The organism is Salipiger aestuarii (assembly GCF_003259905.1).
Classification (GTDB): Bacteria; Pseudomonadota; Alphaproteobacteria; order Rhodobacterales; family Rhodobacteraceae; genus Salipiger; species Salipiger aestuarii.
The window spans coordinates 1-40,684 of record NZ_QLMG01000039.1; the positions used below are offsets into that span (position 1 = coordinate 1).

A 40,684-nucleotide genomic window follows, 5' to 3' on the forward strand; every position below is an offset into this window, starting at 1 on the left:
TCCGCCGCTGGCCGTCCTTCACGCTCTTCCTGGAGGACGGCCGCGTGGCCATCGACAACAACCCGGCCGAGCGCGCGATCAAGCCGGTGGTGATTGGTCGGAAGAATTGGCTCTTCGCCGGGGCTGATGCCGGGGGAGAGACCCTCGCGGAGGCCATGACGATCATCGAGAGCGCTAAGCTCAGCGGTCTCGATCCTGAAGGCTACCTGGCCGACATCCTGGCCCGCATCGGCGATCACAAGATCAACCGCCTCGACGAGCTGTTGCCGTGGAACTGGGCGCCGATCGCTCAGGAGGCCAAGGCCGTCGCCTGATCTGCGGTCCTTACCGGCCGGTTACCACACAGGGGCGTTAACCCGTCATGCGTCAGCCCCTGGGATTCCTCGGTTTCGTTCAAACCTTGATGTCCGTTCTGAAGGGCACGTCACATGTATCTCGCGCTTGCGGAGAAGGTCCGGAAACCGCCCTGCCTCGCTCGTAACTTCGCGGGCGCAGCGTGAATCGAGCACACGCGGCGAATGGCAGGAACGTCCCGCACAGCAGACATTCGTGGGGAACGCAGCGAAGGTCGGCTGCCCGCCCTTCGGCTCCTCAGCGCGCATGTGCGGCGAACGACCGCTTTCCGCCCTCTTGGTCGGTGGCACCGTTGAATTCGCGGCCACTCAAAAGCGCTCATAACCGGCCACGTTGTCCGTTGCCGCCCAGGGCAGACGTGGTTTGCACGCCGTAGAAGGCATAACGCGACCTAACTTTCTGGCATGGTCCGGGGTACCAGCGGCCTGCCAGCTACCTCTGGCCGGTAAGAGTTCGGTTTCCACGTCGAGCCTCACCTCCTGCCTAGTTTAGAGCCGCGGTTTCATCTCCGGGCAGGGAGGCAATGCTTTCTCCTGCCCGCCCTTCAGGGGGCTTCTCAGAACGCTCACCGGCCGGATATCCGCGCCTGAGTTGTCATCTGTTCTCCAACGATGCGTTTCTTGGCCTTCGCCGTTGCCGCATTTTGCCTTGGCTCGAAAATACGAAAAATTGGTACATCTGTTCCGGCTCTTCCCTTGCTAGACGAGCGACGTCTGATGTTCTGCGAAAATGAAAAATCTTTTTGTTTTTCGCATGTTAGGTGGGTTCATGTGGGGAGATATCCCTCTTGACAATCCCGCTTTCAGGAAGGATGCCGGCGGCCGTCGTGACTGAATGCGCTGATCGCTTCCGCCCGGCACAAACGAAATCCCAGCCTGCCAGGACGAAGAAACTGCGTTTCTCCGATGGGCGGAGCTTTGCTTGCAGGGGCCGACCATGTCACGCATTCCATTCATCCACGCCCGCTTCCCTAAGCCTGACGATAACGAACAGGCGCTTGCCGGACGCCTGCGGAAGCACCTGAGCGAACTGCGTCTGCGCGCCCAGCAGCGCGAGGCCAATGTAGTGCCGAACGAGACCGCAGCAGGCTCGTCGAGCGCGGCTTCCTTGGCAGACGAGCCAGTTCTTGGCGATGATCTCGGCATGGACTGGCTGTCCCCCGCGGAGCTGTCGCACAAAGACCGCCGGCGGATCGACCGCCGCGCGGCTTGCCTCAGTAAGGCCCGGAGGGCGGCAACCGGTGTCGCGCACCTGAAGAAGGAAGATCTCGAGAAGCTCGCGGTGCTTAGGGATGGTGTCCGGCTGGGCCGTATCGAGAACGAGCACCGTGCCGACGAGCTAGCCGCGAGTCTGCATGCTGAGTTCCCTTGGCTCTCCGCTGCGACCGAACAGGTGTGGCACGCGATGCGCAGGTCGGTTCGGGAAGGCTGGCCGGGCTTTCGCCTGCCGCCGCTGCTGCTCGACGGACCTCCTGGGATCGGAAAATCTGTCTGGGCCCGGGAGCTGGGTAGGTTGATCGGTGTGCCCAGTATGGTGGTCGAGGCCACCAACGAAAGTGCGAGCTTCGGAGTGGTCGGCTCGCAGCGCGGTTGGAACAACGCCGCCCCCGGCCGCGTGCTTCAGACCATCATGCAGAGCCGGGTCGGCAATCCGATCGTCATCATCGACGAGGTGGAGAAGGCCGGATCTGTACATTCGAGCAACGGGCGCAGCTTTGATCTGACCACTTCTCTACTGCCACTGCTGGAGTCGGCGACGGCTGGCAACTGGAGCTGCCCATTTTTCGAGGTCAGGTTCGATATGGGCTGGATCGGATGGGTGATGACCTCGAACGACTACCGCCAGCTTCCAGCGCCGCTTCTCAGCCGTTGCCCCCCGCTTAAACTGAGGCCCCCATCCCTGGAGGAATTGATCGACTTCGGCTTGCAGCAGGGGGGTAAGCGCGGGATTTCGGAGCCCTCGAGCGAGGCGATGGTCGAAACACTGCGACGAGCGTCGCTTCACACGTCTCAAATAAGCCTACGGACGGTGATCCGAATGCTTGATCTCGCCGAACGGCTCGAGGCGGGGCCGGTGACCCAATGAGTCGGGCTTGTACCTGGGCCTGCCGCCCCCTTCACAATCTCATGAAAGCATGGTCCCGTGCCCTTCAGGAGGCGCAGAAGATGGTGCGGACGAGTTGGGCAGTAAGCCGGATAAACTGGGAATTGGAGCGGGCATGGTGGGGCCTGTTGCGCATTCAGCTTCCGGCAGAGGGCATCGCCGCGCGCTTCCAGGACGAGGCTGCCTGCCTCGAACGTCTGGTCGAGCAACGATGGGGGAAGCATGTGTCCTGCCCCCGTTGCGGTGCAGGGCGGCCATTCATTGTGCCGGCGGTGGCTCGGTGGCAATGTCGCGAATGCCGACATCAGTTCTCAGCGACATCAGGGACCATGCTCGGCTACAGCAAGCTACCGCTCCGAACATGGTTTTTGAGCGCGGATTACATGATCCGACATGCTCCGGCATATGTTCATCATCTCATGCCTGCGCTGGAGGAATACGCAGCCTGGACCGGTTTGCATTACAATACGGCCTCTCGTTTGCGGCGCAGAACATATGATGATCTGCGGACCAATGGGGGACAGGGGTTTCTTGGGAAGCTGGTGTTGGTCAATCCGGTGAAGCCGCCTGCAGACACGACGCCAGACTCGCCGGATTTCCTGGTCTGGCTTCGAAAGGAAGCCGAAGATCGGTCCATTCCTTTAGAAATCTGAGTTTCAGGTGAGCTGCGTCCACCGCCTTCCCGCGCCGGGCTCTGGTGCGTTTGAGGAATTCGCATAAATCTTCAATCAGCAGCACCGCTAGAAACAAAACCTGGGCGATAGCCTGTCGCCGAAATCGCATCCAAGGCCGGCCAGATGGAGCCGGATCAGGAACTCTGGATTCATCGAATCCGGGGAACGGAGAAGTTATGCTTTATCATGATGGCACATCTGGCGCCTATTCCGATGCTGAGGGCCATTGCCCGACCGGACGCGTGTCCAAGATTGGCCCGCCCTTGCTGGCGGATCCAGATCACCCCTTTCTGGTTCATCGATCGCACTTGCAGAAGATGGAGCTCGGAAAGTCACGTGGCAGTTCCCGACTGTCCTTCGTGACGCGCCTGCACCGCGAGGCCGTGCTTCAGGAGTTCTGGTGTGCCTCTTTGGAAGAGGCGGAAGTACAGAAAAACCTCGCGGCCAATCCTGGTGTGCTGAACTTCAAGGAGCAGTTTACCCGCATCGATTTCGTGGGCCTGGACGGGGACGAAAGCTACACCAAGATCGACATCCACGTCTTGCTGGCCTCCGGTGAAGAGGTCCTGGTCTCGGTCAAGTACGACGAGAAAGCCCGGCGCCCGTCTTATCTGGCGGAGATCGCGAACATTGCATCTCAGTGTTCGCCGGATGTCGCCGATCGGATCGTGGTGCTGTCGCGCTATTCATTTCACACGGCGTGGCGGGACTGCGCAGAAAAAATCCATTATGCGCGGCGCGGCTGGGACCCGGAAGCTGACCGGATCGTCTTGGAGGCGGCGAACGATCTGTCGCCCCGGTTCACGCTGGATCGGTTGATCGAGGCGTCCCGGCTCGACAACCGCGCATGGCGTGCGGTAGTCCGGCTCATCGGGGATGGTGACATTCGCAAACACCCTCTGGATCGGTTCGAGAGCGGCCTTGTCTGCGAGGTGGCGGCATGACCTACTTCGCGGGTCTCAAGGCAACGGATCGAGTCACATTCGAGGGAGCCGAAGTCACCAAGACCCGCGAGGTCAGGGATCGCGGCAGCGAGATCGTCACGCATTATCTGCTGTCGGTTTCGAACGCCGACCATGGCGTGGATATCCGCAAATTCCGCGCGGATGAGATCCCGCACCTGCTTGAGTGCGAACTGCTGATCATCGAGCGTGGCTACTACAGCCCGGCACAGCAGATGGATCGCGCCATGTTCGGCGCGGGCGAGATGTTCGGGGCCACCAAGAACCGGCGCGCGCGCATAGACCTGATCATGTTCCTCTGTATGCGGATGGCCCATTACCGTGAGCTCGGAATGATCTTGACGCGCGACGGTGTGCAGACCTGGCGTGCCAAGTTGGATCGGGACTACAAGTCCTATCAAGCACGTCGGGATTATGGGACGGAAACTGCGAATGCGACGCAGAGCCTGAAGCCGCTTCCCAGCAATGACACTCTGCTCAGTTACTATCGCACGTTCCGAAAAGGCGGTCAGCAGGCGAGGGTGTTTTGCCCTCCACGCGCTCAGTCGGAAGATTTGGACGAACAGGCGATTGAAGACCAGAACTTTGTCCTGCGGTGCCTGCAGCAGTATCTGAACCCGGAATTCTCCAAATCCGAAGTGGCGGCCAACACGATCTCGCAGGTCGAGAAGGAAAACGAGCGCCGCCGCGCCGCAGGCTTCCCGGTCCTGATCGATGTGAAGTCGGCCAGGACCTATGAGCGATGGATCGAAAAATACCTGGACCCGTTCACGGTCGCCGTGCAACGCGAGGGGCTGGCGAAGGCAAAAGCGAAATTCCGCAGCGTCGAGCAGGGACTGAAAGCCAGCTTTCCTGGGCAGGTGGTCATCTTCGACGCGTGGCAGGTTCATGTCCTGTCCTTGAACGTGTCGCGAGCGGCCTGGGACCGCATGACACCCGAGCAGCGTGCCAAGGTGAAGCGCGTTCGCCGATGGGTGGTCGTCGCGATCGATGTCGCCACGCGCATGATTTTGGGGTTTGCGTTTTGTGCGGCACCGAACCAGGAAGCTTCGCTGGCGTGCCTTCGCATGTGTTTTGTGGACAAGACGCCACTGCTCAGGGAGGTGGGGCTCTTCAAATCCTCATGGGACAGCAGGGCCCCTATCCATATGGTTTCGACGGATTCGGGAAGCGAGTTCGGAAAGAACCCTTTTGGTGGGTCAAGGTTCGTCGAGGCGGTTCGGATCTTGTCCGGTTCGCTTCTGAATGCCGTGACCGGCGTGGCCGAACTTCGCGCTCACATCGAACGCCTGTTTCGAACCTTCGAATTGAAATGGGCGCGGCATTTGCCGGGCTGGACAGCCGGTGCGCCCCATTTGAGAAATGACCGAAATCCTGGGCGCGAGGCCTGCCTCACGGATGATGATCTGCATCGTCTCTTCGTCACATTCGTGGCGGATTACAACGCATCGCCTCACCGCGGTCTCGGCGGAGCGACCCCGTCCGGCACATGGGCGAAGCTGTCGAAACATGAACAGTTTGACCCCTTCGCGCTGCCTGGGTCTCAAGCATTGCGCGAAGCTTGTGGCAGTTCCCATGCTGCTGGCGTCTCGGAAGCCGGCATCCGATTCGAGGGGCTGGTCTATTCGAATGAGTTCATCCGCAACCAGCGCAAGGCTCCGGGCGTGGATAGGATCGCCCAATCGGGGGAAAAGCTGGAAATCATCGTCGACCCGATGAACCTCGGGGCCATCTCGGTCGTCGCCAATGGTGAACTGATTTCCGTTCCCTGCCTCGACGAGACCATGCGTGGAAAGTCACTCACCCGGTGGAAGGCGGAAAAGACCCGGCTCAAGGCTGAAGCCGCACTTGATGTCGCCGATCATTCCAAAGCCCAGTCTGAAGCCCGTGAGAGTTGGCGCGGGGAGGCAAAAGCCATCGCAGACTCGGCCGGCGTCACCATGGAAGGTCGCAGCGACGCGGAGGCGGCGCGTCTTCGCAAGGAACTGGAGTTCGGCAAGGGCGCACATGAAAAGCCCTTTGTCGGCCGCGACGAGTTCATCGATCCGCTGCAAACCGGCTACGCGACCGGTTCCAGTGGCAATCACACCGCATCCGCGCCCACGTCCCCATCTGAGACCGAGGCCGCCGAACACCCCGATGGAGCAAATCCCCTCGATCGCTTCCGCTCCAATGGCGCACGACGCCGCCCAAGATCCTGATCCGGAGATATTCCATGACCACAAATGAAACCCTGGCCGTGATGGAGAAAACGCGCACCAAAGCGGCCGCGACCGCCGCGCTGGATACCTTCTTCTTTGAAACCGAGACCCACTGCTTGATCCGCGAGCGGGTGTTCAGTGTCCTCGAGGCGCGGGAAACTCGCCTGGCGCGCGGGCTGTATGAGCAGAAGGGGGCCGCCTTGATCGGCCCGGCCGGTAGCGGGAAGTCGACGATGATGGCGCGGGTTATCCGTGAGTATGAGGAGGCGGCGGTCGCCACTGGCGGTCGGGAATTCGGCCACAGGATCGTCAGTGCGATCGTGCCGGGAAAGGCGAGCGTGAAGGACACATGCTGTGCCGTCCTCAGGGAAATTGGTTACCCGACCAAGGGCAACCGGACCGAGGACTACCTGATTGACTGCCTGCGCAGGCAGCTCCAGCATCATCATATCGCGGCCATTCACCTCGATGAGATCCAGGACGCAGGGCGCTACGCGACCGAGGAGGCGATGTCCGCCTTCGCGAAGCGGTTCCGCAACCTGATGCAGGTCGGGCCCTGGCCTGTTTCGCTTATCCTGACCGGGACCTCGGAAGGACGCGAGTTCATCAACCACGATCCCACCCTGACGCGGCGACTGCGTCCTGTCGAGATTTTGGCCATGACGCCCGAAGCCGATGGCCCCACCCTCCGAAATGCCATGACCAAGCTATTGGCGGGAACTGGCCTGACCGATGAAGGCCTGTTCTGCCTCGCGGAATTCATGCCGCTCATGATGCATGCTGCAGCCTATCGGTTCGGTTTGGCCGTCGAGATCACGATCGAAGCGCTCTCGGAGGCCCTGGAGATGGGGGATGTCCGGGTCACCCTCGATCATTTCGCCGAGGCCTATTATGTCCGCACCAACTCTGATGACGAACTCAACCCCTTCCTGTCTGAGCATTGGCGCGGGATTGACACCTCCCGCGCCATGGATCGTTTTTACCAAGACACGAATGCGGCGAAGAAACCGCGCAAACGGAAGTAGCCAGCAATCTGTCCCCGTTAATCCACGTTAGGGTCGCCCGCCGGGCGGCCTTTTTCTTTGCCTGCGCGCCGCAGCCCACCCAAGACAGGTCGGAAAAACGATGTCGGAAGACGGGTTTTTGATGTCGGCAGGACGGTATTCGAAATGTCGGGTGATGTCGTAAGATATTGATATTTATTGTTAAAATGCCAGGTCAGGACGGTCTTTAGGTGTCGGACGATAGCAACGGTTTTCAAACGCGCAGCCACTGCGCGATCTTCATATTCGTGTGGCTGCTGCCCGCCGGCATACAGGCGGGCATACGAAAAAGACCGCGCCATAGGCGCGGTCTTTTCCTGTGATCGAGGCCCGCGATTACGAGTCCAGTGCGTTCTCGATCGCCTGGCGCTGATCGCTGTCGCTGTCTTTGCCGTAAAGCGCGGCGCGCAGGTGGTTGACCTGCTCGGTGGTCAGCACGCGCAGGTCGGCCTCGGGCACAAGCTGATGCACTGCGGCGACTTCGGCCTCGGTCAGGTTCGGCGCGGCCTGTTCCATGTCATCCAGCAGTTGAACGCGGATGGACTCGGGGTCGGCGCCACGGTTCACAAGCGCGACGATGCGGTCCTTGTCGGCTTCGGTCATCTCGTTGATGCGCCACTCGGGGAAGTACTCGGTCAGAATCAGACGATCGGCCGTTACAATGCTCGGATTGTCAGGCTGGGCGATCGACATGATCAAGGTTGCCTTGTCGGTGTCTTCCTTGCCCGACTGCGCGATGGTCATCATTTCGGCGACCTGTGTGTCGGTCAGCGTCGCGAAGTTGGCCTCCGGGTAGTACATCGAAATGGCGTTCATTTCGGCCTGCGATGCGGCGAAGGCACTGGTCCCCATGACGGCGGTAAGGGCGGTGATGGTCATAAAGCGTTTCATGGTGTATCCTTTCGTCAGTTCCGTTTTAGCAGCGACCCGAGGTCGTTACGCCCGCGAGGTGTCCGCACAGGCGGAAATCTTCGTATGGCGGTCCCGACCGTCTGTTTGGCCGTGCGTCGTCTTGTATCCAGCGTAGCGTCGTCGCTGCGTCGGTATGGCTGTACAACGGCGCCCCGACATGGTTGGTTCCGAGGCAGAAGGCTGCAAAGATTCTTCTTTTTCGCCATGGACTTGCGCGCTGGATCGACCACGCGTGCGCAAACGCGTGCGGGCGGGCCGGGTTCCGGCGCAAACTGGGCGTTGCGATCAGATCTGCGCGACAATCGCTCACGTCGGCGTGATGATGGGCCGCCCTGCGGGACGGATATGTCCGGGGGCCGGGTCCACCGGCGTGTTCGGGGGCCGCGCAAGGCTTGCCTCTGGCCGGACAGATGCGTATACGCCCCGAAAACCGCATGAAAACCGAAAGCGTCGTTCTGATGGCCAATCCCGTACAGTTCATCCAGCAGACCCGCGCCGAGATCGGCAAGATCGTCTGGCCGTCGCGCCGCGAAGTGCTGCTGACCACGGTCACGGTGTTCATCATGGCCGCCCTGACGGCGACCTTCTTTGCGCTGGTCGACATCCTGATCCGTGGCGGGCTGCAAGGGCTGCTGTCCTATTTCGGCTAGGACACACCGAGCTGCGGATGGGGCCGCGGGGCGAAAGCCTGACGTGCGGCCTTGATATCCGGTCCGCCAAGGCGGTAAGAGCAAAGCAATACCCTGGGCAGGCGTGCAGCGATTCGAGTTGCACGCCGGTTTTGTTTCAGGGACAAGCGTATCGCGCGCCTTTGGCGAGGCGGAAGTGAATGGCCGGCACAGGTTCGGCGCAAGGTTGGAAGAGGGGCCAGATGGCGAAGCGGTGGTACTCGGTCAGCGTTCTGTCGAACTTCGAGAAGAAGATCGCAGAGCAGATCCGGCAATCGGTCGAAGAGCAGGGTCTTGAGGACCAGATCGACGAAGTCCTCGTTCCGACCGAGGAAGTGATCGAGGTGCGTCGCGGCAAGAAGGTCACGACCGAACGCCGATTCATGCCCGGCTACGTCCTGGTTCACATGGAAATGTCCGATCAGGGCTATCACCTCGTGAACTCGATCAACCGTGTGACCGGCTTTCTGGGGCCGCAGGGCCGCCCGATGCCCATGCGCGATGCCGAGGTCGAGTCGATCCTGGGCCGCGTTCAGGAAACCGAAGAAGCGCCGCGCACGCTTATTCATTTCGAGACGGGCGAGCGGGTCAAGGTCAACGACGGCCCCTTCGAGGGTTTCGATGGCATGATCGAAAGCGTCGACGAGGACAACCAGCGTTTGCGGGTGGCCGTGTCGATCTTTGGTCGCGAAACCCCGGTCGAGCTGGAATTCACCCAGGTGTCCAAGCAGGGCTGAGGCGGGGCCGCACCGCCATCACGATCACGCACCCTTCGGGGTGCGTTTTTCGTTTCCACCCGCCGGACAAGGGGCTCGGGCCTTGATCCGGTAACAGATCTGGTCTATGCGCCGGGCTTCGGCAGACCGCCAGTGGCGACTCGGCCGATTGTGGGAGGCAAGGACACCGCGGTGTCCGATCCTGACCACGCCACATGAACGCCTCCGCGACGCGTCGCGGCAGGAGATGGAACAGGAGACACGCCAATGGCCAAGAAGCTTGCTGGCAAGATGAAACTGCAGATCCCTGCAGGCAAAGCCAACCCGTCGCCGCCCGTGGGCCCCGCCCTGGGTCAGCGCGGCATCAACATCATGGAATTCTGCAAGGCGTTCAACGCCAAGACGCAGGAAATGGAGCCCGGCGCGCCGTGCCCGACCGTGATTACCTATTATCAGGACAAATCCTTCACGATGGATATCAAGACGCCGCCCGCGTCTTATTACCTCAAGAAGGCTGCTGGTCTGAAGCCGGTTGGCAAGCGCAACCGTCCCAAGGGGGCCGTCACCCCCGGTCGTGAAGTCGTGGCCACCGTCACCATCAAGCAGGTGCGCGAAATCGCCGAGGCCAAGATGAAGGACCTCAGCGCCAACGACGTGGAAGCTGCAATGCAGATCATCCTTGGCTCGGCCAAGTCCATGGGCATCGAGGTGAAGTAATGGCAAAGCTCGGAAAACGCACCCGCGCCGCGCGCGAAGCTTTCGAAGGCAAGGACGAGCTGACGCTCGAAGAGGCGGTCAAGCTGGTCAAGTCGAATGCAACGGCCAAGTTCGACGAAACCGTCGAAGTCGCGATGAACCTTGGGGTGGATACCCGCCACGCGGACCAGATGGTTCGCGGTGTGATCGGCCTGCCCAACGGCACCGGCAAGACCATGCGCGTCGCCGTGTTCGCCCGTGGCCCCAAGGCTGACGAAGCTCAGGCCGCTGGTGCGGACATCGTCGGCGCCGAAGACCTGATGGCCACCATTCAGGGCGGCACCATCGAGTTCGATCGCTGCATCGCCACCCCGGACATGATGCCGATCGTCGGTCGTCTGGGCAAGATCCTTGGCCCGCGCAACCTGATGCCCAACCCCAAGGTCGGCACCGTGACCATGGATGTCGCTCAGGCTGTCAAGGACGCCAAGGGCGGCCAGGTCCAGTTCCGCGCCGAAAAGGGCGGTGTGGTCCACGCAGGCGTTGGCAAAGCATCGTTCGACGAAGCTCAGCTGGTCGAAAACATCCGTGCCTTCATCGGCGCGGTTGCCAAGGCCAAGCCGGCCGGCGCCAAGGGCACCTACATGAAGAAGATCTCGCTCAGCTCGACCATGGGTCCGGGTGTCACCATCGACGTGGCCGCTGCCGCGTCCGAGTGACCCGGACGCAGCGTTGATCTTGCAAAAGGCGGGCCGTTGGGTCCGCCTTTTTCGCATCCACGGGGCGCAGGGCCGGCGACCATCAGGGTCAATCAGAGATCTGCGTTTTTGTGGCTCATCCGGCGGAGTCACCCGCAAACCGGCGCCGATTTGTCCATCGGCCTTTCCGCAGGCCCCTGACCTGCCCCTGCCAGAGCCTCTGGCGGGGATGGCCGGTCTGGGGGCCGAAAGCGGCGGCGCTAGCGCCTGCGGGGCGCGGGCACGCGGGACGGGGCAGGACATCGCAACAGCCATGCGGACGCTGTCCGCTGTCCGCTGATGCCGGTGCCTTGCCGCGCAGCGACGCGGGCGCGGCCCGACGCGCGCGCCTTGCGCGACAGCGACCGGGCAAGGCGGGATGACGACCGACGTGGCAATCGCCGCGCCTGCAAGCGCGGCAACGGCGGTGAACGCCGTCGCTTTTGTCTGTGCAGTCTCAAACAAGAGGACCAGTCCGTAGTGGCCGTTTCGTCGTTGGACACCTTGCGCGCGCGGCGAGCAAGCCAGATCGGCAGGACCATCACCAACAGCGCCAGCACATACAACAGGATGCGTGTCCAGTTCGACACCAGGATGCCCCGGCCCCCTCCCGAAATCGACAGGGCGCGGCGCAGATTGTCCTCAAACAGCGATCCCAGCACGAAGCCAAAGATCACCGGCGCGAGGCTGAATTCCAGCTTGCGCAGGAACCAGCCGAACACGCCCGGCATCGTGATCATGAACAGATCATGCGGGTTGCCGACGATGGTGTAGATGCCGATGAGCGCAAGAACGGCAATCAGCGGTGTCAGGGAGTGCTGCGGAATCGTCAGCATCCGGGCGAACAGCCCCACCAGCGGCAGTTTGATGTTCAGCCGCGCCACGTTTCCGATGTACATCGACATCACCAGCCCCCAGGCGACCTCGGAGCGCTGGGTGAACATCATCGGGCCGGACCGGATGTTGAACATCAGCAACGCGCCCAGCAGGATCGCGGTGGCGCCCGATCCGGGGATGCCCAGCGTCAGCATCGGCACCATGGACCCGCCGGCGGCGGCGCTGTGTGCCGCTTCGGGGGCGGCAAGCCGGCGCACGTCGCCGGTGCCAAAGGAGCCGTTCTTGTCGCTGATGCGCTTTTCGGTGCCATAGGCCAAGGCCGAGGCGACGGATGCGCCCGCTCCCGGCAGGATCCCGATAATGAACCCGATGACCGGGCTGCGCAGGATGGTCCATTTGGCCAGCGACAGGTCGGCCCAGTTCACAAAGCTCTTGTCGACGGGCCGCGATTTCAGGGAGCCGCGCGCCTGATGTTCGACCAGCGTCAGCAGCCCGGTCATGCCGAACAGGCCCACCACGATGATCGGAAAATCAATGCCGGTCAGAATGTCGGGAATGCCGAAGGTATAGCGCGCCACGCCGGTGTTGGCGTCGATGCCGATGGTGGTCAGCATCAGGCAATGGTGGCCCCCAGCAGCGTCTTGACGGTGCTCTTGCCCACAGGCGAGGCCAGCGAGGCAAAAGCAAAGACCATCAGCACCACATAGTCCGACGGCCCGAAGGTCACGGCGAATTTCGCCAGCGCCGGGGCGAACAGCGACATCAGGATCAGCGCAAATGTGCCCCCCGCGCACGAGGCCGCCGCCGACAGCGACAGCGCGCGCCCCGCTTCGCCCTTGCGGGCCATGGGGTGGCCGTCCAGCGTGGTCATCACCGCGCCCGCGTCTCCGGGCACGTTCGGCAGGATCGAACTGATCCGCCCGCCGTATTCGGCGCCATAGTAGATACCCGCCAGCAGGACCAGCGCCGCTTCGGGTTCAAAGCCAAGGCCGTAGGCGATGGGCAGCAGGATCGCGACGCCGTTGATCGGTCCAAGGCCCGGCAGCGCGCGGTTCAGCGTGCCCACGAAACAGCCCACCAGCACCAGCATCATGTTGAACGGGTCAAGCGTGACGGCAAACTCCGACGCCAGTCCGGAAGGGACGCAATCCATCAGTCGGCCTCCGTGTCAAAGCTGTCGAGGACCGCTTCGATCAGCACCGCCGCGCACAGCCGGACCCAGACCTTGCGCGTCACGTCGACATGCGCGGTGTCCGGTTTCCAAAGGATGGTGAGCAGGCAAACCGTCGCAACGATCGACAGGATTTGCGGCCAGCTTTCGCGGGCGAGCGGGTCGTACTGAAAAGGTGTCCGGATGACGGTGAACGCAATCACCGCGTCGCCGATGGTCACCGCCAGCAGAACCGCCGCGAAGATGCGGTCAGCCATGAGGGGGCTCTGATATACGGTTTGTCGAAAGGTCGGATGCGCCGCAGGGGCCGCTGTCAAACGCGACGTAGCGGATCTGTAACGGCGTGCCGCCCGCTTCGCGCATCAGCAGCGCGCCCTTCATCCAGTCCTGCGAACCGACGGAATCGCCCGCGCCCAGGACAACTGCCGGGATCGCTGGACAGATCGTCCATCACATTCCTGAGGGAACATATTCGCTGTCGGCGCGCCCCACGACGGCGTCGAAATCGGCACCTGCGGTGGCCAGCCAGCGCACGTCGGTTTCATCGAAAGCACCGTATTTGCCCAGGATGATGTTCAGCAACTGCACCGCGCGGGGACGTCCAGCAACCTGTTCACCGCTGGCAGCCTGCGGTTCGATCGCGCGGCCAAGCTGGCCTGGAACGGCGACAGACCCATCGACATGCGCGCCCGCGCGGTGCAGCTGCTGGAAATCATGATCGACAATCTGGGCCCGATGCTTACCAAGGAAGACGTCGCCGACACGCTTTATACGTTTCACGAGGCGCCCGGCCTGAATGCCGTCGAACAGCTTGTCACCCGGTTGCGCCGCAAGCTTGACGGCACGCCGCTGGTCATCAAGACGGCGCGCGATCTGGGCTGTCTGCCCTACGTCGCCGATGACGAACAAGGAACCGCGCTTGCTCAAGCGGCGGCTGCTGTCGTCGATGGCGGCGGGGTTCGTGCTGCGGCTGTTGTTGATGTCGGTGCTGCTGTGGAATTATTCGCGCGCCGCCGCCAACCGCGCCTTCGACCTGTTTCTGGCAGGCGCCGCGCTGGCGGTGCTGGAACGGGTGTCCTACAATTCTGATGGCCCCACGGTCGACCTGCCGCAATCGGCGATGGATATTCTGGCGCTGGCGCTGGCGCCGGCGGTGGACGCCGACAGCCCCGATGCCATGCGCGCCCGGATGATAAAGGCCGAAGCGCAGGTGCCGCGCACCGTTCACCTTACCAACCAGCTGCTCGCCAACGCCGTGGCGATCCACCGATCCGATCGGGCCCAGCCCGACCCACCGGAGCCGCGCCCGCTGGTGTGCGACACGCTGGCCGAATTGCCGCGCGACCGACGGTTGCGCAAGGTCACCGTATCCTACGAGGACGGGCAGTTGCCGGACGGTGTCGGCCACATCCGGTGGGATGCCATTTCCATCCGTGAGGCGCTGCGCAACCTGATCGACAACGCTGTTCGCCACGGCAGGTCAGACAATTCCGTGCTGATCGAACTGGACGGCGACGCCCGCAGCATCCGGTTGACGGTGTCCGACGTGGGGCCGGGGATCCCTGCCGCCGCCCAAAGCCGCGCGACCGAACGGTTCATCTCGATTGCCCGCGACACCGCTGGGTCGGGGCTGGGGCTGGCCATCGTGCGATCCGTTGCCGAAGGCCATGACGCGCGGCTGGAACCGGGCGCCTCGCACCTTGGCGGGCTGCGCGCGGTTCTGGTGTTTCCCCGGTTTGGGGCGCTGTTGCTGGGGCTGTGCCTGCTGATGCCGCAGGCGTCACGCGCCTGGGATCTGACCATCTACGGGGCGACCGATCTTCCGACAAGCCACCGCGACCTGTCGCCGTTCATTCGCGACCATGAGGCCGCGCCAAAGCGCCGGGTCGGCGGCTATGACCTGCGCGGGTCGGGCATCGGATACCTGTTCGCCACGCAGGACATGATTCAAAGCGTGCAGACGCAGCGCCTGACCGAGGTTCCGGGCCGCGCCGCCATGCGCGTCTATTGCCGCACCTCTGACATGATCAAGGCGACCGGCTCCGGCGAAATCGCGCTGGCGCTGGACGTCATCGGGCCCAGCGCCATTGCGCTGGCGCAGGTTTATCCCGAGGTGGGCATCCACGTTCTGGACGACGACAACCTTGGCATGTCGCGCACCGCCTTCGTGCCGCGCACCGCGCAGGAACCCGAGATGGGGGCCCGCTTCATCGCGTTCCTGTTGTCGCCCGATGGTCAGGCCCTGATCGACCGCGACACCGCCCCTGATCGCGCCTGCCCCGGCAACCGAACCGCCCACCGCGTCGGCCGGGCTGATGCGTGCGAGCAGCGGCGCTTTCTGCCAATCCCGCTTGGCCCCGGCCTGCTGACCTTTCTCGACAGGCTCAAGCGCGACGAGGTGCTGCGGGGGGATGCCTCGTTCGCTGGTGAGGGGGGCAAGAGGCGCCGCTGACGCCGCGTGAGAAAAACGCTGCAATTGCGCCGAGGCGCGGCTATACTGCCCCGCAACAAGGCGGGACAGATCAGAACCCGCCGAACGGGCAACTGACATGACAGGCTCACAGCGGACAGGGATGCGATGAAATCCGGTATCGGACGAGGCTTTGCAGCCATTGCGGCGCATGCGCGAGGCGCGCTGGTCGCTGCATTTATGGTGTCCGGCACGCTTATGCCGCCACCCGCCGCCGCGCAGGTCACGCTGGATCTGCGCGATGCCGACCTGCGCAGTTTCGTTGAAGTCGTGTCCGAGGCAACGGGGCGGCGCTTTGTGGTCGACCCGGCGGTGCGCGGCACCGTCACCGTGCTTGCCCCCGATGAAATGAACGCGGCGGAACTGTACGAGGTGTTTCTGTCGGTGCTGGAAATCAACCGCCTTGCACTGATCGAAGGCGCCGGGGCCGACCGCATCGTGGCGATGAACGGGGCGCGCGAACTGGCGTCGGGGGCGGCGGCCTCTGGTGGAACCGGGGCCTATGAAACCCGCGTGATCGAGGTGCGCCATGTGCCGCTGACCGACATCGTCGAGGTCGTGCGCCCCTTGTTGCCCGCCGAGGCGGTGCTGACCCCGCTGCCCGGGTCCAACCTGCTGATCCTGTCCGATCGGGGGCAGAATTTTCAACGTATCTCGGCGCTGATCGCCCGGCTTGACCAGCCGCGCGAACTGCCGGTGCAGATGATTCAGTTGAGCAACGCCAACGCCGCCGAGGTGGCGCAAGTGGTCGAGAGCATGGAAATCCTGCCCGCGGGAGCGGCGATAAGCGTCGACCGGCGGTCCAACGCCATCGTCCTGTCGGCCCCGATGCGGGTGATCGAACGAGTGCAGATGCTGGTCGCGCGTCTGGACACGCAGCAAGACAACGTGGTCAGCCGGGCGGTGCCGCTGGCTTATGCGGATGCGGCGGCGCTGGCCGATGTGGTGCTGCGCGCCATCGAAAGCCAGTCCTCCGAAGGCGCGACGCAGGCGCCCGTGCGCATCGTGCCCGAGCCCCAGACCAACACGCTGCTGATTTCCGCCCCGCAGGAACGCATTGCCGACATCGTCGCGATGATCGGCTATCTCGACAAGCGGCCCCGTCAGGTGCTGGTCGAAGCGGTGATCTTTGAAATGTCGGTGTCGGCGTTTTCCGACCTGTCGGCGCAGTGGGCAGGCATTCTGGACAGCGCCATCGTCGGCGGCGCGCAGTTTTCGCTGGGGGACCGGCCCAGCCTGACCAGCCTCGTGTCCTCGGTTCTGAACGGCGAAACCGCCGATGCGGGATCGGGCGGCGTGCTGGCGGGGCTGCCGGACGGCGACACGGGCGTGGCGGGGTTTCTGGCGGCGATCGCCTCGCAAACCTCGACCCGGCTGCTGTCGACGCCGTCGATCGTGACACTGAACAATCAGGAAGCCGAGATCGTCGTGGCGCAGAACGTGCCCTTTGTCACCGGCGCTTATTCCACGGTCGGCAACAGCGCCGTCGAGAACCCGTTCCAGACCGTCGAACGCCAGGACGTGGGTCTGACGCTGACCGTCACGCCGCAGATCAACGCCGACCGCACGGTCAAGATGGCGATCCAGCAAGAGGTGTCGAACCTGACCAGCGCCCAAAGCTCGGCAGGTGGCGAGATCACCTCGAAACGCGCGCTGTCGACGACCGTGCTGGTGCGGGACGGCCATGTCATCCTGCTGGGCGGGCTGCTGGAAAACGGCTCTGGCGCCGCGGGGCAGGCGGTGCCGGGCCTGTCCGACCTGCCGCTGGTGGGCGGGCTGTTTCGATCCAAGAATACCGAACGTGCCCAGCGGGTTCTGCTGGTTCTGCTGCGCCCGCAGGTGGTGGAAACCGAAGACGAGGCTCGCCGCATGACCCGCCACATCGCCGCCAAATCGCGCGAGGCCAGCCGCGCCATCTCTCCACTGAACGCCGAGCGCGGCCCGCGCACCCCGGCGCAGGCGCTGCCATTCGACGGGGTGGACCTGAACCAACCCTTTGATGCGGGCTTTGTCGACGACGTGGCGCAGCGCCGGAACTACCCTCCGCTGCCAAGCCGGCTGCGGTTTCCGGGCGACTGAGGGTAGCGCGATGGATACACCGCGTCTGCCTTTTGCCTTTGCCCGCGACCAGCAGGTACTGATCGACGGCACCCGGCTTGTCACCGGCCCCGAGGCGGGGCTTGCCGGTCTGCGCGAGGCGCAGCGCAGGCTGGCCCGGATGGTGCCGCAGGTCGAAGAGCTGGACCGCACCGGATTCGAGGCGGCGCTGGCGCGGGTGTACGACGGCGGCGATGACGGGCTGACACGGGGCTCGGAGTCCGAACTGTTGTTCGACCTTGAAGACCCCCCCGCGGGAAGCCGCCAGCGGGACCTTCTGGACGATGCCGGGGACGCGCCGGTGATCCAGCTGGTCAACCGGCTGCTGCGCCGCGCGGTGATGAGCGGAGCGTCGGACCTGCATGTCGAGCCGCACGAAAAGGGGCTGCGGGTGCGGATGCGCATCGACGGGTTCCTGCAAGAGATCATGGACCGCCCCGACCTGCCGGTGCGCCGTGTGGTGTCGCGGCTCAAGGTCATGGCGGGGCTGGATATCGCCGAAACGCGCCTGCCGCAGGACGGGCGCATCGCACTGTCTCTGGGCGGGCGGATGATCGACACGCGGGTGTCGTCGCTGCCCGGCCATTACGGCGAACGTATCGTGCTGCGCATCCTCGATCGGTCGGCGGGGCTGATGCCGCTGGGCGCGCTGGGCCTTGCCGCTGCGCAACAGGCGTTGCTGGCGCGCATGTCGTCGCTGCCCAATGGCATCATCCTTGCCACGGGGCCAACCGGGGCGGGCAAGACGACGACGCTGTATTCCCTGCTGCAACTGGCCGAACGCGGCGAGCGCAACATCGTCACGGTCGAGGATCCGATCGAATACGACCTGCCGGGCATCAGCCAAAGCCAGATCAACGCCGACATCGGCATGACCTTTGCGGTTGGCCTGCGCGCGGTGCTGCGTCAGGACCCGGATGTCATTCTGGTGGGCGAAATCCGCGATCCCGAAACCGCCAGCGTCGCGGCGCAGGCGGCTCTGACGGGGCATCTGGTGTTTTCCTCGCTGCACGCCAACAGTGCCATTGGTGCCGTGGTGCGGCTGCGCGATCTTGGCATAGACAATTTTCTGATCGCGGCAACGCTGCGGGGCATGGTGGCGCAGCGCCTGTTGCGCAAGCTGTGTCCCGCATGCCGGCGCCCGCATGCGGTGTCGCCCGATGCCTCGGCGCTGTTCACGCGGCACCTTATGCCGGCCCCGGATACGCTGTATGAGCCGGTCGGCTGCGATGCCTGCGGGGGCAGCGGCCACGCGGGCCGGGTGGGCATCTTTGAAATGGTCGAAGTCGGCGGGCGCCTGCGCGCCGCCATCGATCAGGGCGCCACCGAAACCGCGCTGACGCAGCTTGCGCTGGGCGCGGGCGAAACCCTGATCGGGCAGGGGCTGGCGGCTGCGGCGTCCGGCCAGACAAGCCTGGCCGAGACCCTGCGCGTTGTCGGCGACGTGGCATGAGGGCGTTCGACTATATTGCTTATTCCGCACGCGGTCAGCGGCGCACCGGCAGCATCGTCGCGGAAACCGAAGCGGACGCCGCCGACCGGTTGTCGAGGCGCGAGCTGTTCGCCTCCGACATCCGGCCCGCCCGTGTGACCGCAGGCAGGGGGCACCGGGGCGGACGGCGGCTGTCGGCGGATCTTCGGGCGGTGTTCACCCGGCAGATGGCGGTGATGCTGGCCGCCGAACTGCCCGCCGAAGCGGCGCTGGAGGCCGCCGGGCGCGGCGCGCCGTCAGCGCTGGGCGGCATCGCTGCACGGGCGCGCGCGGCCGTGCTCGACGGCGCCCCCCTGAGCGACGCACTGGCGGGGGCCGGGGCGGGGTTTCCGCCCTATTACCTCGCGGCGCTGCGGGCGGGCGAGGCCGCGGGCGAACTGGCCAGCGTGTTCGCCGAGCTTGCCGACCATCTCGACCGGATCGGCACCGATCGGGCGCAGATCATCGGCGCGCTGGTCTACCCGGCCTTTGTGGCGGCGGTGTCGGTGGTGGTGTGCGCCATCCTGATGGTCAGCGTCGCGCCCGAGATCGTGTCGATCTTCGAGACATCCGACCGCCCGCTGCCGGAACTCACGCAGGGGGTGCTGGCGATCTCGGACTGGATCGGGGCGCATCTTGTGCTGCTTGCAGGCATTCTGGCCGGGCTTGGGGTGCTTGCGGCGCTGTCGTCACGGGTGGGCACGCTACGCGACCGGCGCGACCTGCTGGTGCTGCGTCTGCCGCTGGCGGGGCGGCTGAAACGGCTGTCGGCGTCGGTGCAATATCTGCGCACCCTGGCGCTGGTACTGGGCAGCCGGCACGCGGTGCTGGCCGCCGCCGACAGCGCGGTCGAGGTGCTGACCGTGGCCCGTTTTCGCACCGAAGGCGAAGCCGTTGCGCTGGCGGTGCGCCAGGGCGAGGCGCTGTCGTCGGCGCTGGAACGGCTCAGTTTTCTGCCGCCCGTGGCACGACAGCTTGTTCAGGCGGGCGAAACCTCGGTCCGGCTGGCGCGAATGACGGAACGCGCCGCCACGCTGGTGGAACATCGCCTGTCCAGTGAACGCAAGCGCATCGCGGCGCTGCTGGAACCGATGCTGATGATGCTGGTGGGCGCGCTGGTGCTGGTGATCGTGCTGGCGGTGCTGTTGCCGATCTTCGATTTGCAGGCGGTGGTTGCGGGGTAGGCCCTATTGCGGAAAGGCCAGCAGCTCCGGGGCGTCTTCGTCGCGCGAGATATATAGCCCCTCGGCCGCGATGCGCAGCGCGCGAATGCCCGGCGCGATCACGTCGCCCGCCCGCACCAGCGTTTCGCCCGTCGGGTGCGAGACCAGCGCCCACAGCTTGTCATGGCTGCGCACCACGCCCCTGAGCCGATAGCCCAGGCTGTCCAGCGGAGGTTTCGGCGCGCCGGGCGGTTGCGGCTCGGCGGCAGGCGGTTCGGGCGGCGCGGGGGGATGCGGTTCGCCAAAAATCGCGGGCCAGCGCGCAGGTGGCGCAGGGGGCGGAGGAACGGGCAGGGCGGGGGCATTGGCCGGCGCCAGGGCGGGCGCCGCATCCGCCTGCCAGCGCGCGACCTGCTGCCACAGCTGCGCCCCGGCCCAGATCGCTGCGGTGAGGGCGGCAAGGGTGCAAAGCGTGGCAAGGATGCGCATGTGAAGGCGTTTCCGCAGGGCTGTCGGCCTGCCTTGTGGCGGCAAAGGGCCAAAGATGATAGGGGTGACGGCAAAACTATAAACAGGATCGGGCAGGATATGCACAGGGCTTCTTACGTCAATGGGCGCACCGTGTCGCTGGTCGCCGGCCTGGCGGTGCTCTTTGGGTGCGATGTCGGGATGGGCGCGGGCGGCGGTTTCAAGGCGCAGTATTTCTCGGCGCGCGATGCGCTTGAGGATGGCCAGTACAACCGGGCGCGCCGTCAGTACCTGGCGCTGATCGAAGACGCAGGGCCGCTCGCCCCCCGGATCGAACTGGAATACGCCCATGGCGAACTGCGGGCGGGCCGCTTTGGCGACGCGGCGCGGATCGCGGCCGGTCTGGCAGCGCGGCAGACCGGGGACGCGCGGGGCGCGGCGCTTGCGGTGCAGGGCACGGCGCAGCACGAAATGGGCATCGCGGCCCTGGCGGCCGGAGACACCGCCACCGGCGCGGCCGCGCTGCAATCGGCGCGCAGGGCGCTGGCCGAGGTGCTTGAAAATTCCCCCGCGCTGGACCCTTTGGGCGCGATGGCAGGGCGTGCCGCGGCGATCGACGCGCGTCTGGCGCGGTTGTGACGGCACTGCTCAGGGTGTCAGCGACAGCCGCGCGGTAACGACGCCGGGGGTGTCGGTGGCTTCGATCCGAAAGCTCTGGATGTCGTAGCCCCAATGCGGCGCCTGCGCTCCGAGCCAGCCGCCAAGGCGCAGAAAGTCGACCGCGTCGAAGACCATTTCGATGCGCCCGTCGGCGCCGGTGACCAGGGTCGAGACTTCGCCGCGCAGCCCGCCCGCGATCAGCCCCTTTTCGATGCCCGCCGTGCCGACCGGGGCGTTTTCCCGGTGGGCCAGGCGCGGCATCGCGGCCTGTTCCGCAAGTCGGTCACGCACCCATTGGTCCAGCGCCACCGCGTCGTTCAGCGCCTGTTCGGCGGCGGCGCGCCGGTCGGCCAGCGGCAGCAGCACGCCCAGCCCCAGTGTCGCTGGCAGCACCAGCAGCGCCGCCACCGCCAGCAGCATCCGTTCGCGCGGGGCGAGCCGCAGCAGAAGGTCGATCATCGGGGCGCCTCCGGTTGCAGCAAAAGCGTGCTGCGCACACCGCCGCCTTCGCGGGCAAGCGATTCGGTGATCGCGACGGCGAAGCCGGCGTCGCCAAGCTGTGCCGCGATGCGGTCGGTCGCAGCGAAATCCGGTAGCAGAAGCACCAGCGTCAGGCCCTCGCCCGAGGCCCAGGCGATGTCGCGCGGCCGGGCATCGGAGACGGCGACGATGCCGGCGGCGCGCGCGGTCAGCGCGACGGGGTCTTCGGCGCCCCGCTGCATCGCCTGCGCGGCGCGCGCGTCGGCAAGCGCGCGGGCGACCTGAACGCGCATATCGAGAATCGGCCCCGAGGGCACGACCTGTTCGCGCACCAGCGCGCGCGTGGTGCTGTCGATCCCGGCGCGCGCGCGGTCCAGCCGGTCGATGGCAAGGTATTGCGCCCCCGCCCACAGCGCCATCGCCAGTGCGGCGGCGAGCACCGGCCAGCGCCATGGCAGCACCTGTCGTTCCAGCCGCGAGCGCGCGGCCAGCGGGTCGCGGCGCAGATCGCAGGCCAGTTCGCCATGGGCGAAATCGTGCGGTCGGGGCAGGCCAAGCGCCGCGACCGCGTCGGGAGTGGTTGCCACGGGGATGCCTTGGCGGTCCGCCCAGTCCGCCAGCGCGGGCAGGCGGTGTGGCAGCAGCAGCGCGCCGGGGGCGCCGTCCCGCGCCAGCGCGCGGGTCAGTTGCAGCATCGCCACGGATGGCACTGCGGCAAAGCCATCATCCGGCCCAAGCCGGGCGCACAGCATGCCGTCATCTGTTTCGGTCACGCACCAGATTCCGCTTGCGGCGGGCAGGGCAAGATAGTCGGGCAGAACGGGGGTTGGGCCGTCGCGCCAGGCGTCGATCAGGGGCCGTGCGACGACAAAGACGCGCGTCCAGGGGGCGGATCCGTTGGCAAAGGGGCGCATCGCAAACTCCCCCGGCCCCAGACCCAGCCGGTCGGACAGCATCCGCAGCGCGACCTGTTCGCGGGCCTGTCCGCGCAGGCGCGCCGGCAAGTCCAGCGTCAGCAGCGCCACCTCGGCGCCGGACACAAGTGTGACCTGCGGTTCCTCGCGGTCGTGCCCGCTGCCTGCCGTCATGTCCGGTCTTGCCCTTTTTCCGTTGCGGTCAGGATGCCCGCGCCCGCGGGCGACCGCAACCGCCGTCATGGCCGCACCGTCACGCGCCAGGCGATGCGCGGGCCTTCGGACAGCGCGCGGCGTTCGATCAGCAGCTCTCTGGTGGCGCTGCGGGTGTCGATCCGCGCGTCGATCAGGGCCAGGAACCAGTCCGAGCGCACAGAGATCATGTCTTCGGAAAGCTGTTCGGGGGTGTCGTCGGCCTGTTGTTCATCCCCGGCACGCGCCAGCCCGACGTCGATCAGAAAGGCATCGACGGCCGTGTAGGGATTGGCGGAGCGGGCCGAAATCAGGCGGTCGATGGCGGGTTGCGACAGGGTGGGAAGCATCGCGGCCAGAACCTGCGGGGTGGCGGTGTTGATGTTCAGTCGGCTTGCGCCATCCAGTGCGGCAATATGGGGGGCGAGCCGGGCAAGCGCGCGAGGGGGCAGCCCCGGCACGGCGCGCAACTGCGACACCATCAGCAGACTGCCGCCCAGCGGTGCGCTCGGCGGATCGGCCAGAAGGTAAGCGCCGGGGTCCGCCGGGCCGCCGGGCCGCAAAAAGGCACGCAGCGCGGCATTGGCAGAGCTGGACACACCGAGACGGGCGCACAGCCGGTCGAACGCGTCGCTGCGAAATCCGTCCATGCCGCCCCCGGTCCCGCCCGCAAGCCAGTTGAGGTTGAACCGGCCCTGCTGGTCGATAATCCTCCCCGCGACGCTGCCCCGGTCAAGCCGCAGGGTGGCAGCGGGGGCGGCCCAGGCTTCGTCCGCGTGATCGACGTGGCCATCATCGCGGGCGATGCGCGCCAGCGCCAGAGCCTCGAATGCGTCCAGGTTCAGCGTCAGTTGTTCGGCGTCGATGCCGCCCGCCAGCCGCTGCCGCCCGCCTTCGGCGCGGGCCAGCAACAGCACCGCCAGCGCCGCCAGCGCGGCGACCAGCACCAGCGCGTTGACCAGCACGAAGCCGGGGCTGGCCTTCATTGCAGCGCCTCGATCAGGCGCAGGGGGCCGCGCCCGTTCAGAACCAGCACGATTTCAACCGCGAGGGGCAGGGTGCCGGAATAGGTTTCAGGCGCGATGAACGCGCTGTCGGCGTCTAGGGTCGCGGCGCTCTGGGCGGAGCCGGGCGGTGCGGTGCCCTCGGTCCAGCCCACCTGGGGCCAGTAGCTGCGCAGGCGCACGGCGGTGACCCCTTGCAGCACCGGCACATCCGCGCCGCGCGCGTGCGTCGAAGCCGGGGTCAGATCGCGCCATGCGCCGCGCCAAAGCGTGGCTGTGCGACGGTCAAACCGCCATTCGACGCGCTGGGGCCAATCGGTTTGCAGGGCCGTTCCGGGCACCGACCCCGGCGGACTGACCAACAGCGGCTGCCCGCCGGTGGTGATGGCGAACTGCCCCCCGTCAAAGCGCAGCGGCGATTGGGGGGCAGCAGCGTCCGGCGGGTAGAAGAGGCGGGGCAGCACCGCGCCAAGATCGCGGCGCAGCAAGGATACCGCCTGCGACAGCGCGGCGTTCTGGTTGTCGCGCTCGGACAGCCCGTCGTGCAGGCGCATCATGCCGGTGAGGCTTTGCACCCCCATTACCGCGACCATTGCGAACAGCGCCATGGCGATCACCAGTTCAAGCAGGGTCAGGCCGCGCTGTTTCGAATCGCGCGTCATTGCAAGCCGTCGGGGCGCAGGTAAACAGTCAGCATCGCGCCTTCGCCGCTGGCGGCACGCGCGGTGACGGTGGCGCGCAGCAGGCCGCCGGTGGTCGCCGCTGTTCGGGTGCCAATGGCGATGGTTTGCCCCATCAGGGACACGTCGCCGGGCAGGGCGGGACCCCGGCTGCCATACAGTTGCAGTTCCTCGGCGCGGTTGCGGGCGGCGACGCGGGCCAGCAGGCGGGGCTCTTCGCCGCCGATGGCACGGCGTGACTGATCGGTGGCGCGCAGCGCCGCAAGGCTGCCCAGCGACAGCACGAGGATGGCGATGACCAGTTCAAGCAGGGTCAGGCCGCGTGCGCCGCGGGGGGCGGTCAGCCGCCCGAGCATGTCGGTTCTGTCATTCCCTCACCTGCGCAGCGGCGGCTGCCACCGTCGCCGCTGAAGGTGATCCGCCACGCCGATCCCGCCCCGTTGGCCAGAAAGACGATGTCGGGACCATTCGCGACCCGCTCGCCCGTCAGGGTGACGCGCCCGCGCCAGGGGGCCATGTGCTGGGGGACTTGCCAGCCAGAGGCGTCGCGGCCCACCGCCGCCATGCCTCGCGCGCCGATCACCAGACCGCGGCTTTGGCCGCCGATCACCGCAAGCGCACGCTCGCGGCTCAGCGCCGCGAGAAACCGGGAAAGATCGCGGTCGGCCGCCGGAGCGCGGGACACGGCCAAGCCTGCCCCAACCGCCAGCACCGATACGATCGCCACCACGATCAGAAGCTCGACCAGGGTGAATCCGGTGTCGCGCCCCGTCACTGGATGGCCCATGACCCGATGTCCGCATCCGTGCCGCTGCCGCCCGACACCGCATCGGCCCCGTAGGAAAAAATGTCGAAATCGCCGTGAACGCCGGGGGCGAGATACTGGTAAGGCTGCCCCCAGGGATCCACTGGCATCCGGTCCATGTATCCGTTGCTGGCCCAATTGGCGGGAACCGGATCGGTGGCGGGCGGGGACACCAGCGCCGAAAGGCCCTGTTCGGTCGTGGGATAGCGGAAATTGTCGAGCCGATACAGGTTCACCGCGCTGGTGATGGCGGCAATGTCGGCACGCGCTCGCGCCACGCGGGCCTGATCGGGTCGGTCGATCACCCGCGGTACGATCACCACGGCGAGCAGCGACAGGATGACTACCACGACCATCAGCTCCAGCAGCGAGAAGCCGTCGTCGGCGGAACGCCGCGTTCCCGGAAAAGCAACGGCGGAACGCCGCGCCCTCGGGCAGGCATCGCCCGCGCGTCGGGCGGCGACGCTGTCGTCAGAAAGACACTGGCCCGCGTCGCGCCGGGATGTACGAAATTGACAATTCATCTAAATAGCGGTCCTTCTGGTCGACGCCATGATAGGAAGATGGATGAAGGCTTGTCCATCGCTGCCGACATCTCTTGCATCAGGAGTTTCCGGACCGTGCCCGACCTGCTGCTTTCGACCCTTCTGCCGCTGCTGCTTGCGCCGTGTGTCGGCTCGTTTCTGGCGGTGCTGGCCGACCGGCTGCCACGGGGCGAAGACGTGGTGACGCGCCCGTCCGCCTGCCGGGCCTGCGGCGCGCGGCTCGGGCCTGCGGATCTGGTGCCGGTACTGTCGTTCTGCCTGCGCCGGGGGCATTGCGGCACCTGCGCGGCGCCGATCCCGTCCTGGCTTTTGTATGTCGAGATCGCCGCGACGGGGCTTGCGGCGCTTGCGGTGGCCGCGGGAGGCGGCGCCGTGCAGGTCTGGGTCAGCCTGCTGTGGCTGTGGCTGCTGCTTGCGCTGGGGGTGGCGGATGCGCGGGCCTTTCGTCTGCCCGATGTCCTCGTTCTGGCGTTGTGCGCGGTTGCCGCGGCGGGCACGGCTCTGGTGGGGGCGCCGATCTGGCCGCCGCCGGGACAGGCGCTGGCCGGGGCACTGTTGGGCAGCGGGGCCTTTCTGACCCTGCGCCTTGGCTACCGGGCTCTGCGAGGGCGCGAAGGGCTGGGGCTTGGCGATGTCAAGCTGATGGCGGGCCTGGGGGCCTTTGCCGGCCCCTTCGATCTGCCGCTTGTGGTGCTGATGGCGGCGCTGGGCGGGCTGGCGGGCGCGGTGTCATGGCGGCGCGCCCGGTTGCGCCGGCACCTGAAACTGCCGTTTGGCAGCGCGCTTTGTGCCGCCGCCGGGCTGTTGTGGCTGCTGCGCGCGGCGCATCTCGTGCCGACATGACCGGGACGGGTGTTGAAATGGAACCGGGTGCCGCATAGGCTCGGCCACGCCGGACACATGGTCTGGTACCCATTCAGTTACCGGCGTTGACATGACATTCAAATTATTGACCACGCTTACCATTTTCGCCTGTCTTGCGGGCGTGTCCGCGCTTTGGGCGCAGGAGGGCGCCGCGCCCGGCGCAGGTCTGTCCGCCCCGCGCGAGGCGCAGCCCATGCCGGAGATGTCCGACATCGAAGCGGACTGGGCGCGCGGTGATTTCGTGTCGGTGCGCGCCGGATTGCGCCGCCTTGCGCAAGAGCGCGGCGACGCCTTTTCCGCCTATCGCTACGGCCGTGTCCTGCTTGAGGGGCGCGGCGGGCCGGTCGACGTGGCGCAGGCCGATCACTGGCTGTCGCGCGCAGCCGAGGGGGGCAACGTCGATGCGGCGACCCTGCTTGCGCGGGTCTACCTCAGCAACATTCCGGGCGGGCCGACCCGCGAACCGGCGCGTGCTGCCGGACTGCTGTCGCAGGCCGCCGCGCGTGGCAACGCGGAGGCGCAGTATCTGCTTGGGTTGCTGACCGATGGCGGCACCGGCGTGCCGCAGGATGCCGCGATGGCCTATAACTGGTTTCTTGCCGCTGCCGAGCAACAGCACCCCGGCGCCCAGCTTGAGGTCAGCCGGGCGCTGTCGCGTGGCAAGGGCACGGCGCTCGACACGGGCGCGGCGCTGGACTGGCTGACACGCGCCGCCGAAAACGGCGAGGCAGAGGCGCAATTCTATCTGTCCAACGCTTATGAGTCTGGCGGCAGCGTCCCGGCAAACCCGACCGAAGCGATGCGGTGGCTGCGGCGCTCTGCCGAGGCGGGGTTCCTGCCCGCGCAGGGCAGGCTGGGGGCAAAACACCTGGCAGGGGGCGATGTCGCGCAGGATCCGGCTGAGGCCCGGCGCTGGCTGGGACGTGCGGCGCAGGCCGGATCTGCGAGGGCGCTATACTTGCTGGGGCTGGCCTATCTGGGCGAGGATGGCGGCGCCGCCGACCCCGCCCAGGCGTTGCAGGCGTTGCGGAACGCGTCCGGGCAGGGCCATGGGCCGGCCACGCTCCGGTTGGCGCAGCTTGCCGAAACCGGTCTTGCCAACGCGATGGCCGCCGATTTCGAAACGTCGGTCGCATTGTATCGCAAGGCGCTGGCCGAAGACCAGCCCGAGGCCGCCCCGCACCTCGGGTCGCTGGCGGCCAGGGGCCGGCTCGACGGGCTCGTCGCACCGCATCAGGCCGTCCCCTGGGTGCTGGCCGCCGCCGGAACGGGCGATGTGAATGCCGAGGCCTGGCTGGCCGCGCGCGCCGGCGAAGGTCTGCGCCCGGCGCTTGTCGCGCAGGGGCGCTGGCTGCTGGATCGGGCGCAGCCCGCCGGGGCTGCGGAAAGCTTTCGCACGGCGGCGCAGATGGGCGACACCGACGCGCAGTACGAACTTGGCCGGATGTATTCGCAGGGCGCAGGGGTCGTGCAGGATTACCTGATGGCCCATGCCTGGCTGAACGTGTCCGCCGCGGGGGGGAACGACGCCGCCGCCGAGTTGCGCGGCGTGATCGGCGATCTCATTCCCCCCGAAGAAGAGGCCGCGGCACAGGCGCGGGTGCGGGCGTTCTTTGCCGCTGTGGCCCAGGCGGACCCCGGCACGCCGGTCGCGATGCCTGGCGCACCCGAAGACGCTGCCCCCGGCGGCGTGGAGCCAGCCGAATGATGCCGTCTTGGGTGCTGGCGCTGACGGCCTGCTTGTCGGGCGTCGGCGCGCAGGCCGTGCTCGCCCAGCAAACGGTGCCCCCGACACAGGCCCACGAAGCGCGCGCCCTGCAGGTGCCGCTGGCCCGGCTTGAATCTGCGGCGGCCGACGGCGACGCCGGGGCTCTCTACCTGCTTGGGCTGCGCTATCACGCCGGGCAGGGCGTCTTGCAGGATTTTGGCCGCGCCGCGGATCTGTTCGCCAAAGCTGCCGCGCAGGACAACGCCGCCGCGCAGGCGCAGTTGGCGAAATACCTGTACGAGGGGATTGGCGTCGCGCAGGACATCGACACGGCGATGGTCTGGTTCGGGCGGGCGGCACAAGCGGGCGCGGCGCAGCACCAGTTCGACTATGCGGTTGCGCTGGAAAATCGCCCGGTCGGCGCGGTCGATCCGGCGCATGCCGCGCAATGGTATCAAAAGGCCGTGGATCAGGGCCACGAGGATGCCGCCGTCAGTCTTGGGGTCCTCTATCAGAACGGCGCGGGCGTGGCGCAGGACCTGGACCGCGCCCGCGGGCTTTACCAAGGCCCGGCGGCGGCGGGCAATGGCCGGGCGCAGAACAACCTTGGCCTGATGTATGCGCGCGGCGAGGGCGTGGCCCAGGATTACGACCGTGCCGCCCGGCTTTTCGCCGCCGCCGCCGATCGGGGGGTCGCGCAGGCGATGACCAATCTCGGGGTGATGTACGAGAACGCCTTCGGGGTGCCGCTGGACGAGGCGCGTGCCGGGAATCTGTACCGCCAGGGGGGCCGGTACAAGACGGAAATCCAAAGCAACGGCCCGGCTGCGCCGCTGTACGATCCCCGGTTCGGCCCGCCGGACACCAGTCCCGAAGGGCTGGCGCGCATGATGGAGGCGGTGCGCGCAGGCGATCCGGTGGCGCAGTTCCAGGCGGGCTGGCTGGTGCTGGATCGTGGCGACGCCACCCATCGCGAACTTGTGCGCGCGGCTCAGATGCTGCACGCTGCGGCACAGGCGGGATTGCCCGCGGCGATGGCAAATCTTGGCTGGATGTATTTCGAAGGCCGGGGCCTGCCGCAGGACTATGTGCTTGGGTACATGTGGCTGATGCGTGCAAGTGCGGCCGGGCTGCGTGACGCGGTGGCGCTGAACGCCGTTCTGTCACGCAACATGCTGCCAACGCAGGTAACCGAAGCGCAGGCGCTGGCGGCACAGAGTCACGACTGAGCCGCGGCCACATGCTGACGTGTGGTCAAATTTCGTTGTGATCGGGTGGTTTTGCGTTAATCTGCGCCCACAGCGTTTCTGCCCGCGTCCATTTTGAAAGAGATTTCCCCATGAAGAATCACAGCATGAAAACCACCCTGGCCCTGTTTGGCGGCACCGCGATGCTTGCTCTGACCGCGGCCCCTGCCGCGGCGGACATCGTTCAGGCCGACGATGTGATTATCCCGTTCAGCCTTTGTGTCGGTACAGACTGCGTCAATGGCGAGGATTTCGGGTTCGACACCATTCGCCTGAAAGAAAACAATCTGCGGATTTCGTTCGTCGATACGTCGAACTCTGCAAGCTTTCCCGGCAACGACTGGCAGCTGACGGCGAACGCTTCGGGGAATGGCGGCGCGAACTATTTCGCCATCGACGATATCGACAGCGGGCGCACGCCGTTTCTGGTCGAGGCGGGCGCGATCGCCAATGCCTTGTATGTCGATTCCGATGGCGATGTCGGCATCGGCACGTCAACGCCGGTTGTCGAAGTGCACGCGGTCGATGGCAACACTCCGACATTGCGGCTTGAACAGGACGGATCCAGCGGCTTTGGTTCGCAAGTCTGGGATATCGCCGGCAACGAGACCAATTTTTTCATCCGCGACGTGACGCACGGGGCGAAATTGCCGTTTCGCATCGAACCGGACGCGGACACCAACGCGCTTTACATCGACAACGACAATGACATCGGGATGGGCGTGGCCAACCCGTCCTATCCGCTGCACATCAGGCGGGCTACCGGGGGGTTGAAGGATATGGTGAGGCTGGAAAATTCCGGCGACGTCACGATGATCTTCAACAACACCACCGCTGCCGCCGCGACCCCGGAATGGAAGCTTGCCAGCTTCAACGGCGATTTCTTCATCGGAACGCCGACCTCGCCGGGCCCGGAATTTCTGCTGTCCAATACCGGCGATCTGACCATCACGGGCAGTTTCATTTCGGGTGCGACAACGCTGAACGTGCCCGATTATGTGTTCGAAGACGGCTACGATCTGCCGAGCCTGACCGACGTGCGCGATTTCATCGACGCCAATGGCCATTTGCCCAAGATCCCTTCGGCGCGCGAAATCGGGGCCGGTGGCATCAACCTCAGCGAAATGCAGATGGCGCTTCTGGAAAAGATCGAAGAGCTGACGCTGTATACGCTGCAACAGCAGGCCGAAATCAGCGCGCTGCGGGCGGATCTTTCTACGCCCGTACAGAAGTGACCCAAGTTTCGGGGGCCGCATTGCGCATTGCGCGCGGTCCCCGCCGCAGTCTGGGCCGCGTCGTTCACGCGCGCAGCAGGCGGGCATGTGTCTGATCGGGCAACTTGTTTGTCTTCAATCCGGGCGGAAACTGCGTGTCACTCTGTTCCGCATTTGCGACCAACTGTGGCGTCAAGGGAAATGTCGAATGTTTCTGAACATCTTCAAGGCGGCGCTTGCCGTAGCGGCGGGGGCTTTCGCGACGGGGGCTGTCCTTGCCGCCGAGCCTCAGCCCATCCAGCAGCATAATTCCAACGCCGTGTGGTTCGAAAACTGGCTTGGGCTGAGCGGTGCCACCATGAAGGTGGTCGCGCCGGACGGGCAGATCCAGACGATCGAGGCGCAGTCCGGTACCCCGGTCTATCGGCTGGACGGCCGGCAAAGCGTCGATGGCGTCTATCGCTACGAAATCTCCGCAGCGACAGGGGAAACCGTCAAGATCGTCAATCCCGTCGACAACGGTCGCGGTGACCAGGGCGAGACGTCGATGAAGAAACCCTTTTACATGACGGGACATTTCGTTGTGTCCCGGAATGTGATCATAACCCCCAAAGATGTTCAGGAAGAGTAAACCGCTGGGGTGGTCGGGTTGGCCGGGCAAGGCTCTTTCATCAAACATCGAGACGCTGATGAACAGGCTGACCTTTTCGCCGCAATCGGGCGCGGCGTATGTAATGCTGATGTTCACGGCCCCTGCCGCGGCGGACATCGGTCAGGCCGACGATGTGATTGTCCCGTTCAGCCTTTGTGTGTCGGTACAGACTGAGTCAATGGCGAGGATTTCGGGTTCGACACCATTCGCCTGAAAGAAAACAATCTGCGAATTTCGTTCGTCGATGCGTCGAACTCTGCAAGCTTTCCCGGCAACGACTGGCAGCTGACGGCGAACGCATCGGCGAATGGCGGCGCGAACGATTTCGCCATCGACGATATCGACAGCGGGCGTACGCCGTTTCTGGTCGAGGCGGGCGCGATCGCCAATGCCTTGTATGTCGATGGCGATGTCGGCATCGGCACGCCGACATCGCCGGGCCCGGAATTTCTGCTGTCCAATACCGGCGATCTGACCATCACGGGCAGTTTCGTTTCGGGGGCGACAACGCTGAACGTGCCCCATCATGTGTTCGAAGACGGCTACGATCTGCCGAGCCTGACCGACGTGCGCGATTTCATCGACGCCAATGGCCATTTGCCCAAGATCCCTTCGGCGCGCGAAATCGGGGCCGGTGGCATCAACCTCAGCGAAATGCAGATGGCGCTTCTGGAAAAGATCGAAGAGCTGACGCTGTATACGCTGCAACAGCAGGCCGCACTTTCCAGCCAATCCGACAAGATTGCCGGCCTGGAAAGCGAAGCGGCCAAGCTTGCCGCGCAATAGGGCCAAACGACAATGGGCGGGGCCTGGCCCTTGCCCGAACCGGGCCTTGTGTGCAACCAATCCGCCCCTTAAGCTGCAAATGATTTGAACGACTGGCTTTTCCGGGGTCCGCAGCGCATGACAGACATCAGGAACCCGTATCAGACCCTGCCGTCCCGGAATTTCTGGCGCAGCGGTGTCGTCGAACCCGGCCCCCTCGGCATGACCGATCTTGTCGATCCGGGCTTTCGGATCACGCGGCAGGATCGCGTGGTCACGGCCGGGTCGTGTTTTGCGCAACGGCTGCGGCAGGTTCTGGTGGCGCGTGGTTACGACTGCCCCGTCGCCGAACCTGCCCCGCCCATGCTCGACCCGGCACATCACGCCCGGTTCAACTATGGCGTCTATAGCGTGCGGACCGGCAATATCTACACCCCGGCGATGCTGCGCCAGTGGCTGGGCTGGGCGCTGGATGGGGCGCCGGACGATCTGGAAACCTGGGACGATGGCGCCTGCGTGCAGGATGCGTTCCGGCCGGGCATCGAACCCGGCGGCTTTGCCGATCTGGCTGAATTGCGACGCGCCCGGCGGCGCACGCTGGACGCGCTGCGCCGGTCGGTGACCGATGCGACGGTGTTTGTGTTGACCCTTGGCCAGACCGAGGCCTGGCGCAACAGGCACACGGGGCTGTTTTATTCCGGTTGTCCGGGCACCGTGGCGGGCCGGTTCGACCCAGACCTGCATGAATTCGTGAATTTCGAATATCCGCAATTGTACGAAGACCTTGCCTGGTCGCTTGACCGGCTGCGCGGCCTGAACCCGGCGCTGAAGATCATCCTGACCGTGTCGCCCGTACCGCTGACGGCCACGGCGGAACCGCAGGGCCACGCGTTGGTGGCCAACACCTACACAAAATCCGTGCTGCGCGCGGTGGCGGGCAGCCTCGCACGGCAGGACGGGGTGGATTATTTCCCCAGCTACGAGCTGGTGACCGCGCCGCCGTTCCGGGGCATGTTCTACGCGCCGAACCTGCGCACGGTCGATCCCTGGGGTGTGAAATTCATCATGGACTGCTTTGTCCGGCTTTACGGCGCGCCGGACGACGAGGTTCCCGACGCCCGGCCTGCGGGCGGAACCGATGACGACGTCCTCGTCTGCGAGGATTTCCTTCTGGACTATTACAATGGCAACTGACCGACCGGTGTTTCTGCTGGGCGATTCGAACGCGGTTGCCATCGGCCTTGCCGCGCGGGCGGCGGGGCGTCCGATTCAGGGGGGGCCGATTGGCACCGGGCTGGACCTTGAACAGCCGTTCTACCGGGTCGAAAACGGAGATTTCCTGTTGCTGGGTGCCAAGCGGGCGTCCTTGGTCGCGGAGTTTCGCGACCTTTTGCGCTATGATGGTCCGATCCTTTGCACCGCCGGTTTCAATGCGTTGCGCTTTGCCCGGCGCCTGCACGATTTCACGGTCGCACAAGGGGCGGCGCACTGGTCCGAGCTGATTTCGGAACAGGTCATGGTGCAGACGATCCGCGACACCCGCGCCCAGGTGCTGGCGCTTTATGCGCTGCTTAACGCGCATGGCAGACGGGTGTATTTCCTGCATTCACCGCAGCGTGGCCCGGCGCGCTACCTGCCGACCTTGCGCGACTTTGAGGCGCGGCTTATCCCGATGGTGACGCAGACCGGGGCGCGATTTCTTGACATCCGCGATCGGATCACCGGCCCCGACGGACCCCGCCCCGAATATGCCCGGCCGGACGATCCGACGCATGGCAATGCCCGGATGGGGGCGCTTGTGCTTGACGCGCTGGATGACGCGCTGAGCGAGGAAAGATAGAAAGACCGCATGGCGCTTGTTTCCTTCAGACATGGGCTGGTGTTCGTAAAGACCGCAAAGACCGCGGGCACCAGCATTGAAACCGATCTCAGCCAGCGGCTGGAGGAGGCGGCGATCGTCACCCCCATCCTGCCGCCCGAGCCGGGCCATGTGGCGCGCAATTATCTGGGGCCGGATGGAACGCCCGCGTTTCAGAACCACATGCCCGCCACGCAGATCCGCGCGCTGATTGGCGCCGACAGGTTCGACTCCATGACGCGGATCTGCGTGGAACGCGAGCCGGTCGAAAAATGCATCAGCCAATTCCACATGCTGCGCAACTCGCCGCTGCACAACCCCGATGGCAGCTATCGCAAATCCTGGGACGCGTATGTCGAGGACGGCAAGTTTCCCAATTCCGTCGCCGCCTATACCGAGATTTGCGATGGCGTGCGCGTGAGCCTGATGACCCATATCTTGCGCTACGACCGGCTGGCACAGGATCTGCCGCCGCTGCTGGACAAACTCGGAATCCCCGATTTCGTGCTGCGCAGCCGCGCCAAGGCCGATTATTCGCGCAACGTTCTTGTGACCCCCGCCGATGTCAGCCCGGCGCAACGCGCGCGGATCTATGACGCCTTTCGCGACAGCTTGCGTGTCTGCGGGTTTGACTGGCAGGCGTGACCCGGCGGGGCTTTGTGGTTGACCATGGGGAACGGGATCGCGCACTCTGCCTGAGTATTTCATCCAATGACTTCCAGGTGCCCCTTCGGGCGGTAAAATCACGAGGCCCCCGATGACCCTGTCCGGGATCGTTCACAAACCCTATGAGAAACGTTTCCTGTTGGCGCTGCTCATCGTCGCGGTACTGGCGTACCTGTTCTGGACCGGCTCGCGCTATCCGGCGCTGAACGAAAAGGCGGTGATGTCCGGGGCGATCCAGCTTGAGGACGTCCTGAGTTTCGAGGCGACGTTTCCGATCACCACCGACATGACGCTGCTGGAACGGATCTTTCGGTCGACACTGAACTGGATCAGCACCAACAAGAAGGGCATGACCTTTGGGGTGCTCTTTGCAGCCGCCTTCCTGACGGCCGGGTCGTATCTTCGGCGCAAGAGTTTTGAAGGTGGATTCAGCAATTCGCTGCTTGGTCTGGTGATCGGCACGCCGCTTGGAGTTTGTGTCAACTGCGCCGCGCCTATCGCGCGCGGCATGTACACCGGCGGGCTGCGTGCGGAAACCACCCTGAGCGCGATGGTCGCCTCGCCGACGCTGAACATCGTGGTGCTGACGATGCTGTTCAGCCTGATGCCGGTGTATATGGCGCTGACCAAGATCGCGCTCAGTCTGCTGATTATCCTGATCGCGGTGCCGCTGATCTGCCGTTTGCTGCCCCGCACCGAAATCGCACCCGACCTGCGCCGCCCCCAGCCGTGGAGCGAGGCCGAACTTGGCGCGGGCCCCCCGCCGACCGAAGGCGTTCCGGCCGCCGTGCTGGGCGTGATCGTCGCCTATCTGCGCAACCTCTGGTACATCGTCAGGATGACCGTCCCGCTGATGATCCTGGCGGGGTTTCTGGGCACGGTCGTGGCGATCTTTCTGCCCGGCGAGGCGCTGATGACGACGGGGTTCTCGGCGCTGGTACTGGCGGTTGTGGTGCTGGCGGGTGTGTTCCTTCCGGTGCCCATCGGCTTTGACGTGGTGATGGCAGGGGTACTGCTGACGGCGGGGCTGGATCAGGGCTATGTCATGGCGCTGCTGTTCACGCTTGGCAGCTTTTCGGTCTATTCGTGGTTCATCGTGACCCAGGCACTGGGCCTGCGCGCCGGGGGTTTGATGGCCGCCGCCGTGGCGATCTGCGGCTATCTCGCCGGGATCGGGGCACAGGGCTATCACGAATGGCAGACCGAGCGCGCGCTCAGGGAATTGCTGGGCGGGGGGGGCGCCTCCTGGGGGGCTGCGATGGCCGGCGAGGCCGACCCCTGGGTCGTGACCAGCGCCGATGCCGACCGTATCCAGATCAGCGCGCAGCGATTTTTCCACGCATCGCCCCCCGCCCAAACCGGCTTTACCCGGCTTGAGGCGCGCGAGATCGGCATCGACAAGCCGCTGGAATTTTCGTTCCGCGACATGTGGCCGCCGTTCTGGGAAGGGCGCAGCGTGACCAGCGGCGACATCGACCAGGACGGCGACGTCGACCTCGTGATCGCATCGACCGAGGCGGGGCTGTACCTCTATCGCAACGAGGGCGGCGTATTTTCCCGTATCGACGCGGATATGGGCGTGCTTGCGGATCTGCCGGTGTTCAACGCCGCCCTGGTCGATGTGGACAACGATGGCTGGCGCGACATGGTGGTCGCGACCTATCGGGGGGGCAATTATCTGTGGCGCAACGTCGATGGCTCCTTCGGGGCAGCGCCGCCTGAACCGATCGCGGCGGGCGGCGACCCCGAGGCGCCGCTGGCCATGGCGCTCAGCTTTGGCGATCCGGACCGTGACGGCGATCTGGATCTCGCGCTCGGCAACTGGGCGGCCGGTTGGTACCGGCGTATTCCGGGCGAGGAATCGCGCAACCGCATCCTGTGGAACGAGGCGGGCCGCCTCGGGGCGCGCGTCACCGATCTTCCCGGCATCCCCGGCGAGACGCTGTCGATCCTGTTCACCGATCTGGACGACGATGGCGCCGCCGACCTGATCGTCGGCAATGATTTCGACATCCCCGATTACATCTACATGGGGGACGGGGCCGGAGCGTTCGCGCAGATCACCCATGGCGATGGTATCGTGCCGCATGTCACGACCACCACGATGGCGGTCGGAACCGGCGATCTGTCGGGGAACCTGCGCCCCGAGCTGTATCTCGCACAGATTTCCGGACGCTCGTCCGGCGTGTCGAAAAAGCTCAAGATGCAGCCGCTGACGCAGTATTGCGATGGCATTCAGGATCCTGACGACAAGGTCGTCTGCGCGCGCAACATGCAGATCAAGAGCTGGTACAAGGCGGGCAACAATTTCGATCCGACCTATGCCAGCAAGTGCCGCGACCTGTCGGGGCGGGATCAGGCGGAATGCAAGGCGATGCTGGTCAAGGATCTGGCGATCCAGCGCGGAGATGCAGCGATCTGTGCGCTGATCCCCGAGGCTCAGCCGATTCCGCGCAGCTACTGCGACCTGCATTTTCAGCCCGTCCGCGCCGTCACCGCGCAAGAGGCCGAAGACAGCATCCAGCAGGTGCTGCGGTCGAACGTGCTGCTGGAATGGGACGGCGCGACGCTCCGGGACAGCGCCGGGCCGCGCGGGCTGGAGGTCGGCGGCTGGAGCTGGGACACCAAGCTTGGAGATTTCGACAACGACGGCGATCTGGACGTGTATATCGTCAACGGCACATGGGTGCCCAACGAGGTGTCTCCGTCCAACCTGTTCTTTGAAAACGACGGCACGGGGCGGTTCACCGAAAGTTCGGGGCCCTTCGGGCTCGAAGACTACCTGATGACCGCCAGTGCGACGCAGTTCGACATGGACGGGGACGGCGATCTGGATTTTCTGACCCATCCGGTGAACGGGCCGCTGACGGTGTTTCGCAACAACGCGCAGGGCCTGTCGATCAGCTTCGCACTTGACGATCGGGCGGGCAATCGAGACGGCATCGGCGCAAGGATCATCGTCACCGACACAACCGGGCACACGCAGATGCGCGAGGTGCAACTGGGCGGCGGGTTCATGTCGTTCGACGCGCCGGTGGCGCATTTTGGCCTTGGTGCGGCGCGACGGATAAGCCAAGCGCGGATTCGCTGGGCGAGTGGTGGCGAAACGGTGATCGCCGGGCCGCTGGAGGCGGGCGCGCAGTATCGCGTCATGCGGCAGGGCACCCTGGATCAGGGCGGCTGATCTGGTGGCGCGCGGCCAGAAACAACCGCATCAGGTCACTTGCAGACGGGTCCGACACGATGGTCATCGCCGGGGCATAGGCGATTTCGTGCAGCGCGGCCCCGACGAGCAGCGGCGGTTCGGACAGACCCAGCGGGCCGACAACCACCGCGCCCAGAGCGCGCCAGTTGGCTTGCAAAATCCCGGTCAGCTGATCTATGACTTCGGTGTCGTCGCGTTTTTGACGCACGAACTCGATCAGCGTCAGGGGCCAGGATCCGCTTTTCGCGCGCTCTCCGGCCCAGTCGATCAGCAGCGCTTCGACCTCGCGCCGCCCTTGCGCGACGCCGATTGCGGCGATCAGCCGGTCCAGATCACGCCGCGCGATCGTGCCGAGGACCTCTAGGAACATCGTTTCCTTGCCACTGAAATTTGCATAGACGGCGCCTTTGGTGTATCCGGCCTCTGCCGCGATGGCGTCGAGCGATGTGCCGGTGTAGCCGCGCGCGGCAAACAATGTCTCGGCTGCGGCCAGCAGTCGGCTGCGGGTTTTCTGGACGGTTTCCTTGCGGGTCATGCGTGGTGACATGCGGTTTTTTCCCTTTGGCGACGATGATGGCTGGCTTGAGGGCTTGAATTTTTCATACTCACTGGTATTTGGATACTCAAGGGTATTCGGGTTGTGGTGTCTGGTCTGCGACCCGCGATCCCGGTTGGCCGCCAGATCAGCGCGGCACCCTGACATTCGGAACGGACACGCGTTTGCGCCGCAGACCGACAGGCTGCGCGGTCCCGACCGCTTTCGTATGATGCAAAGGAAAGCCCATGGCCGATACCAAGACCCCCGTTCCGTTTCATGCCGCCTTCGCCACCTCTGCCGGGGGCGCGATCACGGTTTTTGCCCCGGCAGAGCCTGACACCCCCACACAGAACACGGGCCGCACGACTCCGGCTTGACCTCTGCCGCGCGCCGGGGTCTCCTGCGCGCGCAACAGGCCACAGAGGGCAGGGATGACCGACACCAGAGTGCCCTTTGACGACCTTGTGCAGATGCTGGCGGCGATCTTCCTGCGGCAGGGCCTGCCCGAGCATATCGCCGGCATTCTTGCGGCCAATTGCGCGGCCTGCCAGCGTGACGGCGCGCTCAGCCACGGGGTGTTTCGCATCCCCGGCTATGTTTCGACGATCAACAGCGGTTGGGGCCAGCCGGAAGCCATGCCGGTCATCGACCCCGGCGACGGCGCGCTGATCGGGGTCGACGCGCGCGGGGGTTTTGCCCAGGTCGCGCTGGACCACGCGCGCGCCCTGCTGCTGGACCGGGTTCGCGCGCAGGGCATCGCCGCGCTGTCGATCCGCCACTCACAACATTTCAGTGCCCTCTGGCCGGATGTCGAACCCTTTGCCGAGAACGGACTGGTCGCGCTGTCGGTGGTCAATTCCATGGCGGTGGTGGCACCGGCACCGGGGGCGGCGCCGGTCTTTGGCACCAACCCCATGGGGTTTTCCTGCCCGCGCGATGGACAGCCGCCCTACACCTGGGATCAGGCGGCCAGCGCGCTGGCGCATGGCGACGTGCAGATCGCCGCGCGCGAAGGGCACATGCTGCCCGCTGACGCGGGCGTGGATGCGCATGGCCAGCCGACCGGCGATCCGGCGAAAATCCTGGACGGCGGCGCCTTGCTGCCGTTCGGCGGCCACAAGGGCGCGTCGATCGCCATGACCATCGAAATCCTTGCGGCCGCCTTTACCGGCGGCGCCTTTTCGGCAGAGGTCGACTGGACGGACCATCCCGGCGCCAGGATCCCGCTGACCGGGCAGTTCCTGCTGGTGATGGACCCGTCTCGTGGCGGCACCGGCTTTGCCGCCCGCGTCGCGCAGCTGTCGGACACGGTGCGCGCGGCGGGGCAGCAGCGCCTGCCCGGAGACCGGCGCCACCGCATCCGCGCTGACGCCCAGGCCAGGGGCGTCGCGCTGTCGCCTGACGATCTGACGATGCTGAACAGTTATCTTTAGCGGCGCGGAATGCCGTCCATCGGGGCGACTTCGCCTTCACCGGTTGGCGCGACCTTCATCACAGTGATCGGGGCGTTCGTGCCCTTCATCGACTTGGCGCCGCCAAGCCCATCGTCTGTGTCGAGATACACCGTTGTGAATGTGATCTCGAACGGTTGGATGCCTGCGCCAAAGCCAAGCCGTAGCCCGCGCTGGAATATGCCGCCGCTTACCTCACGCCCGAACGGCTGGACGCCTGTCGCGCCCCATTTAAGCGAGAAACATCACGACCGCAGCTGAGACGATCACCAGCGGCGGGCATGAGTACATTCTTGAAGCCACCGCGATGGCAACCGCCCTGGCGGCATCCGATCTGTCCGCATCGGTCGCCGGCAGCCACGCGAAAGCGGCCCATATGAACGGCGACGTGACCGGGCCAGCGACGCAGTAGCCGGCTACCTTCAAGCAATATTCAAACGTATCCCTCCGGTGGGGGCCGTCTGACGGGGCGTTGGAGGCGATGATAAGTCCG

43 protein-coding genes and 2 pseudogenes are annotated in these 40,684 nt (G+C 65.5%); 29 read left to right on the plus strand and 16 right to left on the minus strand.

Annotated elements, in window-relative coordinates; translation table 11 throughout:
- The 6 genes from ATI53_RS16945 to ATI53_RS16970 all read left to right on the plus strand — a co-directional run.
- The coding region (locus tag ATI53_RS16945) for an IS66 family transposase (protein ID WP_146609948.1) at positions 1–314 on the plus strand (314 nt) is incomplete at its 5' end.
- Between the two features lie 976 nt (positions 315–1,290).
- Complete coding sequence (locus ATI53_RS16950) at positions 1,291–2,439, plus strand: AAA family ATPase (protein WP_111550930.1); 1,149 nt, start codon at positions 1,291–1,293, stop codon at positions 2,437–2,439.
- A gap of 80 nt (positions 2,440–2,519) precedes the next feature.
- Positions 2,520–3,110: a transposase gene (locus ATI53_RS16955; protein WP_170134601.1), complete on the plus strand. Its 591-nt coding sequence runs from the start codon at positions 2,520–2,522 to the stop codon at positions 3,108–3,110.
- Positions 3,111–3,307: 197 nt separating this feature from the next.
- Positions 3,308–4,075 carry a hypothetical protein gene (locus ATI53_RS16960; protein ID WP_111550932.1) on the plus strand — a complete coding sequence of 256 codons (768 nt, stop codon included), beginning with the start codon at positions 3,308–3,310 and terminating at the stop codon, positions 4,073–4,075.
- Positions 4,072–6,294: a TnsB C-terminal domain-containing protein gene (locus ATI53_RS16965; protein WP_111550933.1), complete on the plus strand. Its 2,223-nt coding sequence runs from the start codon at positions 4,072–4,074 to the stop codon at positions 6,292–6,294. Before ATI53_RS16960 ends, ATI53_RS16965 begins: the two co-directional genes overlap by 4 nt.
- Positions 6,295–6,308: 14 nt before the next feature.
- Positions 6,309–7,319, plus strand: coding sequence for an ATP-binding protein (locus ATI53_RS16970; RefSeq protein WP_111550934.1), 1,011 nt, complete (start codon positions 6,309–6,311; stop codon positions 7,317–7,319).
- A gap of 17 nt (positions 7,320–7,336) precedes the next feature.
- Here ATI53_RS16970 and ATI53_RS16975 read toward each other — a convergent pair whose 3' ends face one another.
- Together ATI53_RS16975 and ATI53_RS16980 are read right to left on the minus strand one after the other, a co-directional pair.
- A complete protein-coding gene (locus ATI53_RS16975; RefSeq protein WP_111550935.1) occupies positions 7,337–7,639 on the minus strand; it encodes a hypothetical protein in 303 nt (100 codons plus the stop codon).
- 34 nt (positions 7,640–7,673) lie between these two features.
- Positions 7,674–8,228: a hypothetical protein gene (locus ATI53_RS16980; protein WP_009503391.1), complete on the minus strand. Its 555-nt coding sequence runs from the start codon at positions 8,226–8,228 to the stop codon at positions 7,674–7,676.
- 479 nt (positions 8,229–8,707) lie between these two features.
- Between ATI53_RS16980 and secE the strand changes: the two genes are divergently transcribed.
- The 4 genes from secE to rplA all read left to right on the plus strand — a co-directional run bounded on the left by secE (position 8,708) and on the right by rplA (position 11,048).
- The gene (gene secE / locus ATI53_RS16985; protein ID WP_034451820.1) at positions 8,708–8,899 is read left to right on the plus strand and encodes a preprotein translocase subunit SecE; all 192 of its coding nucleotides are present in this window, start codon (positions 8,708–8,710) and stop codon (positions 8,897–8,899) included.
- 221 nt (positions 8,900–9,120) lie between these two features.
- Complete coding sequence (gene nusG / locus ATI53_RS16990; protein WP_111550936.1) at positions 9,121–9,654, plus strand: transcription termination/antitermination protein NusG; 534 nt, start codon at positions 9,121–9,123, stop codon at positions 9,652–9,654.
- Between the two features lie 246 nt (positions 9,655–9,900).
- On the plus strand, positions 9,901–10,350 hold the full coding sequence (gene rplK, locus ATI53_RS16995) for a 50S ribosomal protein L11 (RefSeq protein ID WP_009503394.1): 450 nt from the start codon (positions 9,901–9,903) through the stop codon (positions 10,348–10,350).
- Entirely contained in the window at positions 10,350–11,048 is a 699-nt protein-coding gene (gene rplA / locus ATI53_RS17000; protein ID WP_009503395.1) for a 50S ribosomal protein L1, read from the plus strand. The genes rplK and rplA overlap by 1 nt, the downstream gene beginning before the upstream one ends.
- A 239-nt stretch (positions 11,049–11,287) precedes the next feature.
- Here rplA and ATI53_RS17005 read toward each other — a convergent pair.
- The 3 genes and pseudogenes from ATI53_RS17005 to ATI53_RS24010 form a co-directional block, all read right to left on the minus strand.
- Positions 11,288–13,056 (minus strand): annotated as a pseudogene (locus ATI53_RS17005) (tripartite tricarboxylate transporter permease).
- On the minus strand, positions 13,056–13,331 hold the full coding sequence (locus ATI53_RS17010; protein ID WP_009503398.1) for a hypothetical protein: 276 nt from the start codon (positions 13,329–13,331) through the stop codon (positions 13,056–13,058). The pseudogene ATI53_RS17005 and the gene ATI53_RS17010 overlap by 1 nt, the downstream one beginning before the upstream one ends.
- Positions 13,332–13,524: 193 nt before the next feature.
- Positions 13,525–13,662 (minus strand): hypothetical protein, encoded by a 138-nt coding sequence (locus ATI53_RS24010; RefSeq protein WP_240778627.1) that lies wholly within the window; start codon positions 13,660–13,662, stop codon positions 13,525–13,527.
- 126 nt (positions 13,663–13,788) lie between these two features.
- On the opposite strand from ATI53_RS24010, the pseudogene ATI53_RS24590 reads away from it, so the two are divergent.
- From ATI53_RS24590 to ATI53_RS17035, 5 genes and pseudogenes are all read left to right on the plus strand, one after another.
- Positions 13,789–13,893: pseudogene (locus ATI53_RS24590) on the plus strand (DNA-binding response regulator); the annotation flags it as partial.
- Between the two features lie 100 nt (positions 13,894–13,993).
- Positions 13,994–15,526, plus strand: coding sequence for an ATP-binding protein (locus ATI53_RS17020; RefSeq protein ID WP_446000289.1), 1,533 nt, complete (start codon positions 13,994–13,996; stop codon positions 15,524–15,526).
- A 126-nt stretch (positions 15,527–15,652) separates the two neighbouring features.
- On the plus strand, positions 15,653–17,623 hold the full coding sequence (gspD, locus tag ATI53_RS17025) for a type II secretion system secretin GspD (RefSeq protein WP_111550938.1): 1,971 nt from the start codon (positions 15,653–15,655) through the stop codon (positions 17,621–17,623).
- Positions 17,624–17,633: 10 nt separating this feature from the next.
- Complete coding sequence (locus ATI53_RS17030; protein WP_111550939.1) at positions 17,634–19,094, plus strand: GspE/PulE family protein; 1,461 nt, start codon at positions 17,634–17,636, stop codon at positions 19,092–19,094.
- Positions 19,091–20,296, plus strand: a complete 1,206-nt coding sequence (locus ATI53_RS17035) for a type II secretion system F family protein (protein ID WP_111550940.1) — start codon at positions 19,091–19,093, stop codon at positions 20,294–20,296. Before ATI53_RS17030 ends, ATI53_RS17035 begins: the two co-directional genes overlap by 4 nt.
- A gap of 3 nt (positions 20,297–20,299) precedes the next feature.
- Here ATI53_RS17035 and ATI53_RS17040 read toward each other — a convergent pair whose 3' ends face one another.
- Positions 20,300–20,764, minus strand: coding sequence for a hypothetical protein (locus tag ATI53_RS17040; protein WP_009506042.1), 465 nt, complete (start codon positions 20,762–20,764; stop codon positions 20,300–20,302).
- Between the two features lie 99 nt (positions 20,765–20,863).
- Between ATI53_RS17040 and ATI53_RS17045 the strand changes: the two genes are divergently transcribed.
- Positions 20,864–21,382, plus strand: a complete 519-nt coding sequence (locus ATI53_RS17045) for a hypothetical protein (protein ID WP_111550941.1) — start codon at positions 20,864–20,866, stop codon at positions 21,380–21,382.
- A 9-nt stretch (positions 21,383–21,391) separates the two neighbouring features.
- On the opposite strand, the gene ATI53_RS17050 is transcribed toward ATI53_RS17045, so the two are convergent.
- The 7 genes from ATI53_RS17050 to gspG form a co-directional block, all read right to left on the minus strand.
- A complete protein-coding gene (locus tag ATI53_RS17050; RefSeq protein ID WP_111550942.1) occupies positions 21,392–21,862 on the minus strand; it encodes a type II secretion system protein M in 471 nt (156 codons plus the stop codon).
- A complete protein-coding gene (locus tag ATI53_RS17055) occupies positions 21,859–22,971 on the minus strand; it encodes a type II secretion system protein L (protein ID WP_170134602.1) in 1,113 nt (370 codons plus the stop codon). The genes ATI53_RS17050 and ATI53_RS17055 overlap by 4 nt, the downstream gene beginning before the upstream one ends.
- A 65-nt stretch (positions 22,972–23,036) precedes the next feature.
- Entirely contained in the window at positions 23,037–23,975 is a 939-nt protein-coding gene (gene gspK, locus ATI53_RS17060; RefSeq protein WP_111550944.1) for a type II secretion system minor pseudopilin GspK, read from the minus strand.
- Positions 23,972–24,655: a type II secretion system protein GspJ gene (locus ATI53_RS17065; protein ID WP_111550945.1), complete on the minus strand. Its 684-nt coding sequence runs from the start codon at positions 24,653–24,655 to the stop codon at positions 23,972–23,974. The genes gspK and ATI53_RS17065 overlap by 4 nt, the downstream gene beginning before the upstream one ends.
- The gene (locus ATI53_RS17070) at positions 24,652–25,029 is read right to left on the minus strand and encodes a prepilin-type N-terminal cleavage/methylation domain-containing protein (protein ID WP_009504921.1); all 378 of its coding nucleotides are present in this window, start codon (positions 25,027–25,029) and stop codon (positions 24,652–24,654) included. The genes ATI53_RS17065 and ATI53_RS17070 overlap by 4 nt, the downstream gene beginning before the upstream one ends.
- Complete coding sequence (locus ATI53_RS17075; RefSeq protein WP_009504920.1) at positions 25,014–25,460, minus strand: prepilin-type N-terminal cleavage/methylation domain-containing protein; 447 nt, start codon at positions 25,458–25,460, stop codon at positions 25,014–25,016. Before ATI53_RS17075 ends, ATI53_RS17070 begins: the two co-directional genes overlap by 16 nt.
- Complete coding sequence (gene gspG, locus ATI53_RS17080; protein WP_111550946.1) at positions 25,445–26,002, minus strand: type II secretion system major pseudopilin GspG; 558 nt, start codon at positions 26,000–26,002, stop codon at positions 25,445–25,447. Before gspG ends, ATI53_RS17075 begins: the two co-directional genes overlap by 16 nt.
- 39 nt (positions 26,003–26,041) lie before the next feature.
- On the opposite strand from gspG, the gene ATI53_RS17085 reads away from it, so the two are divergent.
- The 11 genes from ATI53_RS17085 to ATI53_RS17130 all read left to right on the plus strand — a co-directional run bounded on the left by ATI53_RS17085 (position 26,042) and on the right by ATI53_RS17130 (position 38,181).
- Entirely contained in the window at positions 26,042–26,866 is an 825-nt protein-coding gene (locus ATI53_RS17085) for a prepilin peptidase (RefSeq protein ID WP_111550947.1), read from the plus strand.
- A gap of 91 nt (positions 26,867–26,957) precedes the next feature.
- On the plus strand, positions 26,958–28,595 hold the full coding sequence (locus ATI53_RS17090) for a tetratricopeptide repeat protein (RefSeq protein WP_083840630.1): 1,638 nt from the start codon (positions 26,958–26,960) through the stop codon (positions 28,593–28,595).
- Positions 28,592–29,824 (plus strand): SEL1-like repeat protein, encoded by a 1,233-nt coding sequence (locus tag ATI53_RS17095; protein WP_111550948.1) that lies wholly within the window; start codon positions 28,592–28,594, stop codon positions 29,822–29,824. The genes ATI53_RS17090 and ATI53_RS17095 overlap by 4 nt, the downstream gene beginning before the upstream one ends.
- Positions 29,825–29,934: 110 nt before the next feature.
- On the plus strand, positions 29,935–31,077 hold the full coding sequence (locus tag ATI53_RS17100) for a hypothetical protein (RefSeq protein WP_009504915.1): 1,143 nt from the start codon (positions 29,935–29,937) through the stop codon (positions 31,075–31,077).
- A gap of 187 nt (positions 31,078–31,264) precedes the next feature.
- On the plus strand, positions 31,265–31,687 hold the full coding sequence (locus ATI53_RS17105; protein WP_111550949.1) for a hypothetical protein: 423 nt from the start codon (positions 31,265–31,267) through the stop codon (positions 31,685–31,687).
- Between the two features lie 58 nt (positions 31,688–31,745).
- Positions 31,746–31,922 (plus strand): hypothetical protein, encoded by a 177-nt coding sequence (locus ATI53_RS23395; protein WP_170134603.1) that lies wholly within the window; start codon positions 31,746–31,748, stop codon positions 31,920–31,922.
- Positions 31,923–32,101: 179 nt separating this feature from the next.
- Positions 32,102–32,494: a hypothetical protein gene (locus tag ATI53_RS17110; RefSeq protein WP_111550950.1), complete on the plus strand. Its 393-nt coding sequence runs from the start codon at positions 32,102–32,104 to the stop codon at positions 32,492–32,494.
- 117 nt (positions 32,495–32,611) lie between these two features.
- Positions 32,612–33,667, plus strand: a complete 1,056-nt coding sequence (locus tag ATI53_RS17115) for a GSCFA domain-containing protein (protein WP_111550954.1) — start codon at positions 32,612–32,614, stop codon at positions 33,665–33,667.
- Entirely contained in the window at positions 33,657–34,313 is a 657-nt protein-coding gene (locus ATI53_RS17120; RefSeq protein WP_146609949.1) for a hypothetical protein, read from the plus strand. Before ATI53_RS17115 ends, ATI53_RS17120 begins: the two co-directional genes overlap by 11 nt.
- 9 nt (positions 34,314–34,322) lie before the next feature.
- Positions 34,323–34,976 carry a hypothetical protein gene (locus ATI53_RS17125; protein ID WP_009504908.1) on the plus strand — a complete coding sequence of 218 codons (654 nt, stop codon included), beginning with the start codon at positions 34,323–34,325 and terminating at the stop codon, positions 34,974–34,976.
- Positions 34,977–35,088: 112 nt separating this feature from the next.
- The gene (locus ATI53_RS17130) at positions 35,089–38,181 is read left to right on the plus strand and encodes an FG-GAP-like repeat-containing protein (protein WP_009504907.1); all 3,093 of its coding nucleotides are present in this window, start codon (positions 35,089–35,091) and stop codon (positions 38,179–38,181) included.
- Here ATI53_RS17130 and ATI53_RS17135 read toward each other — a convergent pair.
- Positions 38,147–38,749 carry a TetR/AcrR family transcriptional regulator gene (locus ATI53_RS17135; protein WP_170134604.1) on the minus strand — a complete coding sequence of 201 codons (603 nt, stop codon included), beginning with the start codon at positions 38,747–38,749 and terminating at the stop codon, positions 38,147–38,149. The genes ATI53_RS17130 and ATI53_RS17135 overlap by 35 nt on opposite strands.
- A 236-nt stretch (positions 38,750–38,985) precedes the next feature.
- On the opposite strand from ATI53_RS17135, the gene ATI53_RS24230 reads away from it, so the two are divergent.
- Complete coding sequence (locus tag ATI53_RS24230) at positions 38,986–39,117, plus strand: hypothetical protein (protein ID WP_009504905.1); 132 nt, start codon at positions 38,986–38,988, stop codon at positions 39,115–39,117.
- A 54-nt stretch (positions 39,118–39,171) separates the two neighbouring features.
- Positions 39,172–40,173, plus strand: coding sequence for an Ldh family oxidoreductase (locus tag ATI53_RS17140; RefSeq protein ID WP_111550953.1), 1,002 nt, complete (start codon positions 39,172–39,174; stop codon positions 40,171–40,173).
- On the opposite strand, the gene ATI53_RS24235 is transcribed toward ATI53_RS17140, so the two are convergent.
- Together ATI53_RS24235 and ATI53_RS23665 are read right to left on the minus strand one after the other, a co-directional pair.
- A complete protein-coding gene (locus ATI53_RS24235; protein WP_009504903.1) occupies positions 40,170–40,304 on the minus strand; it encodes a hypothetical protein in 135 nt (44 codons plus the stop codon). The genes ATI53_RS17140 and ATI53_RS24235 overlap by 4 nt on opposite strands.
- 118 nt (positions 40,305–40,422) lie before the next feature.
- On the minus strand, positions 40,423–40,684 hold a 262-nt coding region (locus ATI53_RS23665; protein ID WP_211315402.1), incomplete at its 5' end, for a hypothetical protein.

Excerpts from the sequence above, each read along its gene's own strand:
- ATI53_RS16970 (WP_111550934.1), top strand. The coding sequence starts at position 6,309 with ATGACCACAAATGAAACCCTGGCCGTGATGGAGAAAACGCGCACCAAA.
- ATI53_RS23395 (WP_170134603.1), top strand. The coding sequence starts at position 31,746 with ATGAACAGGCTGACCTTTTCGCCGCAATCGGGCGCGGCGTATGTAATG.
- ATI53_RS24230 (WP_009504905.1), top strand. The coding sequence starts at position 38,986 with ATGGCCGATACCAAGACCCCCGTTCCGTTTCATGCCGCCTTCGCCACC.
- ATI53_RS17120 (WP_146609949.1), top strand. The coding sequence starts at position 33,657 with ATGGCAACTGACCGACCGGTGTTTCTGCTGGGCGATTCGAACGCGGTT.
- gspG (WP_111550946.1), bottom strand. The coding sequence starts at position 26,002 with ATGAATTGTCAATTTCGTACATCCCGGCGCGACGCGGGCCAGTGTCTT.
- ATI53_RS16960 (WP_111550932.1), top strand. The coding sequence starts at position 3,308 with ATGCTTTATCATGATGGCACATCTGGCGCCTATTCCGATGCTGAGGGC.
- ATI53_RS17010 (WP_009503398.1), bottom strand. The coding sequence starts at position 13,331 with ATGGCTGACCGCATCTTCGCGGCGGTTCTGCTGGCGGTGACCATCGGC.
- ATI53_RS16965 (WP_111550933.1), top strand. The coding sequence starts at position 4,072 with ATGACCTACTTCGCGGGTCTCAAGGCAACGGATCGAGTCACATTCGAG.
- ATI53_RS16980 (WP_009503391.1), bottom strand. The coding sequence starts at position 8,228 with ATGAAACGCTTTATGACCATCACCGCCCTTACCGCCGTCATGGGGACC.
- ATI53_RS17140 (WP_111550953.1), top strand. The coding sequence starts at position 39,172 with ATGACCGACACCAGAGTGCCCTTTGACGACCTTGTGCAGATGCTGGCG.
- ATI53_RS17035 (WP_111550940.1), top strand. The coding sequence starts at position 19,091 with ATGAGGGCGTTCGACTATATTGCTTATTCCGCACGCGGTCAGCGGCGC.
- nusG (WP_111550936.1), top strand. The coding sequence starts at position 9,121 with ATGGCGAAGCGGTGGTACTCGGTCAGCGTTCTGTCGAACTTCGAGAAG.
- ATI53_RS16975 (WP_111550935.1), bottom strand. The coding sequence starts at position 7,639 with ATGGCGCGGTCTTTTTCGTATGCCCGCCTGTATGCCGGCGGGCAGCAG.
- ATI53_RS17075 (WP_009504920.1), bottom strand. The coding sequence starts at position 25,460 with ATGGGCCATCCAGTGACGGGGCGCGACACCGGATTCACCCTGGTCGAG.
- ATI53_RS17125 (WP_009504908.1), top strand. The coding sequence starts at position 34,323 with ATGGCGCTTGTTTCCTTCAGACATGGGCTGGTGTTCGTAAAGACCGCA.
- ATI53_RS17105 (WP_111550949.1), top strand. The coding sequence starts at position 31,265 with ATGTTTCTGAACATCTTCAAGGCGGCGCTTGCCGTAGCGGCGGGGGCT.
- ATI53_RS16950 (WP_111550930.1), top strand. The coding sequence starts at position 1,291 with ATGTCACGCATTCCATTCATCCACGCCCGCTTCCCTAAGCCTGACGAT.
- ATI53_RS17095 (WP_111550948.1), top strand. The coding sequence starts at position 28,592 with ATGATGCCGTCTTGGGTGCTGGCGCTGACGGCCTGCTTGTCGGGCGTC.
- ATI53_RS17100 (WP_009504915.1), top strand. The coding sequence starts at position 29,935 with ATGAAGAATCACAGCATGAAAACCACCCTGGCCCTGTTTGGCGGCACC.
- ATI53_RS17135 (WP_170134604.1), bottom strand. The coding sequence starts at position 38,749 with ATGTCACCACGCATGACCCGCAAGGAAACCGTCCAGAAAACCCGCAGC.
- gspK (WP_111550944.1), bottom strand. The coding sequence starts at position 23,975 with ATGAAGGCCAGCCCCGGCTTCGTGCTGGTCAACGCGCTGGTGCTGGTC.
- ATI53_RS17045 (WP_111550941.1), top strand. The coding sequence starts at position 20,864 with ATGCACAGGGCTTCTTACGTCAATGGGCGCACCGTGTCGCTGGTCGCC.
- ATI53_RS17040 (WP_009506042.1), bottom strand. The coding sequence starts at position 20,764 with ATGCGCATCCTTGCCACGCTTTGCACCCTTGCCGCCCTCACCGCAGCG.
- ATI53_RS16955 (WP_170134601.1), top strand. The coding sequence starts at position 2,520 with ATGGTGCGGACGAGTTGGGCAGTAAGCCGGATAAACTGGGAATTGGAG.
- ATI53_RS17030 (WP_111550939.1), top strand. The coding sequence starts at position 17,634 with ATGGATACACCGCGTCTGCCTTTTGCCTTTGCCCGCGACCAGCAGGTA.
- secE (WP_034451820.1), top strand. The coding sequence starts at position 8,708 with ATGGCCAATCCCGTACAGTTCATCCAGCAGACCCGCGCCGAGATCGGC.
- ATI53_RS17115 (WP_111550954.1), top strand. The coding sequence starts at position 32,612 with ATGACAGACATCAGGAACCCGTATCAGACCCTGCCGTCCCGGAATTTC.
- ATI53_RS17090 (WP_083840630.1), top strand. The coding sequence starts at position 26,958 with ATGACATTCAAATTATTGACCACGCTTACCATTTTCGCCTGTCTTGCG.
- ATI53_RS17055 (WP_170134602.1), bottom strand. The coding sequence starts at position 22,971 with ATGACGGCAGGCAGCGGGCACGACCGCGAGGAACCGCAGGTCACACTT.
- rplK (WP_009503394.1), top strand. The coding sequence starts at position 9,901 with ATGGCCAAGAAGCTTGCTGGCAAGATGAAACTGCAGATCCCTGCAGGC.
- ATI53_RS17070 (WP_009504921.1), bottom strand. The coding sequence starts at position 25,029 with ATGCTCGGGCGGCTGACCGCCCCCCGCGGCGCACGCGGCCTGACCCTG.
- ATI53_RS17085 (WP_111550947.1), top strand. The coding sequence starts at position 26,042 with ATGGATGAAGGCTTGTCCATCGCTGCCGACATCTCTTGCATCAGGAGT.
- ATI53_RS17050 (WP_111550942.1), bottom strand. The coding sequence starts at position 21,862 with ATGATCGACCTTCTGCTGCGGCTCGCCCCGCGCGAACGGATGCTGCTG.
- gspD (WP_111550938.1), top strand. The coding sequence starts at position 15,653 with ATGAAATCCGGTATCGGACGAGGCTTTGCAGCCATTGCGGCGCATGCG.
- ATI53_RS17130 (WP_009504907.1), top strand. The coding sequence starts at position 35,089 with ATGACCCTGTCCGGGATCGTTCACAAACCCTATGAGAAACGTTTCCTG.
- ATI53_RS17065 (WP_111550945.1), bottom strand. The coding sequence starts at position 24,655 with ATGACGCGCGATTCGAAACAGCGCGGCCTGACCCTGCTTGAACTGGTG.
- rplA (WP_009503395.1), top strand. The coding sequence starts at position 10,350 with ATGGCAAAGCTCGGAAAACGCACCCGCGCCGCGCGCGAAGCTTTCGAA.